Source organism: Psychrobacter aestuarii (assembly GCF_904846035.1).
GTDB lineage: Bacteria > Pseudomonadota > Gammaproteobacteria > Pseudomonadales > Moraxellaceae > Psychrobacter > Psychrobacter aestuarii.
Window position 1 is genome coordinate 1,787,271 of record NZ_CAJGYT010000001.1, and the last position, 57,671, is coordinate 1,844,941.

55 protein-coding genes and 2 pseudogenes (2 of these 57 cut by a window edge) are annotated in these 57,671 nt (G+C 50.5%); 32 read left to right on the forward strand and 25 right to left on the reverse strand.

Annotation, left to right across the window (positions count from 1 at the left end):
- Positions 1-260, forward strand: the final stretch of a protein-coding gene (locus JMW05_RS07570; RefSeq protein ID WP_201504705.1) for a rhomboid family intramembrane serine protease. Its footprint begins 343 nt before the window's first position; 260 of the gene's 603 nt are visible here — the last part of the coding sequence; the start codon falls outside the window, past its left edge; its stop codon occupies positions 258-260.
- On the opposite strand, the gene JMW05_RS07575 is transcribed toward JMW05_RS07570, so the two are convergent.
- The 3 genes from JMW05_RS07575 to JMW05_RS07585 all read right to left on the reverse strand — a co-directional run bounded on the left by JMW05_RS07575 (position 257) and on the right by JMW05_RS07585 (position 3,075).
- Positions 257-808, reverse strand: coding sequence for a hypothetical protein (locus JMW05_RS07575; protein WP_201504706.1), 552 nt, complete (start codon positions 806-808; stop codon positions 257-259). The genes JMW05_RS07570 and JMW05_RS07575 overlap by 4 nt on opposite strands.
- A gap of 133 nt (positions 809-941) precedes the next feature.
- Positions 942-2,810 (reverse strand): sodium:solute symporter family protein, encoded by a 1,869-nt coding sequence (locus tag JMW05_RS07580; RefSeq protein WP_201504707.1) that lies wholly within the window; start codon positions 2,808-2,810, stop codon positions 942-944.
- A gap of 4 nt (positions 2,811-2,814) precedes the next feature.
- Positions 2,815-3,075, reverse strand: a complete 261-nt coding sequence (locus JMW05_RS07585) for a DUF4212 domain-containing protein (RefSeq protein ID WP_201504708.1) — start codon at positions 3,073-3,075, stop codon at positions 2,815-2,817.
- A gap of 717 nt (positions 3,076-3,792) precedes the next feature.
- Between JMW05_RS07585 and JMW05_RS07590 the strand changes: the two genes are divergently transcribed.
- The gene (locus JMW05_RS07590) at positions 3,793-5,289 is read left to right on the forward strand and encodes an alanine/glycine:cation symporter family protein (protein WP_201504709.1); all 1,497 of its coding nucleotides are present in this window, start codon (positions 3,793-3,795) and stop codon (positions 5,287-5,289) included.
- An 87-nt stretch (positions 5,290-5,376) separates the two neighbouring features.
- On the opposite strand, the gene JMW05_RS07595 is transcribed toward JMW05_RS07590, so the two are convergent.
- Positions 5,377-7,014, reverse strand: a complete 1,638-nt coding sequence (locus tag JMW05_RS07595; protein ID WP_227691556.1) for an electron transfer flavoprotein-ubiquinone oxidoreductase — start codon at positions 7,012-7,014, stop codon at positions 5,377-5,379.
- Between the two features lie 510 nt (positions 7,015-7,524).
- Here JMW05_RS07595 and JMW05_RS07600 point away from each other — a divergent pair.
- From JMW05_RS07600 to JMW05_RS07615, 4 genes are all read left to right on the forward strand, one after another.
- Positions 7,525-8,136, forward strand: a complete 612-nt coding sequence (locus tag JMW05_RS07600; protein WP_201504711.1) for a DUF1285 domain-containing protein — start codon at positions 7,525-7,527, stop codon at positions 8,134-8,136.
- A 146-nt stretch (positions 8,137-8,282) separates the two neighbouring features.
- Positions 8,283-9,170 carry a glutamate racemase gene (murI, locus tag JMW05_RS07605; RefSeq protein WP_201504712.1) on the forward strand — a complete coding sequence of 296 codons (888 nt, stop codon included), beginning with the start codon at positions 8,283-8,285 and terminating at the stop codon, positions 9,168-9,170.
- A 173-nt stretch (positions 9,171-9,343) separates the two neighbouring features.
- Positions 9,344-10,357 (forward strand): DUF4062 domain-containing protein, encoded by a 1,014-nt coding sequence (locus JMW05_RS07610; RefSeq protein ID WP_201504713.1) that lies wholly within the window; start codon positions 9,344-9,346, stop codon positions 10,355-10,357.
- Positions 10,358-10,614: 257 nt separating this feature from the next.
- A complete protein-coding gene (locus JMW05_RS07615) occupies positions 10,615-10,914 on the forward strand; it encodes a hypothetical protein (protein WP_201504714.1) in 300 nt (99 codons plus the stop codon).
- Between the two features lie 110 nt (positions 10,915-11,024).
- Here JMW05_RS07615 and JMW05_RS07620 read toward each other — a convergent pair whose 3' ends face one another.
- Together JMW05_RS07620 and msrA are read right to left on the reverse strand one after the other, a co-directional pair.
- A complete protein-coding gene (locus JMW05_RS07620) occupies positions 11,025-12,530 on the reverse strand; it encodes a lytic murein transglycosylase (protein WP_201504715.1) in 1,506 nt (501 codons plus the stop codon).
- A gap of 294 nt (positions 12,531-12,824) precedes the next feature.
- Complete coding sequence (msrA, locus tag JMW05_RS07625) at positions 12,825-13,346, reverse strand: peptide-methionine (S)-S-oxide reductase MsrA (protein WP_201504716.1); 522 nt, start codon at positions 13,344-13,346, stop codon at positions 12,825-12,827.
- Positions 13,347-13,700: 354 nt separating this feature from the next.
- On the opposite strand from msrA, the gene cmoA reads away from it, so the two are divergent.
- The 3 genes from cmoA to cmoB all read left to right on the forward strand — a co-directional run bounded on the left by cmoA (position 13,701) and on the right by cmoB (position 16,189).
- On the forward strand, positions 13,701-14,489 hold the full coding sequence (gene cmoA / locus JMW05_RS07630) for a carboxy-S-adenosyl-L-methionine synthase CmoA (RefSeq protein ID WP_201504717.1): 789 nt from the start codon (positions 13,701-13,703) through the stop codon (positions 14,487-14,489).
- Positions 14,490-14,517: 28 nt separating this feature from the next.
- A complete protein-coding gene (locus JMW05_RS07635; RefSeq protein WP_201504718.1) occupies positions 14,518-15,072 on the forward strand; it encodes a hypothetical protein in 555 nt (184 codons plus the stop codon).
- A 79-nt stretch (positions 15,073-15,151) separates the two neighbouring features.
- Positions 15,152-16,189 carry a tRNA 5-methoxyuridine(34)/uridine 5-oxyacetic acid(34) synthase CmoB gene (cmoB, locus tag JMW05_RS07640; RefSeq protein WP_201504719.1) on the forward strand — a complete coding sequence of 346 codons (1,038 nt, stop codon included), beginning with the start codon at positions 15,152-15,154 and terminating at the stop codon, positions 16,187-16,189.
- A 205-nt stretch (positions 16,190-16,394) separates the two neighbouring features.
- Here cmoB and JMW05_RS07645 read toward each other — a convergent pair whose 3' ends face one another.
- The gene (locus JMW05_RS07645) at positions 16,395-16,613 is read right to left on the reverse strand and encodes a DUF2788 domain-containing protein (protein ID WP_201504720.1); all 219 of its coding nucleotides are present in this window, start codon (positions 16,611-16,613) and stop codon (positions 16,395-16,397) included.
- A gap of 12 nt (positions 16,614-16,625) precedes the next feature.
- On the opposite strand from JMW05_RS07645, the gene JMW05_RS07650 reads away from it, so the two are divergent.
- The 4 genes from JMW05_RS07650 (at position 16,626) to JMW05_RS07665 (ending at position 21,019) form a co-directional block, all read left to right on the forward strand.
- Positions 16,626-16,982, forward strand: coding sequence for a hypothetical protein (locus tag JMW05_RS07650; RefSeq protein WP_201504721.1), 357 nt, complete (start codon positions 16,626-16,628; stop codon positions 16,980-16,982).
- Between the two features lie 11 nt (positions 16,983-16,993).
- Positions 16,994-18,826: an arginine--tRNA ligase gene (locus tag JMW05_RS07655; RefSeq protein WP_201504722.1), complete on the forward strand. Its 1,833-nt coding sequence runs from the start codon at positions 16,994-16,996 to the stop codon at positions 18,824-18,826.
- 130 nt (positions 18,827-18,956) lie between these two features.
- Entirely contained in the window at positions 18,957-19,760 is an 804-nt protein-coding gene (locus tag JMW05_RS07660; protein WP_201504723.1) for an SPOR domain-containing protein, read from the forward strand.
- A gap of 179 nt (positions 19,761-19,939) precedes the next feature.
- Positions 19,940-21,019: a PTS transporter subunit IIC gene (locus JMW05_RS07665; RefSeq protein WP_201504724.1), complete on the forward strand. Its 1,080-nt coding sequence runs from the start codon at positions 19,940-19,942 to the stop codon at positions 21,017-21,019.
- 76 nt (positions 21,020-21,095) lie between these two features.
- Here JMW05_RS07665 and clpX read toward each other — a convergent pair whose 3' ends face one another.
- The 4 genes from clpX to rdgB all read right to left on the reverse strand — a co-directional run bounded on the left by clpX (position 21,096) and on the right by rdgB (position 25,790).
- Entirely contained in the window at positions 21,096-22,373 is a 1,278-nt protein-coding gene (gene clpX, locus JMW05_RS07670) for an ATP-dependent protease ATP-binding subunit ClpX (protein ID WP_201504725.1), read from the reverse strand.
- Positions 22,374-22,513: 140 nt separating this feature from the next.
- Positions 22,514-23,137, reverse strand: coding sequence for an ATP-dependent Clp endopeptidase proteolytic subunit ClpP (gene clpP, locus JMW05_RS07675; RefSeq protein WP_201505569.1), 624 nt, complete (start codon positions 23,135-23,137; stop codon positions 22,514-22,516).
- 477 nt (positions 23,138-23,614) lie between these two features.
- Complete coding sequence (gene tig, locus JMW05_RS07680) at positions 23,615-24,952, reverse strand: trigger factor (RefSeq protein WP_201504726.1); 1,338 nt, start codon at positions 24,950-24,952, stop codon at positions 23,615-23,617.
- A gap of 193 nt (positions 24,953-25,145) precedes the next feature.
- The gene (rdgB, locus tag JMW05_RS07685; RefSeq protein WP_201504727.1) at positions 25,146-25,790 is read right to left on the reverse strand and encodes an RdgB/HAM1 family non-canonical purine NTP pyrophosphatase; all 645 of its coding nucleotides are present in this window, start codon (positions 25,788-25,790) and stop codon (positions 25,146-25,148) included.
- 369 nt (positions 25,791-26,159) lie between these two features.
- Here rdgB and JMW05_RS07690 point away from each other — a divergent pair, with 369 nt between their 5' ends.
- From JMW05_RS07690 to JMW05_RS07700, 3 genes are all read left to right on the forward strand, one after another.
- A complete protein-coding gene (locus tag JMW05_RS07690; RefSeq protein WP_201504728.1) occupies positions 26,160-26,789 on the forward strand; it encodes a superoxide dismutase in 630 nt (209 codons plus the stop codon).
- A 203-nt stretch (positions 26,790-26,992) separates the two neighbouring features.
- On the forward strand, positions 26,993-27,544 hold the full coding sequence (locus tag JMW05_RS07695) for a GNAT family N-acetyltransferase (protein WP_227691476.1): 552 nt from the start codon (positions 26,993-26,995) through the stop codon (positions 27,542-27,544).
- A gap of 73 nt (positions 27,545-27,617) precedes the next feature.
- On the forward strand, positions 27,618-28,022 hold the full coding sequence (locus JMW05_RS07700) for a hypothetical protein (protein ID WP_201504729.1): 405 nt from the start codon (positions 27,618-27,620) through the stop codon (positions 28,020-28,022).
- 72 nt (positions 28,023-28,094) lie between these two features.
- Here the strand turns inward: JMW05_RS07700 and JMW05_RS07705 are convergent, their stop codons facing one another.
- The 4 genes from JMW05_RS07705 to JMW05_RS07720 all read right to left on the reverse strand — a co-directional run bounded on the left by JMW05_RS07705 (position 28,095) and on the right by JMW05_RS07720 (position 31,965).
- Positions 28,095-28,718, reverse strand: coding sequence for an SLATT domain-containing protein (locus JMW05_RS07705; protein WP_201504730.1), 624 nt, complete (start codon positions 28,716-28,718; stop codon positions 28,095-28,097).
- 221 nt (positions 28,719-28,939) lie between these two features.
- Positions 28,940-30,097: a metal-dependent hydrolase gene (locus JMW05_RS07710; RefSeq protein WP_201504731.1), complete on the reverse strand. Its 1,158-nt coding sequence runs from the start codon at positions 30,095-30,097 to the stop codon at positions 28,940-28,942.
- Between the two features lie 31 nt (positions 30,098-30,128).
- Complete coding sequence (locus tag JMW05_RS07715) at positions 30,129-30,938, reverse strand: DUF72 domain-containing protein (protein WP_201504732.1); 810 nt, start codon at positions 30,936-30,938, stop codon at positions 30,129-30,131.
- A gap of 49 nt (positions 30,939-30,987) precedes the next feature.
- Entirely contained in the window at positions 30,988-31,965 is a 978-nt protein-coding gene (locus JMW05_RS07720; protein ID WP_201504733.1) for a polyprenyl synthetase family protein, read from the reverse strand.
- Positions 31,966-32,288: 323 nt separating this feature from the next.
- On the opposite strand from JMW05_RS07720, the gene fadB reads away from it, so the two are divergent.
- The 4 genes from fadB to JMW05_RS07740 all read left to right on the forward strand — a co-directional run bounded on the left by fadB (position 32,289) and on the right by JMW05_RS07740 (position 37,639).
- The gene (gene fadB, locus JMW05_RS07725) at positions 32,289-34,448 is read left to right on the forward strand and encodes a fatty acid oxidation complex subunit alpha FadB (protein ID WP_201504734.1); all 2,160 of its coding nucleotides are present in this window, start codon (positions 32,289-32,291) and stop codon (positions 34,446-34,448) included.
- Between the two features lie 93 nt (positions 34,449-34,541).
- Positions 34,542-35,714, forward strand: a complete 1,173-nt coding sequence (fadA, locus tag JMW05_RS07730) for an acetyl-CoA C-acyltransferase FadA (RefSeq protein ID WP_201504735.1) — start codon at positions 34,542-34,544, stop codon at positions 35,712-35,714.
- Positions 35,715-36,009: 295 nt separating this feature from the next.
- Entirely contained in the window at positions 36,010-36,819 is an 810-nt protein-coding gene (locus JMW05_RS07735) for an acetoin reductase (protein ID WP_201504736.1), read from the forward strand.
- 235 nt (positions 36,820-37,054) lie between these two features.
- Complete coding sequence (locus JMW05_RS07740; protein WP_201504737.1) at positions 37,055-37,639, forward strand: isochorismatase family protein; 585 nt, start codon at positions 37,055-37,057, stop codon at positions 37,637-37,639.
- A 211-nt stretch (positions 37,640-37,850) separates the two neighbouring features.
- Here the strand turns inward: JMW05_RS07740 and asd are convergent.
- Positions 37,851-38,675: pseudogene (gene asd / locus JMW05_RS07745) on the reverse strand (archaetidylserine decarboxylase); the annotation flags it as partial.
- Between the two features lie 234 nt (positions 38,676-38,909).
- Between asd and dtd the strand changes: the two are divergent.
- The 3 genes from dtd to phoR all read left to right on the forward strand — a co-directional run bounded on the left by dtd (position 38,910) and on the right by phoR (position 41,619).
- On the forward strand, positions 38,910-39,365 hold the full coding sequence (gene dtd / locus JMW05_RS07750) for a D-aminoacyl-tRNA deacylase (RefSeq protein WP_201504739.1): 456 nt from the start codon (positions 38,910-38,912) through the stop codon (positions 39,363-39,365).
- A 108-nt stretch (positions 39,366-39,473) separates the two neighbouring features.
- Complete coding sequence (gene phoB / locus JMW05_RS07755) at positions 39,474-40,181, forward strand: phosphate regulon transcriptional regulator PhoB (RefSeq protein WP_201504740.1); 708 nt, start codon at positions 39,474-39,476, stop codon at positions 40,179-40,181.
- 67 nt (positions 40,182-40,248) lie between these two features.
- On the forward strand, positions 40,249-41,619 hold the full coding sequence (phoR, locus tag JMW05_RS07760) for a phosphate regulon sensor histidine kinase PhoR (RefSeq protein ID WP_227691477.1): 1,371 nt from the start codon (positions 40,249-40,251) through the stop codon (positions 41,617-41,619).
- 33 nt (positions 41,620-41,652) lie between these two features.
- On the opposite strand, the gene JMW05_RS07765 is transcribed toward phoR, so the two are convergent.
- Positions 41,653-42,249 carry a M23 family metallopeptidase gene (locus JMW05_RS07765; protein WP_265090600.1) on the reverse strand — a complete coding sequence of 199 codons (597 nt, stop codon included), beginning with the start codon at positions 42,247-42,249 and terminating at the stop codon, positions 41,653-41,655.
- A 207-nt stretch (positions 42,250-42,456) separates the two neighbouring features.
- Here JMW05_RS07765 and JMW05_RS07770 point away from each other — a divergent pair, with 207 nt between their 5' ends.
- Positions 42,457-43,143 carry an LOG family protein gene (locus JMW05_RS07770; protein ID WP_201504741.1) on the forward strand — a complete coding sequence of 229 codons (687 nt, stop codon included), beginning with the start codon at positions 42,457-42,459 and terminating at the stop codon, positions 43,141-43,143.
- Between the two features lie 104 nt (positions 43,144-43,247).
- Here the strand turns inward: JMW05_RS07770 and JMW05_RS07775 are convergent, their stop codons facing one another.
- A complete protein-coding gene (locus JMW05_RS07775; RefSeq protein WP_201504742.1) occupies positions 43,248-44,831 on the reverse strand; it encodes an FAD-dependent oxidoreductase in 1,584 nt (527 codons plus the stop codon).
- Between the two features lie 602 nt (positions 44,832-45,433).
- On the opposite strand from JMW05_RS07775, the gene JMW05_RS07780 reads away from it, so the two are divergent.
- Positions 45,434-45,868 carry a COG4315 family predicted lipoprotein gene (locus tag JMW05_RS07780; RefSeq protein ID WP_201504743.1) on the forward strand — a complete coding sequence of 145 codons (435 nt, stop codon included), beginning with the start codon at positions 45,434-45,436 and terminating at the stop codon, positions 45,866-45,868.
- 126 nt (positions 45,869-45,994) lie between these two features.
- Here the strand turns inward: JMW05_RS07780 and JMW05_RS07785 are convergent, their stop codons facing one another.
- Positions 45,995-46,609, reverse strand: coding sequence for a YceI family protein (locus JMW05_RS07785; protein ID WP_201504744.1), 615 nt, complete (start codon positions 46,607-46,609; stop codon positions 45,995-45,997).
- A 421-nt stretch (positions 46,610-47,030) separates the two neighbouring features.
- Here JMW05_RS07785 and JMW05_RS07790 point away from each other — a divergent pair, with 421 nt between their 5' ends.
- Entirely contained in the window at positions 47,031-47,303 is a 273-nt protein-coding gene (locus JMW05_RS07790; protein WP_201504745.1) for a type B 50S ribosomal protein L31, read from the forward strand.
- Positions 47,304-47,396: 93 nt separating this feature from the next.
- Here the strand turns inward: JMW05_RS07790 and JMW05_RS12045 are convergent.
- The 4 genes and pseudogenes from JMW05_RS12045 to JMW05_RS07805 all read right to left on the reverse strand — a co-directional run.
- A pseudogene (locus tag JMW05_RS12045) lies at positions 47,397-47,867 on the reverse strand (SGNH/GDSL hydrolase family protein); the annotation flags it as partial.
- Between the two features lie 21 nt (positions 47,868-47,888).
- Entirely contained in the window at positions 47,889-48,191 is a 303-nt protein-coding gene (locus JMW05_RS12050) for a hypothetical protein (protein WP_227691478.1), read from the reverse strand.
- Complete coding sequence (locus tag JMW05_RS07800) at positions 48,185-49,582, reverse strand: nicotinate phosphoribosyltransferase (RefSeq protein WP_201504746.1); 1,398 nt, start codon at positions 49,580-49,582, stop codon at positions 48,185-48,187. Before JMW05_RS07800 ends, JMW05_RS12050 begins: the two co-directional genes overlap by 7 nt.
- 110 nt (positions 49,583-49,692) lie before the next feature.
- Positions 49,693-50,772: a bifunctional nicotinamide-nucleotide adenylyltransferase/Nudix hydroxylase gene (locus JMW05_RS07805; protein WP_201504747.1), complete on the reverse strand. Its 1,080-nt coding sequence runs from the start codon at positions 50,770-50,772 to the stop codon at positions 49,693-49,695.
- A 407-nt stretch (positions 50,773-51,179) separates the two neighbouring features.
- Between JMW05_RS07805 and nfuA the strand changes: the two genes are divergently transcribed.
- Complete coding sequence (gene nfuA, locus JMW05_RS07810) at positions 51,180-51,839, forward strand: Fe-S biogenesis protein NfuA (protein WP_199508455.1); 660 nt, start codon at positions 51,180-51,182, stop codon at positions 51,837-51,839.
- Positions 51,840-51,985: 146 nt separating this feature from the next.
- On the opposite strand, the gene JMW05_RS07815 is transcribed toward nfuA, so the two are convergent.
- Together JMW05_RS07815 and rsmI are read right to left on the reverse strand one after the other, a co-directional pair.
- On the reverse strand, positions 51,986-53,005 hold the full coding sequence (locus tag JMW05_RS07815; protein ID WP_201504748.1) for an adenosine kinase: 1,020 nt from the start codon (positions 53,003-53,005) through the stop codon (positions 51,986-51,988).
- 63 nt (positions 53,006-53,068) lie between these two features.
- Positions 53,069-53,956 carry a 16S rRNA (cytidine(1402)-2'-O)-methyltransferase gene (rsmI, locus tag JMW05_RS07820; protein WP_201504749.1) on the reverse strand — a complete coding sequence of 296 codons (888 nt, stop codon included), beginning with the start codon at positions 53,954-53,956 and terminating at the stop codon, positions 53,069-53,071.
- A gap of 112 nt (positions 53,957-54,068) precedes the next feature.
- On the opposite strand from rsmI, the gene JMW05_RS07825 reads away from it, so the two are divergent.
- From JMW05_RS07825 to murA, 5 genes are all read left to right on the forward strand, one after another.
- Positions 54,069-54,521, forward strand: a complete 453-nt coding sequence (locus JMW05_RS07825; RefSeq protein WP_227691479.1) for a YraN family protein — start codon at positions 54,069-54,071, stop codon at positions 54,519-54,521.
- 128 nt (positions 54,522-54,649) lie between these two features.
- Entirely contained in the window at positions 54,650-55,465 is an 816-nt protein-coding gene (locus JMW05_RS07830) for a BON domain-containing protein (protein WP_201504750.1), read from the forward strand.
- A gap of 222 nt (positions 55,466-55,687) precedes the next feature.
- Positions 55,688-56,677, forward strand: a complete 990-nt coding sequence (locus JMW05_RS07835; protein WP_201504751.1) for an alpha/beta hydrolase — start codon at positions 55,688-55,690, stop codon at positions 56,675-56,677.
- Positions 56,678-56,815: 138 nt separating this feature from the next.
- The gene (locus JMW05_RS07840; protein WP_201505574.1) at positions 56,816-57,067 is read left to right on the forward strand and encodes a BolA/IbaG family iron-sulfur metabolism protein; all 252 of its coding nucleotides are present in this window, start codon (positions 56,816-56,818) and stop codon (positions 57,065-57,067) included.
- A 46-nt stretch (positions 57,068-57,113) separates the two neighbouring features.
- Positions 57,114-57,671, forward strand: the 5' end (the start) of a protein-coding gene (gene murA, locus JMW05_RS07845; RefSeq protein WP_201504752.1) for a UDP-N-acetylglucosamine 1-carboxyvinyltransferase. Its footprint extends 720 nt past the window's final position; 558 of the gene's 1,278 nt are visible here — the first part of the coding sequence; the start codon lies at positions 57,114-57,116; its stop codon lies off the right edge, out of view.

A 57,671-nucleotide genomic window follows, 5' to 3' on the forward strand; every position in this document is an offset into this window, starting at 1 on the left:
CGCCCATGTCAATTCATATTGGCGCGTCGGGTCTGTGTTTTGCGATGCTGGGGTTTATGATTGGTGGCGCGTTGTTTGCCAAGCGCTGGGGCTATTTATTGGCGTGTGTCATTATGGGAGCAGGCTACTGGCTGACGATTAAGCAAGGGCTTATGCCGCAGCCAGGCGTATCGTTTGCCGCGCACTTTGGTGGGCTGTGCGCGGGGGTGATTTTGGGCGCAAACTCCAAGCACGAGTACCGCCCCATGCGCCGATATTAAGCGGCATCGCTTGTGCTCGTAGTGCAGACGTTCAGATACAGAGGGTCATCGGTAGTCAGCTGATACCAGCGCGTGGCTTGGTTGTTGCGTGCATCAGCGTTGCTGTCGGGGGTGACGGCTGCCAAATAGTCAGCACGCGCAGGCGTACGGCAATCAATCACTTGAGGAATCTGCTGAATACTCATGCGCCGCTCAAACAGATACAGATTGACCAAATGCAGCTGAGGGGTGGTCTTAGAGGCGCTGCGACGACTGTCGACGGCCATAAAGCGCACCGTTTGCGGCTTAATATATGACCAAGGACGGAACCACGTGCTGTCCTCAACGGTCTTAATGACCTTGACACCTTTTGGCAACTGGGCGGCTTGTTGGTCGTACCAGCTGTATTCTTGATGGATTTGAAAAGAAAAAATACCAATCGCAGCAAACAGCGGAATCAGCCATTTGGGCGTGCGTTTGCCTGCAAGTTTGCTAAGATGGGTAATAATCAGTGCCAAGCCCGCCAAGCCAAAACCTGCGGTCATGGTGGCAATAAATTCATAAATCATAACGATCATCCCTTATATCGTCGGTTGTGACAACCGCATCGTCCTTGATGATAACAACAAGAGAAAATAAAAAATCACTCACAAGCGACTGTGACTTGTGAGTGATACAAACGATCAGTCGCTGTCTTATTTCTTAGTGGTCAACCGCGCCGCCTGCACCGCGTGGGTAGCGTACGCTCTCAACCAATTCTTGTACTTCAATCGGTGGGGCTTTGGTGCTGTAAGACACCGCAAACGCTACGATAAAGTTCAATAGCGCACCAATAGCACCGAATGATAATGGCGAGATACCAAGCATCCAATACGCTTCAGTGTCAGGCAAGTTCGCGGTGCCTGCGATGAAGAACCAGCCTTTGTACATAAAGATGTACACCAGCGTGGTAATCAAACCAGTCAACATACCCGCAATCGCACCGACGTTATTGATACGTTTGGAGAAAATACCCATCATCAGCGCTGGGAACAAAGATGCACCAGCAATACCAAAGGCCAATGCCACCACCTGCGCGGCAAACCCTGGTGGATTCATCCCCAACCACGTTGCAATCACAATCGCCACACCCATAGAAATACGTGCTGCCATCAGCTCGCCTTTATCCGTGATGTTTGGGTTAAAATGACCTTTAATCAAATCATGACTGATGGCGGACGAAATGGCAAGCAGTAGACCTGCTGCAGTAGACAATGCTGCTGCCAAACCACCTGCCGCAATCAAACCAACAACCCATGGTGGTAGCTGTGCAATCTCAGGGTTGGCGAGTACGAGGATATCGTTGTTTACATCCAGCTCGTTGCCTGCCCAGCCTGCATCAGCAAAGCGGCCGTCATTTTCTAAGTCATGCGCCGCTCTTGCGGTCTCAACCGCTGTCGTTGCTGCGCCAACATCACCGCCTTCGGTCTGTGCATTGGTCAATGCCAGCTCAGCTGCGCCCAAACCGCTGTCATTATACAGCTGAATTCGGCCATCGCCATTTAAATCGTTATATTTAATCAGACCTGTCTGTTCCCACGTCTGCATCCAGTCAGGACGCTGCTCATAATTGATGGCAGGCTCAGAGGTGCCTTGTGGGTAGATGGTGTCAATCAGATTCAATCGAGCCATTGCACCGACCGCAGGTGCGGTAAAGTAGAGTAGGGCAATAAAGACCAGCGCCCAGCCTGCTGACCAGCGTGCGTCTGCAACTTTGGGTACGGTGAAAAAGCGAATGATGACGTGCGGTAGACCTGCAGTACCGACCATCAAGGACAAGGTAAAGAGCACCATGTTCAGCTTATTAGGTACATCTGCGGTATAAGACGCAAAGCCCAAGTCAGTCACCACTTGGTCAAGCTTGGTCAGTAGCGGTAAGCCTGATTCTGTATGGGTTGAGAACAAGCCCAAACCTGGAATCGGGTTGCCTGTCAGCTCAAGTGAAATAAACACTGCAGGAATGGTATAAGCGACAATCAACACCACATACTGAGCGACCTGCGTATAGGTAATGCCTTTCATACCGCCAAGAACGGCGTAAAAGAACACCACAAACGCAGCAATAATCAAGCCTGTGTTGCTCTCCACTTCCAAAAAGCGTGAGAACGCCACACCTGCACCAGTCATCTGACCGATAACATACGTGGTCGAGGCAATAATCAAACAAGCCACTGCCACCATCGCAGCGGTTTTAGAATAAAAGCGGTCACCGATAAAATCAGGCACAGTGAACTTGCCAAATTTACGCAGGTAAGGGGCAAGCAACATGGCGAGTAGCACATAGCCACCTGTCCAGCCCATCAGATACGATGACGCGCCATAGCCGCCTGCAGCGAGTAGACCCGCCATAGAGATGAATGACGCCGCACTCATCCAGTCCGCACCTGTGGCCATACCGTTTAGTACAGGGTGCACCCCGCCGCCTGCGACATAAAAATCACTGGTTGAGCCAGCACGCGCCCAAATAGCAATACCAAAATACAAGGCAAAAGACAGCCCTACAAAAATCAGGTTAATGACAAATTGACTCATGGGTCTACTCCTCGTCTAGGCCGTATTGCTTATCAAGTTTATTCATCCGCCACGCATAAAAGAACGTGAGCACAATAAACGAAGCAATAGAGCCTTGTTGGGCAAACCAGAAGCCAAGATCTGTACCACCAACGGCGATACCTGAGAGCAACGGGCGTAGAAGAATCGCGCAGCCGTATGAGCAGAGCGCCCAGAAGACCAAGCAGATGAGGATAAGTCGGACATTGGCACGCCAATAGCCTGAGGGATCATTTTCATTTTGCATACGACAACTCCTTTTGTCTTACAAAAAAGCAGAATAATCGAGAAAATACATGGCTGTAGTACAGGCTTCAACCATCATTCACGCAGCATTAATCACATTCCATGTATTTTAATGTAACGCTTGATACTCAAATAAAGTACAAACTTATTTTAAGTTATTCCTTTTATACGCTATCTGATTTGTCGCCACAACTTTTATATTGGATTGGTGAGTCATCTTTTTTAGCGTGATTTTTAATGGGGATTGTGGGTAGGATTGTCGCTTTGTTCGTGCTATAACGCGCACAAAGCTAAGTCATTGTTATTGTTTGTCTATTGGTAAATTTATAGGCAAAATTTTATGATTTATATCTGTAATCAAGAATATGTGTTGTTTTTAGATAAGTTAACGTACAAAAGTAATCAATGAGTTTTTATTCTATGACATGCAATGGTGAAGTCTGTGGTAAAAAATCCGCTTCATGTATGTGTTTTGTTAAAAAAAACGCGTAATTAATGAAAACTTGAAGAGCGAAATCAAGCGTGTTCGGTTAGAATACCGCCACAGCAGCGCTAGAGAAAAAGCGCAAGATAGGTTGATACGCATATGAGTGTCATGCACCCTTTTATGCCTATCGACCCTGAAAAGTATGTACCTATCAGCTCAGAGGATTGACCGCCTCGGGGCTAGGCGAAGTGCGTGCTGCTGTTACACTCAACAGTAAATGAAGGGAAAAATATGGGTCAAGAAATAGTAAGATGGTTTAATGAGTTGGTCGGCTTCGGGGTCGGTATCATCTGGGGTAACGACAATTGGTTCATCGCCAGCAATCCTTGGTATGGGCTGCTGATGTTCATTTTGATTGGTACGGGCTTGTACTTTACGGTGGCGACGCGTTTTATTCAGTTTCGTCATTTTGGGCACATGTGGAAACTGCTGCGCGTGTCCAACCAAGGGCGTAAAGATGGTGGTATCAGCTCATTTGAAGCCTTGATGACCTCACTGGCAGCACGTGTTGGTACGGGTAACCTTGCGGGTGTGGCGATTGCCATTTATTTGGGTGGTCCAGGTGCGGTGTTTTGGATGTGGATTACCGCGATTGTTGGCATGTCCACGAGCTTTATTGAATCGACGCTTGCACAGGCGTACAAGGTGCCGCATACGGACAATGTTTATCGCGGTGGCCCTGCCTACTATATCGAAAAAGGTTTGGGCAGCCGTGCGCTTGCGATTTTCTTTTCGGTGTGTCTGCTGATTGCTTTTGGTTTGGCATTCAATGGCGTACAGTCAAACACCATCGCCCAAGCCACGCACGAAGCCTTTGGCGTACCGACATGGGCAACGGGTCTGTTATTGGTCGTCTTAGTCGCGCCTGTCGTCTTCGGTGGTTTGCGCTCGGTGGCGCGTATTGCAGGTAAAATTGTACCGGTCATGGCGATTTTGTATGTGTTGCTCGCCCTGTTTATCATCGTGACTAACTTTAGCCAGTTCCCAGCCGCAGTTGCTCATATTGTGAAGTCGGCCTTTGGTTTTGAACAAGCGGCGGGCGGTGTATTGGGTTATGGCATTGCGCAGGCGATGATTAATGGTATCAAGCGTGGTCTGTTCTCAAACGAAGCAGGTATGGGCTCTGCGCCGAATGCGGCAGCAACTGCAAAAAGCCATCCTGACCACCCTGCAGTACAGGGCTTTATGCAGATGCTCGGCGTGTTTATCGATACCTTGGTCATCTGTACAGCGACTGCGTCCATCATCATCTTGTCAGGCGTCGTAGATCCCAGCTCTGAGCAGACAGGCATTCAGCTCACGCAGCTCGCCTTGTCGCAGTATGTGGGCAATCTGGGTATCATTTTCGTGGCGATTGCGATTTTCTTCTTTTCGTTCACCTCTATCATTGCCAACTACAGCTATGGTGAGTCGAACCTTGAGTTCATCTCAGGTAAGAAGAATGCCAAAGGCATGATTATGATTTTCCGTTTCTTGGTGCTCGGTATGGTTTTTGTCGGCTCGGTCGCCAGCCTGCCTGCGATTTGGAACTTTGCGGATTTGTCGATGGGCTTGATGGCGCTGGTCAACTTGGGCGCTATTATTTTCCTATCGCCTGTGGCGCTGCGCGTGCTGCGTGACTACGAGCGTCAGCTAAAAGAAGGCAAGTCGGCGGACAAAATCAAATTTGACCCTGACCAGTTTGTGAAGCTCAAAGACGAAGCCAACCGCGATGCGTGGACGGACTGATTGTTTGATGGCTTTAGAAGGTGTTTATAAAAAACCGCGCTATTGATAGCGCGGTTTTTTTGTGACGATAATAATGGCTGTCTTGTCTTACATGTTGGGGTAGTTGGGACCGCCGCCGCCTTCTGGTGTCACCCATGTGATGTTCTGTGATGGGTCTTTGATGTCACAGGTTTTGCAGTGGACGCAGTTTTGTGCGTTGATAACAAAGCGCGCGCCTTCGGCATCGGTGACTACTTCATAAACCCCTGCTGGGCAGTACAAGCGCGCAGGCTCGGCATACAGCGGTAGGTTGATGGAGATGGGCACGGTCTTGTCAGTTAGCTTAAGGTGCACGGGCTGGTCTTCAGCGTGGTTGGTGTTAGAGATGAACACCGATGACAGCTTATCAAAGGTCAGCTTGCCATCCGCTTTTGGGTAGTTGGGCTGATAGGCATGTGCCGCGCGCTCCAGCTGATCATAGTCACGCAAGGTGTCATGAATGGTCAACGGCATTTTGCCGCCCAACAGGTTGTGCTCGACGAAGTTAAACGCGCCGCCCATCCATTTACCCATACGGTACATGGCAGGGGCAAAGTTACGTGCTTCGTAGTTGTCTTGATACAGCCATGATTTGCGGTACATGGTGGCGTAGTTGATGACGTCATCGTGCGCGCGCCCTTCTTGCAGTGCTTCAAACACCGCTTCGGCAGCGAGCATGCCTGACTTGATAGAGGTGTGCGTGCCTTTGATTTTGGCAGGGTTTAAGAAGCCTGCATTGTCACCGACCAACACGCCACCTGGGAACGACAGCTTGGGTAAGGAATTCAGACCGCCTTTAACCAATGCGCGCGCGCCGTACGAGATGCGCTTGCCGCCTTCTAATACTTTACGAATGATAGGATGCAGCTTGAGACGTTGCAGCTCGTCAAAGGGCGACATATAAGGGTTTGAGTACGACAGGTCAATAACGATACCAAAGCTGACTTGGTTGTTTTCATCAAAATACAACCACCAGCCACCTGAGGTGCCTGTGTCGCTGAGCGGCCAGCCTGAGCCGTGCATGACCACGCCTTGCTCGTGCTGAGCCTCAGGTACTTCCCACAGCTCTTTAAGACCAATGGCATAATGCTGCGGGTCGCGACCTTTATCCAGACTAAAGCGGCTGATCAAGCGCTTGCCCAAGTGACCACGGCAGCCTTCGGCAAACACGGTATATTTTGCCAAAAGCTCGTAGCCTGGCTCAAAGCTGGACTTTTCACTGCCGTCTGCCGCCACACCCATATCGCCTGTCAGTACGCCTTTGACCGAGCCGTCATCGTTGTACAAAATGTCTGAGGCAGGAAAGCCTGGGAACATCATGACTTCCAGCTCTTCAGCTTGTTGCGCAAGCCAGCGCACCACATTGCCGAGCGAGACGATGTAGTTGCCATCGTTGTGCAAGGTGCTTGGTACGATAGCGTCAGGGAGCTGCACCGCTTTGGTCTCTGATTTGAGCATATACACACGGTCTTCGGTGACAGGCACATTAATTGGCGCGCCTTTTTCTTTCCAGTCAGGAATCAACTCGTCCAAAGCGCGGGTTTCAATCACGGCTCCTGATAGAGTATGTGCGCCAAATTCAGAGCCTTTTTCGACCACACAGACCATAAACTCGTCATTGCCCGCCTCGATGGCCAACTGGCGCAGGCGGATGGCGGCAGATAAACCAGCGGGACCACCGCCGACAATCACCACATCAAACTCCATGGATTCCCGTTCGATTTCAGGCTCAGCAGCGACTGGCTGGGTGTCGATGGGGGCGTCTGTGTGAGCGGTGTCTGACCCCGTGGCGTACGTTGGCTTGTCTTGCTCTTGCATAGCTACTCCTAAACGTTTAGTGGCTTCTGTGCGGCGACCATGTGCATGGTGATAACATCCGTTGTCTACATGACGGATACCTTTTGTAGCGTGGGTAGCCTCTTCCCGTATCAGATGACGTACCACCCGCTGGCAGGTAGGTTTTTATCTTAACGGCTTTTATACAGCAGACGTACCACAATCGGTGACTCAAAAGACAGTATCCACATGGTCATAGATAGGTTGTGCTTACCTATTATAAAAGAAACCCTTTACAAACACGATACGCATTGCGCGGTAATGGTGCTAAGGTAAGGGTTAAGGACATAACAGGCAGACAGTCAATGCCTCATCATACCCCAAACTAAAATCAATAGTCACTTTAGATACATTCTCACCATAATCGTAAGGAAACAGGTCATGAGTCATGCCGACAATGCCGCAAATGCTGCCCCTGATTTGGACACCCTAAGCCGCTATCTAAAAACCAGTGAAACAGCAACGAGCCGCCGCATACCGCCCCTTGAAAAATGGCATCCTACTGAGGTGGCGACGATGGACATGCACATCAAAGCCAACGGCGAGTGGTGGCATGAGGGACGCAAAATCGAGCGTCCCGCACTGGTCAGCTTGTTTGCCAGTATCTTGGGTAAAGAAGTCGATGATGAGGGCGCGGACAGATACTATCTAAAAACCCCAGTACAAAAGCTGTATATCCGTGTTGATGATGCGCCGCTATACATCCAAGATGTCGGTGTCGTGATGGAGGATGGCGTACAGTGGCTGGAGTTTACGAGCAGTACCGAAGATGTGTTTCGACTCAATGACGCGCACCTCATTACCCTGCGCGCGCGGGACAACGATGCGGTGCAGCCGTATATCCTTGTGCGCCATAACCTCGAAGCCCTCATCGCACGCTCAGTGTTTTATCATCTGATTGAGCTTGGCGACTTGGTCGAGAAGGCAGGGCAAACGGTGCTACTGCTTGATAGTGGCGGCGTGCGTTATGAGATTGGCATGCCTGCGGACTAATCTGGCGGCGGGCTTTATATCATGCGTGAAAGGACGCTGATGACAAAGCACTTATACGTATAAAAAATGCTAAAATACGCCTTTTTTGCGGCAGTATGTACTTGTTTGCATGCACGTTTTGTAGTATTGATGGATAATCGCGATTGATGACAGCACCGACCCTTAGCCCCTTAGTTGACACGCCCGCGGTGACGCAAGCCCCAGCGCCGCATGCGCCCATTGGATTGTTTGATTCAGGGGTGGGCGGACTGTCGGTGTATCAGCATTTGGCAAAAGCGCTGCCTGCAGAGCGCTATATCTATTACGCCGACACGCTGCATGTGCCTTATGGCAGCCGCGATGGTAAAGACATCGAAAACCTAACACTGCGCGCGGTCGACTGGCTGTATCGGCGCGGCTGCAAACTGGTGGTAATGGCGTGCAACAGCGCGTCGGCGCATGCACTTGATACGGCGCGCGCGCTCTACCCACAGCTGCCTATCGTGGGCTTGGTACCTGCGCTCAAACCTGCGGTGCGCGCCAGTCGTACCAAACGCGTGGCGGTACTGGCGACCAAGGCCACCTTGAATGGCGCGCTATTGGCGCAAGTGATTGATACCGTTGCCACGCCTGCAGGGGTAACGGTGGTTAAGTATTTTGACCCGCTGCTTGTGCCGTGGGTCGAGGCGGGTATGCCTGAAGAGGATCCGACGGCGACGCGGTTGCGTGAGCAGCTCAAGACCTTTGACAGTTTGGGTATCGACAGCTTAATACTCGGCTGCACGCATTATCCTTTTTTTAAAAATTTTTTGTACCATGAGATTGATAAAGCAGGTCTGACGATGCAAGTGCTGGATTCTGGGCAAGCGATTGCCGCCCGCGTACAGCACTTATTGGCAGAGCGGGGTCTGCTTGCGCCCAATCAAGACGTGCCTTTGTCAGGGCATGTCTTAGCCTTTTATGCCAGCAGATACGATGACGGATTGCTGCAAGTGGTTGAGCGCCTGCTGGAATCTTCAGTGCCGATTGCGGTGCTTGGCGCACACGCAGAATGATGCCTGATGCTGATATGGATGTGTTGTCTGTCAATAACCATGTTTATAGCAAGGTTTTAATATAAAATAGACATAAAAGCATAACAATCGGCAGATATTATGCTAGGCTATCGCCCTTAGAATAAGATATTTGTGCGCTATTTGAGAGATTTTACTGGATTATAGAGGTCATCGTGTCCCAACGTCGCTATCATATTCACGTTATATGTGCTGCTAACGATCAGTTGCATCTGTTAGAAGAAGTGGCGATATTCTTTCAATCGCGGGCATTTTTGACCTATGATATCTCCAGTCAGATTCCAACAGCGACCCTCTACAGCCGCCAGTGCATCGATGCCTGCGACTATACCATGGTCATCGTGGGCGACAGCTACGGCACCACGCACAAAATTGGCGTCAGCCAAATGCACCTCAGTTATCTGAGCGCCAAGGCAAAAATGAAGCCGATGATGGTGCTGATAAAAACCCAAAGCGATGAGCTGGACATCAGTCGTCAGCTACAGGACTTTATGCGTCTGGTCGAGCAGCAGGCACACCGCGTGTACTACTACGATGCCGAAACAGACATGATGCAGCTGCTCAGCTATGCCTTTGACAATATGGTCGAAAAACACGCTGCCGTCGGCTGGGTACAAGGCAGCGACGTGCCATCGACATCTGCGCCTAGCCATGCATCGCTTGCCCCGCATCTAAACACCACTTATAAAAACAACCGTCAAAGCTATATCATCACCAAAGACCAAGACAGCATAAGGACGCAAGAGCACAGCAGCTCCGTGGACAACGTGACAGAAATCTTGGGGCTTGAAGACACCTTTCGTATGGAATACACCGCGCAAGCATACGAAGGCGGCAACTTGACCGACATGCGTATGAACATCACGTTTACATGGCGCGACATTCTAGGCGCGCTCATCCATATCCCTTCCGCCTTCTCCAAATATGGTCTGCAAAATGCTATTAACAATCTGATTGCGCCTAAAGCAGATCGCGACATCAAGCAAATGATGCCCAGAGTACACGCCGTCTCCCGTTGCCAAATCGTCCCTGATGACCTGACACGCCTACAGCGCTATCTGATTACAGCCAACTGGATTGAGCTGATGGCGCCCTCCAACAGCCGCATCTCAAAAGAGCTGTGGAAAGTCACCTTTTATGCCAGAAAGCAGTACGAAGAGGGGCGGTAACGCGCGCTTATCCTAAATGGCTAGCACAGCACCCCATAGCGCACCAAGGTTAAGCGGCGCTGGGCTACGTTTTGTAATACAAACTATACGCGCCCTGCCTTGCGGCATGTGTCAAAACATCGAATAATAAACCCACGCATTCAAAACACCTATAACAACGATAATGAATACCCATGGCGTTGATTGTGCGTGATGTGCAGTTATAAACACCGCGCATCACAAGCCCTAAAACGCAGTGCAAGATTAAGGAGAGAATAATGAGCAACCCAAAACACGATGCCCTAAACAAAGAGATTGATGAGTTGTCAAAAACCATGCACGATGCTGACCAGTTCCATACCCTAGAAGAACAAGTGGCGGACATGAAGCGCCGCGGCATCGACCCAAGCAAAGCCTATCGCGATTGGGACGAAGAGCAAGCCAAAGAAGACTGGGGCAACGACACGTGGAAAGAAAACGGCAAGTGGGAGCCAAAAACTGCTGAAGACTTAGATGAGAAAGCGCGTGAAAACTGGACAGGTGATACAGGTAAGCCGAACCCACCACCCTTTGTATAATGTCGCATCGGTATTTTTTGCATAAAAGTAGCCATGAGCATCAAATAATAAAAAAGGTCATACATCACGTATGACCTTTTTTTGTGCGTTATAAAAGCGAGGCAGACGGCTTATTGCTCACCATCATCAATACGTACCAAACGAATCACCCCATCGGCATCCATCGTGCGGCGATAGCGTGGTTGGCTGGTTTGTTGATTGCTATAGCTGTTTTGGCTGTATGAGCTTTGACTGTTATTGTTCTGACTGTAGCTATTTTGGCTATAGCTTGGCGTTACGGTCGTTTGCGTGCTTTGCTGCTCAATCAGCTGTCCCATGCTGTCGTTAGCGCTGCGGGCAGGCGGGGTGTAGCCACTGTTATAGGTGTTAGGGCTGGGCGCATCACCCACGATGAGGCGATAAAACTTTTGCCCTGCGCGGCCATCGGCAGGGAATACGCCGCGGCTGGTCTGATACTGCTGGATGGCGGTACGCGTGTTGTCACCGATGATGCCATCGACGCCGCCGATATCGTAGCCTGCATCAAGTAGTGCCTGCTGAATGTCTTTAGCTTGCTGACGGCTGATACCAGGGTCATCGGTCGGCCATGCGGTGATAAAGTCGGTCTTGCTGCTGTCTTCTTTTTCAACCAAGCTCGATAGATGTGCAATCGCCAACGCATAGCTCTCTGAGGCGTTATACGAATAAAAAGTATCGAAGTTTTTACCGACCAAAAAAGCGGGACCTTCTTTCCCTGCGGGCAACAATAACCCTGCACTGCTCAAGTCATACGGGAGCGGGCGACCGTTCGCGAGCGTTAAGCCCTGCTGACGCCAGTAATCCATGGACTTTTTGTCTTTACGGTTTGAGGTTGCCCAGTAGCCGTCTGGCAAGCGCACTTCATAGCCCCATGGCTCACCTGTGCGATAGCCGCGCTTTGATAAAAAATTGGCAGTCGAGGCGAGCGCGTCAGGCACACTGTTTACCAAGTCGCGGCGACCATCGCCATCAAAATCAACCGCCAACTCTAAAAAGGTACTCGGCATAAACTGCGTTTGCCCAAATGCACCCGCCCATGAGCCCGTCATATCGCTTGGGCTGATATCACCGTTTTGCACGATTTTTAATGCATTGGCGTACTCACCGCGAAAGTAACTTTGACGGCGGTCAAAACAAGATAAGGTCGCGAGCGATTCGAACAGCGGTTTTTTACCGAGTGTCTGTCCAAAGTTCGACTCCACGCCCCACACGCCGAGCACGTGCTCACTTTTTACGCCATAGCGCGACTCGATACGGCGCAAGGTGTCTGCCCATTGGTGCTTGGCGCGGATACCGTCTTCGACGCGCTCTTTATCCACGAGTGAGGACAGATAGTCCCAAATGTCTTTACGAAACTCGGGCTGATAGTTGAGCGATTGAATCACGCTGGGGTCAGGCGCGCTTGGGCGATAGCGCTCAAAGGTGCTGTTCGATACGCCATTAAATTGACTGCTGTTTTTAAGTCCGTTTAAACACTGCTGAAACTCACTATTGGACAAGTCAGGCGCAGGTGGGCTTGCGGCATACGCGCTGCTCATGGTCAATAAGCCAATCGCCGTACCCAGCGCAGAGAAAGAAAATGAAGAAGATGAACGCATAACCATATCCTATAATCGCTCAATAAAAAGCATCACTGCTATAAAAAACACAAGTAACAAAAGAGTAGCGAAAACCAACAAACATTTAAAGCATTAGCGGTACGCCGTTACCATATTAAAACGTGGTGCGAGATAGCAGACAGATAGCATTGTGGTTGTTTGGATATGGTCGGGCAGGATATATCTTGGTTGGGCTTGCCGCAGCAGTCATAAAAAAACCCTGCGCGATGCTAAAATGCACCGCCGCAGGGCAAGGTGAGGGGTGGTACAAACATTTTATTTATAAATAACTGCTTAACTGGTCATGTATTTATTAAACTCTTTACGCAGTTTGGCAAGCTTTGGCGGAATGGCAAAGTTGCAATAGGCTTGACCTGGGTTTTTGTTAAAAAAGTCTTGATGATAGTCTTCTGCAGGATAAAAGGTCTCAGCAGGATGAACTTCGGTCACCACATTAACGCCCATATCGCGTAGCTTATTGATGGTGCGGTCAACCGTTGGTTTTTGATCTTCTTCAGTATAAAAGACCACGCTGCGGTACTGACTGCCGACATCGTTGCCTTGACGGTCTTTGGTCGTGGGGTCATGGGTCGCAAAAAACGCATCGAGTATCACCTCTAGCGGAATCACGTCGGCATCAAAATCAATTTTGATAACTTCGATGTGACCGGTATCGCCACCGCATACCGCTTGGTAATTGGCTGTGGCTGCATCGCCGCCCATGTAGCCTGAGGTGACGCTATCCACGCCTTTTAATGATAAAAATACCGATTCGGTGCACCAAAAGCAGCCGCCGCCGAGAATAATGGTTTGCATAATGTGTCCTAGTTTTTGTGTGTGGGTGTCGTTTTAACTGTCTTATTGGTCATGCTGTTTACTGTGTCAGACTTATTATATTGGGACAGTGCGGCTGTAAATCAAAGTGGACAACCGCGATACGACAGTGATATTTAGCTTATCAGGGCAGTGCAGGGGGCTAAGTAACAAACGGTAATGTTATACTAGGCTTTTGCTACCTGCCACGCTGACAATTTGCGCTTATTTGTAAAAAGGGGCGTCAAGGTCACTGATAGGTGGGCATACTTTTTTAAAGGTCATGGTGACTGTCACCATCAGTATGTACCCATGCTGCGCGCCTGTCCGATATTGTCCGATGATACGAGCTTTTTTATGAATCCATTAGCGCCTGAGCAAGCTGTCCCGCAGACCGAGCACGATACTTTATTTACCACGCCACTTGATAAGGCGGCGCGCTTTTCGTTCGATGAGCAGGTGGTGGCGTGTTTTCCTGATATGATTCGCCGCAGCGTGCCAGGCTATGGGCAGGTGCTGGCGATGTTGCCGATTTTTGCCAAGCGCCATTGCGGCTATCAGCAGCAGACAGCGGACGGTCGCCGCGTCAGCCGAGTGTATGATTTGGGCTGCTCGCTTGGGGCAGCAAGTATGGCGCTGGCGGGCGAGTTTGCGGCCACCGATTTGCAAATCAAAGCGGTCGATGTGTCGCCTGCGATGACTGAGGAAGCCAAGACGCTGCTTGAGACGCATTACCCTGAGCATGATATTGAGGTAATGACGGCGGACATTCGCACGCTGCAACTTGAGCCTTGCGATATGGTGATTTTAAATTTAACCTTGCAGTTTTTGCCTGCCGATGACCGCCGCGCCTTATTGGATAAAATTCATGCCGCGCTTGGCGAGGGCGGTATTTTGGTATTGACTGAAAAGACACACGATTTTGATGAGCAGCAGGACGCGTGGTTGGTCGAGCGCTATTACGACTTTAAACGCGCCAATGGCTATAGTGAGCTTGAGATTAGCGGTAAGCGCAATGCGCTTGAAAATGTGCTGATGACCGACACGTTAGAGGCGCATCATGAGCGCTTGGCGGCGGTGGGCTTTGCCCGTCATACCACGTGGTTTCGTTTTTTAAACTTTGTGTCCATTGTGGCGTTTAAGTGAGTTGATTGAAAAACAATAAGGCATCACTATGATTCCGTTCATTGCTGAAAAACAGATTCATCAAGTGCTGATAGGGAAAATAAACTTAAGGTCATTTGAGCAATGGCTATATGAAGACAAAGTATTAGAGTCTAGCAACCCTGATTTGTATCTTGAGTTGATTTCATTTGATTATAGTTCTGAATATGAGTTTTATGATAGTTTTGCGAAATATGTCCACTTTTATAAATTTGAAGCTGAACGAATAACAGAATATTTGAACTCAATCATTGATAGAGATGAAAATTGTAGTCATGCGACTCGGGAAATGTACGAGCTATATTGTCACGGTTATGAGTTTCTTCAAAAGTTAGGATTAATTTATGGCTTATGCTTGGTAGATTGCTCTCACCCAGTTAGCTTGGTCGACGGCTGTGCCAGTATTATTGATAAGTTTTATCCTGATATTGTTGATGATGCAAAGAATGTCATACGTTGGTTAGAGGACGGCAAAATTGTCTTCAAAGGTCAGGACAATGGCTACGGTATTTTTGAATATGATGATTTTCGTAGTGAATCGGAAATTGTGCAGGGTAAAGCATAATGGTCTAAAAAAATTCTTTTTTATTCATTTAATTTTTTAACTTTATTGACCTTTTTTGATTAAGCAGACGGTTTTTTTTATGACACAAGACACCATCACCCGCGCTGAGCGTGAGCTGTATTTGACGCTATTGGCATGGTCAGAGCAGCGCCCATCGGTCAATGAGTGGCTGGCGCGCCTGCCGCATTGGCTTGCGCACATCAAAGACAAAGCCAACTACGCGCACGCACCAGCTTACCAAGCGTCAGTAGCACGTTTACCAAAGTTGGCGGTCAATCGTGTCGATCTGAGTAGTGATACATTAACGGTTGATACAAGTCTTAATCAGTCTCAGCATAAACAAACGACAGCGTTATTAAAGCAACTCATGCCGTGGCGCAAAGGACCGTTTCAGATTGGGGATGATGAGACAGGCATCACCATCGACACCGAGTGGCGCAGCGATTGGAAGTGGCAGCGGGTTGCGCCGCATTTGAGCAGGCTGGATGGTCGCCGCGTATTAGACGTGGGCGGCGGCTCAGGTTATCACGGCTGGCGTATGGCTGGGGCGGGGGCTGATACGGTGATTATCATTGACCCGTCGTGTTTGTTTTACCATCAGTTTATGGCGATACGTCATTTTGTCGGCGCGGCAGATGCGCATGAGACGGGTCGCTACCGCACGCATTATATTCCTGTGCCGCTTGAAGCCTTACCTGAGCACAGCCAATTGTTCGATACCGTGTTTAGCATGGGCGTGCTGTATCACCGCGCCTCGCCGTTTGAGCATTTGCAGCAGCTCAGAGGACAACTGGTCAAAGGCGGCGAGCTGGTGCTCGAAACCTTGGTGGTCGAAGGCGATGCCAATACGGTATTGGTGCCCCATGATCGTTATGCGCAGATGAACAATGTGTATTTTTTACCGTCTGTCGCCGCACTGACAGGCTGGCTAAAAAAAGTAGGCTTCTCGGATGTGCGCTGCGTTGACGTTGCGGTCACCTCCACTGAGGAGCAACGACAGACCGACTGGATGACCTACCATTCGTTGACAGACTTCTTAGACCCCAATGACCCGACCAAAACCGTTGAGGGCTATCCTGCGCCCATGCGCGCAACCTTGGTCGCCAAACGCGCTTAAGCTATAAAAAAGTGCAGAACACTGAATATCGTATAACTTAGATAAAATGGATATAGCGTAAGACACACGCCCGATTAAACACTATTTTTCTTGCTTGCTGTAACTTCGTCTTTTGCTGCTGCGAAAAATAGTCTTTAATCTCGCTGTACTGTTTTTAAATTAACTTGATCCTATAAAAAACAGAGCCATTATCAACCGTGGCAGATTATATAAACCATTTTTCAAACGCGACTTCCATCAGTAGCTTAATCAAAAAGCCAACCGAGCCTGCGCCCAAGGCTAAGAAAATCCAAAACGTGCCTGCGTGTCCTGCTTCAGACTTTTTGGAGATGTCCCACATGATAAAAAACAAAAAGGTAATAAAGATGGGCAATAAAATATAAAGCCCCCAATCGGTAATGGTGCTGGCTGCAATCGCAAACATAGCGTCATCCTATTGATAAAAGATAAAAGCGCCCCTAAATCAACGTCGTATCGCTCGGCGGTAGGCGCGCAAGTAGGGCGTATTATACGTCAGATACGCCGCGCTATAAACGGTCAACGGCAAGGTGGCACAGGAATACGACAATCTGTGCTAGATGCTCTGTCAGCATCATCCAAGGCTGCCAAAATCGGTTGCTCATCATCAAAAAAATCCATCATTAACACACAGTCGCCGCAGCTATTTTTTGGTGAAATGATGCAATTGCGGGTAAAGATTGTTATATTTACAGGTTATCTGTTTTTTTTGATTTTGCTTGACGGCGGTTCCTATGGGTTTCTTGGCTGTCAGCTGTTTTTATTTTTAATTTGAGTGCATCCTTTATGTCACAAGCGCAAATCGATACCTTAGCCGCACTGTTTGATACCGCTGCCGATACGCTAAAAGCGGACGGCACTTTGCCGAGCGATTGGCAAAACAACAGTCAAATTACCCGCACAAAAGACGCCAGTCACGGTGACTTTGCCAGCAACATCGCCTTAGTGGCAGCAAAAGCGGCAAAGACCAACCCGCGCGCCCTCGCCGAGCGTATCGTAAGCGCGCTGCCTGAGAATAAAGACGTGCGCCAAGTGGACATCGCAGGTCCAGGCTTTATCAATGTCTTTTTAAACGCGGATGCTAAGTTTGCGGTGTTGAGCGATATTTTTGCGCAGCAAGAACGCTTTGGCCTCAGTGATGAGTTTAAAGGGCAAAAGGTGCAGGTCGAGTTCGTCTCTGCAAACCCAACCTCCAGCCTACACGTGGGACACGGTCGCGGCGCAGCGTTCGGTATGAGCGTGGCAAACTTGCTCGAAGCGGTTGGCTATGATGTGACGCGTGAATATTACGTCAATGACGCAGGGCGTCAGATGGATATTTTGGCGACCAGCACTTATTTGCGCTATTTGGAATTGAACGGCGAGCGCGTCACTTTCCCAACCAACGGCTACCAAGGCGACTACGTACGCGACATCGCCGAGAGCGTCAAAGCACAGCACGGCACAGACTATGTGCATCCGTTTGCCAGTATCGCAGCGGACGTGCCTGAAGATGCGACATTCGATATCAATGACGCGGGCGAAAAAGTATTGCTGTCAGGTGATAAAGAAGCGCACATTGATGGATTGATTGCGGGTAGTAAAGCGCTTCTGGGCGCGGACGGCTACGCGCTGTTTTTAAACGCGGCATTGACCAGCATCTTGGCAGACATCAAAGACGACTTAAATGACTTTGGCGTCAGCTATGAGCGCTGGTTTAGTGAAAAGTCTATCGAAGCTGAGATTGAGCCTGCCTTGCAAGTGCTTGAGGACAAAGGCTATCTGTACGAAAAAGATGGCAACATCTGGTTTAAGTCGACTGATTTTGGCGATGAAAAAGACCGTGTGGTACGCCGTGCCAATGGTCAGAGCACGTACTTTGCCTCAGACATCGCCTATCATAAAAACAAGTTTGACCGCGGGTTTGATAAAGTGGTCAACGTCTGGGGCGCTGACCATCACGGCTACGTGCCTCGCGTACAGGCGGCATTGACGGCGCTCGGTATCGACGCTGAGCGCTTGGATGTGGTATTGGTGCAGTTCGTCGCGCTATGGCGTGGCAGCGAAAAAGTGCAGATGTCATCGCGTTCAGGTCAGTTCGTTACCCTGCGTGAGCTACGTGACGAAGTCGGCAACGATGCGGCGCGTTTTTATTATGTGGCGCGTAAGCCTGAAGTCCATGTGGACTTTGACTTGGAATTGGCAAAATCACAAAGCAAAGACAACTTGGTGTACTACATTCAGTACGCACACGCCCGTGCATGCCGCGTATTAGAAAAGCTGGCGAGCCTCGGTCTGTCGGTCGATGATGCGGCGGGTGCTGAGTACGAGCAGCTGCTTGATGCGCCGAGCGAAGATGAGCTGTTAAAGCTACTTGCTGCCTATCCAGCGACCTTGCGCCGCGCTGCCACAGGCTATGAGACGCACGTCTTGACCAACTATCTAAAAGAGCTTGCCGCCTTATTCCACGGCTGGTACGACAGCAACCGCATCTTGCCTGTCAGCGTCACTTCAGGGGACGCGCCAAGTGCGGACGAAATGGCACTGATGCAAGCGCGTCTGCGTCTGTCAAAAGCGGTGCAGCAAGTATTGGTGAATGGGCTTGAGCTGCTCGGCTTGTCTGCGCCAAGCAGCATGTAAGCAACAAGACCGTTTTGCATCAAGGCAGCCTGCCAGCATAGCGTGCGCATGCGCCTTGTTGCGATAAGTTTGGACAGCTATCCGCTGTCATTACGGATAACGACCATCTATTGGTAAGGAGAAAAAATCCATGTTAGCCAAAAAACCTAAAGGCGCGACCACCAAACGCGAGCGTAGCAGTGTCGCAGGCTTATTATGGATGTTCGTGGGTGCGGTATTGACGTTGATGATTGGCGTATTTTTGTACCTATCGCCACTGTTCGACTTTAACAAGTCGCCAGACAATGCCAATGACACCGACAGACAAGTACAGCCGCGAGTCAACACCGACACGGACAATGAAGACTACGAGTTTTACGACATTTTGCCCAATCAAGAAATGGTCGCCATCCCTGATGAAGAGTTTGGCGATGGCAGTCAAGCACAAGTCGGCGACAATGGCTTTGAGCCTGATGTGGTCGTGACCGAGCCGCCTGTAGACAGTGGCAACTTTGGTGTGTCGGAAACCACCACCATCGAGCCAAGCGGCACCAATGCGGCAGGCAGCGGTGATGACGGTCAAATCACCGTCGTTGAAGAAGACGCGACTTACGATGCGCCGAGCGCGCCGAGCAACAACGGCAATGGTAATGCCAACAGCAACAATGGTAACGGCAATGGCAATGCAGGACGCGCCAGCGTACAAAGCGCAGGCGGCACGACCTATATCTTGCAAATCAACAGCTTTAGTAATGCTGATGAAGCCGACCGCCGCCGTGCGCAAGTATTGATGGCGGGCGTCGATGCCAAAGTGATTAAAAACACCACGGCAAACGGTGAGCCGATTTATCAAGTCATCTCGCGCACCATGAACAGCCGCCAAGCGGTCAGCCGCGCGCAGCAAAGCCTACAAAACAATGGCATTGATTCCATCATCGTTGAGCAGCGCCGCTGATGGGCTAGGCTAAGCAAAGCCATAGCGTGCCCACCTGCTCAATGACGGTACGTTGTAGCAGAATATAAGCCGATGAATAAAATAAAAAAAGCGTCTGGTTATGGCGCTTTTTTTAGCGCTACAATATATGCCCGCTGTCAGTAGGGCGGGTGTTTTGATTGGGTTATTAGGGATGCGTTATGGACAACACCTCACAAAGTAGGCTCAAAGCCTTTTTTCACAAATACTTTATCGATGCCTTTACAGGGATGGCGCTTGGCTTGTTCGTCACCCTGATTGCAGGTCTGATTATCTCGCAGATAGGCAACTTTTTGCAGCTGCCTGCATTGATGGCGATTGGCAAGCTCGCTTCCATATTAATGGGCGCGGGTATCGGTGTGGGTATCGCCTATTATCTTAAAGCGCCGACACTGGTGATGCTCAGTTGCTTGGTAGCGGGGATGCTGGGCGCGCACTCTGAAGCGTTGATGGCAGGCACGCTGTTCACCCCTGTTGAGGGTGCGCCTGCGACCTTTACCGCCGTGCCTGGCAATCCGATTGGCGCATATCTGAGCGCGGTTTTTGCGTATCGCGCAGGGACACTGGTGGCAGGCAAGACCAAATTGGATATTTTGCTCATCCCGCTGGTGGTCTGTGTGGTGGCGCTCGCGGTCTGCGCGTGGCTCAATCCGCCTGTGGTGGCGGCAGTCAATGCCATCGGGCAGGGCATTCATGCGGCGACCACACTCCAGCCACTTCTTATGGGCATCGTGATTGCGGTGGTGGTCGGTATTTTACTAACCATGCCGACATCCAGCGCGGCGATTTGTATCGCCATTGGTTTGGGCGGTGTGGCTGGCGGCGCAGCGGTCGTGGGCTGTGCGGCGCACATGATTGGCTTTGCCGCCGCCAGCTATAAAGACAACGGCATGAGCGGCGTTATCTCGCAAGGGCTGGGCACGAGCATGCTACAGATTCCCAATGTGCTTAAAAAGCCCATTATTCTACTGCCCGCAGTGGTTGCCAGTGCCGTGGTCGGTCCAATCGCTACGGTGGGCTTTGGGCTGGCGTGTACGGCGACGGGCGCGGGGATGGGCACGGCAGGGCTGGTCGGTGTGTTCGGTGTGTTAGAAGCGTCCAAAGACATCATGCCGCCTGCGCAAATGTGGACGGCGATTATCTTATTGATGTTCGTCTTGCCTGCGCTCATTGCATGGGGAACCGCGTTTATCATGCGCCGTGCGGGGCTGATCGTTGATGGTGATATGAAGCTGCCTTAACTGCTTGGCACAAGTAATACGCAAAAAAAGTCCAGCGCTCAGGCTGGACTTTTTATTGGGCAATGCGAAAGACGGTTTACACAATCTTTGGCGCGCTGCCGGTGTTAATCACGTCTTCATCGACCGTGACCGAGGTTGCGCCTTCCATTGAGGGCAGCTCGTACATGGTATCAAGAAGGGCATTTTCAACGATAGAGCGCAGACCACGTGCGCCTGTTTTACGCTCAACCGCGCGTTTGGCGATAGCAACAAGCGCGGCCTCGGTGAAGGTGATTTTCGCGCCTTCCATATCGAACAAGTACTCGTACTGTTTGACCAAAGCATTCTTAGGCTCGGTCAAGATTTGTACCAGTGCCGCTTCGTCCAGCTCTTCGAGCGCTGCGATGACCGGCAGACGACCGATAAGCTCTGGAATCAGACCAAACTTAATCAAGTCTTCGGGCTGTACTTCTTGCAGCAAATCAGAGCTGCGGCGGCTGTCGTTTTTTGAGCTGACTTCAGCATTAAAGCCAATGCCGCCTTTCTCAGTACGCTGCTGAATGACTTTTTCTAAGCCTGCAAACGCGCCGCCTACGATAATCAAGATATTGCTGGTATCGACCTGAATCAGCTCTTGCTGTGGGTGCTTGCGACCGCCATGCGGTGGAATCGCTGCGACCGTGCCTTCAATCAGTTTAAGCAAGGCTTGCTGTACGCCTTCGCCCGATACGTCACGGGTGATGGACGGGTTGTCGCCTTTTTTACTGATTTTATCAATCTCATCAATATAGATGATGCCTTGCTCGGCTTTGCTCACGTCATAGTCTGAGGCTTGCAGCAGCTTTTGTACGATGTTTTCCACGTCTTCACCGACATAGCCTGCTTCGGTCAAGGTAGTGGCATCCGCCATGGCAAAGGGCACATCCAGTAGGCGCGCTAAGGTTTGCGCGAGCAAGGTTTTGCCTGAACCTGTCGGACCAATCAGCAGGATATTACTTTTTGCCAGCTCAACCATCGCGTCATCTGCGCCGATTTTGGCTTGTTTTTTGTCTTTTGCCAGCGTTTGGCTGACTTTCAGACGCTTGTAGTGGTTGTATACCGCAACCGCCAGCGCTTTTTTGGCAGCTTCTTGACCGATGACGTACTCATCAAGGTGCGCGCGCAAGGCTTTTGGCGTGGGCAGTTTTTTATTGACCCACGAGGTATCCATGCTGTCATCGTCGTCACTGTCGGTGATGCTGCCATCGGCAAGCAAATCGGTGCACAGCTCAATACATTCATTACAAATATTGGCGTCTTCTGCGCCTATCAACTGTTTGACTTCATCTTTGGCTTTACCGCAGAACGAGCAATGCGGCTGATGGTTATCTGCCATAGAGTGGTACTCCTAAAATAATCGGCTTTCGTCTTATTGCTGATGCTTTGTCACTATCCAAGCAAGCAAATCAATGGGTGTCGGTACAAGCGCCATCGGCACGCCCCTAGAGCGTGCCAAGTAGCGCCAAGGTCGCAGGCTTATAGGGCTGCTGGACGACGCTCCAATACCTCATCGACAAGACCGTAATCTTTTGCCGCCGCCGCGCTCATAAAGTTGTCGCGGTCGGTGTCTTTTTCTAGACGCTCAACAGGCTGACCTGTGTGCTCTGACAACAAGCGGTTTAGCTTGGCTTTTAGCTCAATGATTTCGCGCGCGTGAATCTCGATGTCGGATGCCTGACCACGGAAACCGCCAAGGGGCTGGTGAATCATCACGCGAGAGTTCGCTAGCGCATAGCGTTTGCCTTTTGCGCCCGCTGACAGCAAGAACGAGCCCATAGATGCCGCTTGACCCATGCAAATGGTCGATACGTCAGGCTTAATAAAGTTCATGGTGTCATAAATCGCCATGCCTGCGGTCACCACGCCACCTGGCGAGTTGATGTACAGGTGGATGTCTTTGTCTGGGTTTTCTGCTTCCAAAAACAGCATTTGCGCGACAATCAAGTTCGCCATGTTGTCTTCAACTTGACCGGTCAAGAAAATCACACGCTCACGCAATAGGCGCGAGAAAATATCAAACGAGCGCTCGCCACGTGAGGACTGCTCTACCACCATCGGTACAAGGGCATTTTGCGCAGCGGCGTCTTGGTGGGCGCTCATTAGCGTATCAAAATGCGGATTGGCAGTAATACGGTCATAATCTGTCATAAATACTTCCTATATCTCAATATAATTCGCAAAAAAAAGTCATCATCGACGCAAGTGCTTGTGTGGTGATGATGAAAAAGAGGTGGTCTGTTTTACATGGGTTGTTATAAGAATACGTTACGATAACCGCATTTCATCATAAGCGTCCGTTTGCGGCAATCACTGTCCACGCCGTGCCTGCACGCATTGCTCGCGGTCATCATGGCGGTCTGTGCCAAGCGTGTCGCCTCAGCCTACCCAGCGCATACGATAACGCATCAGCCTAAACATAAGACACCAGCGCAAGCTTACGAACATTAAAAAAACGTCTCCTATTAATAAGGCGTTTGCCTGCATTTATCAAGAGCTGGTGACACAAAGCCAAAACAAAAATGCCCCAACATGGTGTTAGGGCATTTTTGGGTCATCAAGACGGCAAAAAAGCAAAAATTACATGCCTTGCTGCTGCTGTGATGCCAATAGGTCTTGATAGCTGACTTCTTTGTCAGTCACTTTGCCTTGGGCGATGATGTAATCAACCACTTGGTCTTCTAGTACTACAGACTCAATGTTCGCACGTTGTTGCTTGTCATTGGTGTAGTATTCGATGACCTCAGCTGGGTCTTCGTAGTTTTCAGCGGCTTCTTGGATAAAGCGCTCAACACGCTCTTGATCCACTTCAAGACCTTGGGTGTCGATTAGACGTGCGACGATGATGCCTAGACGCGCTGCACGTAGGGCTTGGTCTTCGAACAATTCGTTTGGCAGCATGTCTTTGTTAAAGCTGTCTGCGCCTGCGCCGAACTGCTGCGCAAAACGCTGCATCATCATGTTACGCTGACGCTCAATTTCTTGCTCTAGCATCGCGCTTGGTACGTCAAATTCGTTCTTTTCTAGCAGTGCGTCAAAAGCGGCTTGTTTTACTTGGCTACGCGCAGCGTTTTTGATTTCGCGTTCCATGTTTTTACGCACGTCTTCTTTTAGTTTGTCAACGCCGCCTTCTTTCACGCCGAACAGCTCTAGGAACTCGTCGTTGATTTCTGGCAGTTTTGATTTTTCAACTTTTTTCACGTTGATTTTGAACTGTGCTTCTTTACCAGCAAGCTCTTCTGCTTGGTAGTCTTCTGGGAAGGTCACGTCGATGACTTTTTCTTCACCCGCTTTCATACCTTTGATGCCCGCTTCAAAGCCTGGAATCATTTGGTTGCTGCCGATAATCAGTTTGAAGTCTTCTGCTGAGCCGCCTTCAAATTTTTCGCCGTCGATTGAGCCTTCGAAGTCAAAAATCACTTGGTTGCCTTTGTCGGCTTTACCGCGTTTTTCAACGAACTCTTCGCGCTGCTTTTGTAGGTTCTCAATCATGGTGTCAACGTCGTCATCGTTAACACTTGCGGTTTGACGCTCGATTTCGATCTCGTCAATGCCTTGTACATCTACTTCTGGGAAGATTTCAACGGTCGCTTGATAGACCAAGAAGTCGTCTTCTAGTTTCACATCATCGATGTTTGGCATGCCAACCGCGCGGATGTCTTCCGCTTTGATGGCTTCGAATACGGTGTCACGAATCACATCGTTGATGACTTCTTGCTGGATGCCAGCGCCGTACTGTGCGCGGATGTGCGATACAGGAACGTTGCCTTTACGGAAGCCGTCGATTTTGGCAGTTTTTGCCACTTGGCGGATACGACCGTCGACTTTCTGCTGGATTTTTTCTACAGGAACTTTGACAGTCAGCTGTGTTTCTTTGTTTGACAGCTTGTTGGTGGTTACTTGTAAATCTGTAGCCATGTTAATTACACCTTTAGGATTGAAATAATGGACAACCGCGCACAAAAAAACCGCTTGGCTGCGGGCGATTGCCATGGAATGAATGGGGTATTTTATTAAATTTTAAAAGTAGATAAGTATAATCTATCTGCCAATCAAAGTAAAAGCCATCTATCCGTAGGCATTGCGCTGCTTATCGTACTGCCAAAGAGCGTTATAAGCTGGGCAGCTGCGTGAGCAGTTTACGAATGGCTTTACCGCGATGGCTGATGTCGTTTTTGTCCACGGCGCTCAGCTGGGCGGCGCTGGTTTGCAGGCTGGGCAGCCAAAACAGCGGGTCGTAGCCAAATCCGCCGTCACCGATAGGCGCGTCCAAGATTTCGCCGCGCCATAAGCCTTGGGCGATAAGCGGTAAGGGGTCATCAGCATGACGCACCATCACAAGGACACAGACGAACAGCCCTTCAATCGGGTGCTCAGGGTCGGCTTGGCGTATGGGCGCGAGCGTCTCAATCAGTTTGGCGTTGTTTTTGCTATCGTTGCCATGCTCGCCTGCATAGCGCGCCGAATGGATGCCAGGTGCGCCGCCAAGCGCGGGCACGCACAGCCCAGAATCATCAGCGATGGCGGGCAAGCCACTGATACGGCTGGCATGACGGGCTTTAATCAGCGCATTTTCAATAAAGCTTTTGCCATCTTCAATGGCATCATCAATGCCCAGCTCGCCTTGCGGCACGACATCAACGCTCAAGTGCGCGCTAGCAAACAGCCGCTGAAACTCGGCAAGTTTGCCTTTATTGTTGCTCGCAAGCACCCATTGGGCAGGCTGGTCAGTAGAAGTAGGGGCAGGATGATTCATGATAAGACTCTCGTACTGGCGTCACCATAGATAGGGATGGCCATTTGAGGATGGACATAACATTCGGTAACGGATATTATCTGCGACGGTTGCTATAATAGCATTCAAGCTATAGTGAATGGTAGCTTATGAGTTGTACACTAAAAATTAACAATGCAGATATTTGCGCATTGTATTTATTTTTAGGGACGTTTTATGCTTGGCTAGCCAACGCACAGTATATAAGAATTATCATTCACCTATAACCACTTAGCCAATTTAGTTCGCTGCTTTTGGCTTTTTTGTTGCGCGGTATCGGTTACAGATGCGGCGGCAGCATTACCAGAGCGGACATTTTTTTATAACTAAACCAGCAAGGATACAATAATTATGTCTACCATCACATTGCCAGAACTACCATACGCAAAAGACGCGCTAGAGCCACACATCAGCGCAGAAACACTAGAATACCATCATGACAAGCACCACGCAGCGTATGTCAACAAGCTAAACGAATTGCTACCAGGCTCAGGTCTAGAAGACAAGACCCTACCTGAAATCATCAAAGCCACTGCAAAAGATGACAGCAAGCAAACCATGTTTAACCAAGCCGCTCAGGTTTGGAACCACACCTTCTATTGGAACTGCATGACGCCAAAAAATGGCGGCGGCGAGCCAACAGGTGACCTAAAAGCAAAAATCGAAGAAGATTTCGGCAGCTATGACAAGTTCCGTGAAGAGTTCAAAAACGCAGCAACCTCACAGTTCGGTTCAGGCTGGGCATGGCTGGTCGCTGACAAAGTCGGTGGCAAACTGTCTATCGCTAAGACGGGCAACGCAGACACCCCACTTGCACACGACCAAGTAGCTGTATTGACTTGTGACGTATGGGAACATGCGTACTACATCGACTACCGCAACCGTCGTCCTGACTACGTAGATACCTTCCTAGACAAGCTCGTAAACTGGGACTACGCAAACGCAAAATACAAAGGTCAAGACGCAGGCGTTGAAGAGTAATCTTTACGCTTAAGTTTTGATACAAAAAAGAGCGCCTTTGGGTGCTCTTTTTTTTTGGTTTAATTTGGTTTAAAAAGTGATGCTTTGATAAGAAAGATAATAAAAAACCCATGTGCTGATAACCGCCATCAAGGTAAGATAGCGGTGTCTTTTGCCAATACACATGCCGCAAAAGCGACCATAACAAATAACGAGACAATATAATGATAACCTTACAAACACCGCGTTTAAACCTGCGCCCCTTTACCGCCGACGATGCTGCCGACCTGCTCGAGTATCTGTCCAGTCCCATACCCAGCTGTTTTGCAGGCGATAAAGTCACCTCGATAGAGGCAGCCGTAGCAAAAATCGCCAAACGACAAAAAGACGAAGGCGACTATCTCGCCGTGTGTCTGAATGAGACGGGCAAAGTGATTGGCGAGATATTCTACGTCAAAGAAGAGCCCGACACCTATTCTGTTGGTTGGAACTTTAATGCGCAGTTTCATGGCAAAGGCTACGCCAGCGAGAGCGCGCAGGCGTTTATTGATTATTTGTTTGACAAAGACGATGCCAGACGCGTCTATGCGTATGTCGAAGTGGACAATGTTGCCTCACAAAAGCTCTGCGAGCGCTTGGGTATGCGTAAAGAAGGGCACTTTGTGGAGTTTATCTCGTTTATTAAAAATGCAGACGGCACGCCAAAGTATGAAGACACCTTGCAATATGCCATCTTAAAAAAGGAATGGCAGGCAAAGCGTGACGCTGCAAGCTAACGGGTATCGGCAAAAATAATCCCGCCAGCGCTATAATGCGCATTATCAATAATGAGAATAAGACGAGGGCACGGTGAATAAAGCACGCATCGCAGTACTTGCCATATTGACACTCTCGGTCATCAATTTGTGCTTTGTGATATTTAGCAACTTGGTCGGGATGCGGGCGCTGCCTGATTATTCACCGATGGTGATGACGCTGTTTAATGTGTTTTTGATGACCCTTGGGCTGCTGAGCATTTGGCAGCTGTTCGCGGGGATTGACGGTCATTTGATGCGCGGCAAGATACTGCTGTTACTCGCGGTGGAGTTTTTCGTGGTGTATATGGCAGGCATCACCAATATCTTCCCGCACTCGGTAGAGCCGATGGGGCAAACGCTGTTTATAGTACAAGCGTTTGGCGTACTGCTGGCGGTGCTGTTGTTTGCGAGTGCAGGTTGGTATATGAAAGCAGTGTCTGTGCCTGAGTCTATGTGATGGGCATGGGGTGATGTGAAAAAAGGACACGGTGGGTGTCCTTTTTTTATACGAAGATGAAATATATTATATCTACCAAGGTGAATTCCAACCGAACCAAATCCAATAAATTACTAGAGCCAAAATAGCTATGACTAATATATAAGACAGAAAATCTAGGAGAAGTGTAAAATATATAGCAAAGTTAGTACGCCACCACTCCAAGCCTTTAATGTTATAGTTTTCAGGCATTGCAAGTCTTGCCTTCTTGTGATCACTGCTAGAGTAATTTTTCGAATGAGTTTCAAATAGTTTTAATATATTGTAGTATGAATCTCTAAAATTATCATAGGCATTCTGGTCATGCAGTTTATTTAGGAATGGATATATTTTTTGTTTAAGTTCGCCGAGCTGTGTTGCACAAGAGTACATTTTTTCAGCTAAATTTGAGTAATCATTTTTATCAATTAAAAGAGAATAAACTAATACTGCAATAGTTGAGAAAATTTGAATTAAGGTTACTAATTCGTTGTTTATATTTTTCCCAAGACTGTAAGCTTGCATCAAAGATATGAGAATTAAACCCAAGGATATGGTCACAACTGTATAGGTTGAAAATTTGCTATGCAGCCTTAGACGGTCAGATGCATTGAATCTTGTTTTTGAAGTGGCATCTATTTTTTTATATAAATTATCGAAGCTATCTTCTTTTTTCAAAGTTTTTCCCTTCTATCAGAGCTATTGAAATTATTTTACACTAGTTCTGTAATTTTATTAATGTCTTACTTATTTATTTTATAAAAATAAAACCATCTAAAACCCCAACTTTTCAAGCGCTTCTATAAATATCGCAGCATCGTAGCATCGCAATATTATAATAAGTATCTACATCGACTTCACTCTAAAAACTCAATTTCTGTCACCATTAATAACCAACTTTATTCAACCACTTTCCAGCCACTATCCCCATCTACCATCGACTCATCAAATACCCGTGCAAAGCCTTCCTGAATCAGTTCAAAACGTGACGACGTAGGCTCATTATCTACCTTGATAACAGGGGCGTCTATCGGGGTGATGGCTTGCCATTGCGCATTTTGATTGGCTTTATCTGCCAACACAAAACTAAAGAACGCCGTGTCACCTGCCATCATACGCAAGTCATCAACGATCAGTTGTTCGGCTGCATCGCCAGTGGTAGAAGCGGCGGGTAGCATTTGGACGCGATACCCTGTCCAGTGACCAGAGAACCAGTCAAGACGCTGGGCGTAAGGTTGGCTTTGCGCTGGCAGGTTTGCCCGTAGCGTCTGCGCGTTGTCGTACTGAATCAGGTAGCGATATTCAGGCAAGCGGCTATCTAAGACACTGCCTCTGAGTTCAATCAGTCTATGCTCATTATCTTCGGCAACGGTACGCCACATGAGTATCGTCGGCAAGACGGGCATGGTTTTGATGCGCGTCGTATGGATATTAGCTGCTGCCAAAGTTTGCTTAGCTTGCGACTGTGCATAGTATTTTAATCCTAAGCCGAGCAGTAAATAGCTACTACTGAGGAGCAGCATCCAAACCGCAAGACGCTGACAGTTCATCAGCAATCCTACTTTGAATACCGCAAGTTTGCACCCTTTTATAATGCCCACGATTACCGCTATCAGTAGCGGTAAGGTATAGAAGGGATCAATGATAAAGACGGAAGCAATACTGATTGGGGTTATCTGCAACGGGTCTTGTAGCGGCCAAAATAGCTGCGTGCCGTAGACGGTAAAGCTGTCCAAGATAGGATGAGTGGTCAACACCAACGTCATGGCGAGTGCTAAGCGCCGCGTTGAATAGGGCAGCGGCATATCGCGCCATCGATGATAGCGGCTAATGAGCCAAGCGCCGACAATACCTAATGCGCTCAGGACAAATAAGGAATGACTAAAGCTGCGATGGTAGGTCATGTCGCTGATAGGGTCGGGGTAGCTAATCAGGACATCCAAATCAGGCAGCGTGCCCAGTATCGCCCCGTATAGGTAGGCTTTGCGGCCCTGATATTTGCCAAGTATTGCTCCTTGGACACTCGCACCTAAGACGATTTGACTGAGTGAATCCATAGCGCTCTTATTAAATTAGGGTTTAGGTTAACTACAATACGTCAAAGTTGTGCGCTGCTAACGCCTCTCTAAGCATCGCAATATTATAGTACGCGTGCGCCTTTACCGTGTTTTGAAAAAACACATACAGCACATCAAAGTGCTGGCGTTGATTGGCAATCGCTTGCGCCCAGTCCTGCATCTCCGCCGCACTATAGCGGTAGTCGTGACGATCGGCCGCGCTCATCGCGTCCCACCAGTTCAGGTTATTGCCATGCATGCGCAGATAGCCTGTGCGCTCGGTAAATATCAGGCGCGAGGGTGGCAGCCCGCTGACTTTGGGATAATCGACACTGCACCAAATCAGCCCTTGCTCGCGGAAGCTATCGACCACTTGCGGCGTGTGCCAGCCGTTATGACGAAACTCGATGGCGAGTGGATAGTCCTTAAACCAGCTGACAAGCTCTGCTAAGTAGAAACGATGCTCACGAGTACGGTCAAAGCCATGCGGGAACTGGAGCAATAACGGTGCTAAAGCGTCGGCGTCCACCAGCGGAGATAGCGCATTTAAGAATGCTTCGGCGTGCTCGGGCGTGCCTTTACGGACATGCGTAAAGTCTTGATGCAGCTTGACGGCGAATTTGAGCGCGCTGTTCGCTTGTACATATGCTTTATCCACCATGCCCGCAAATGCCTTTTGCCCAATCGGCGCATAAAAGCTGCTGTTAATCTCCACCGCGCCATATTGCTGGGCGTAGACTTGCAAAAAATCCGTCTTTTTGGTGCCAGTAGGATACAGCGTGCCGAGCAAATCCGTGTCGCTATAGCCGCCTGTGCCGAGGTAGATGCGTTGTGCGCTCATGGTTTGCTCGCTTTTCTTATTATAGTTATCGCTTTACTTATCGCCGCGCTTATTTTTTGCGCGCCCACAGCCAGTCAATCAGCGTCACCAATGGCTGAGCAGCATCGCTGTCTTTACTGATAGTGCTGGCGGCGGCGCGACCTGTGGCAAACAGCGACTCGGCGTATTCGGTTGCCGTCTCTACTCCCATCAGTTTGACGTACGTGGACTTGTCCAGTTTTTCATCGCTGCCCGCAGGCTTGCCCAAGTCATCGGTGCTCATGGTGACGTCCAAAATATCGTCTTGCACCTGAAAGGCAAGCCCAATCGCTTTTGCCGCTTCAATCAATGCCGCTTGCTGGGCATCGCTTGCGCCTGCACAGATGCCGCCCATCAAGATAGCCGCTTCAATCAGCGCGCCTGTCTTGTCGCGGTGGATGGCTTCTAGCTCGCTTTGTACAATCGAGCTGCTGGCTTCGGCGTTTAAATCGAGCATTTGTCCCGACACCATACGGCGGGCGCGTGGGGCAAAGACAGCGCTTAGACGGCTGGCAATCAATGCATCACTGGGGCGAAAGGTAGGCAATTCGGCATGCAGCGCTTCAAAGGCGAGCGTTTGCAGCACATCGCCTGCCAGCAGCGCGGTCGCTTCATCAAAGACGATATGGCAGGTCGGCTGCCCGCGGCGTAGCGCATCGTCATCCATACACGGCAAGTCGTCATGCACCAACGAATAAGTATGTAGCAGCTCCACCGCGAGGGCGGCACGGCGCGCCATGTCATAGCGTGACTCGGCTGGGTCTTGCTCGGCATGCGCGCTGCTATCAATACTGGCAAAGGTGCTAAACACCATCAGCGGACGCACGCGTTTGCCGCTCGCGGTCATCACATAACGGCAGGCATCGAGTAGTGGGCTGGGCAAGTCAGCAGCGGTGAGTAAGGCAGCAATATCTTGGTCGAGCTGCGCGCGCATCGCATCATGGCTGGTGGCGGGGCGAGCAGGGCTGGCGGGCGCTTGGGCGCTCTTAGGTAATACAGAAACGGTCATAAATACACCACGGTATGAGGCAATAATAAAACCTGCTTAGTGTAGCACGTTCAGGGTTTTAGCGGGCTTTGTACGCGGCGTATCCGTGCATCTCGTTACGCATTTGCGATATAACTTAATGGGCAAATGTGCTGTGATGAAACACGCGCCCAGCTATAGCGGAAAACGGGCACACGGCGCAAGCACTAATAAAAAAAGATAGTGACTTGTGCGCCCACGATAGCTTGTGACAGTGCCCAGCACAGCCCCTACACTAAAAGACGCTTTATTACCGCCGCGACATCAATACTAGAATAAATGCACGATATAACAAGGAGATTTTTATGGTCTATCAAGGAAACCGCATCACGGTGACCATGCTAGAAGATGGCATTGCCAATATGCAATTTAATGCAGAAAACGAGAGCGTCAATAAGTTTGATGCCGAAACCAACCAGCAGTTTAGCGAGGTGGTCAACACCCTAGAAGCGAGCAACGACATCAAAGGACTTATCGTCACTTCCAGCAAAAGCGTGTTTATCGCGGGGGCGGACATCACCGAATTTGTCAGCGCCTTTACGCAAACCGAAGATGAGATTCGCGACTGGATTATCGAGATTAACGAAGTCTTTAACCGCTTCGAAGATTTGCCATTTCCAAAAGTTGCCGCGATTAATGGCGCAGCCTTGGGCGGCGGCTGTGAGATGACGTTGGTCTGTGACTACCGCGTGATGGGTGATAAAGCAATCATCGGTCTGCCCGAGACTCAGCTTGGTATTTTTCCAGGTTTTGGCGGCACGGTACGTACCACGCGCCTGATTGGTGTGGACAATGCGCTGGAGCTGATTGCCACAGGCACGCCCAAAAAGCCGCTTGATGCGCTGCATGTGGGCTTGGTCGATGCGACGGTTAGTAATGATGACTTGCAAGATGCGGCGCTTGATTTGGTTAAAAAATGCATCTCAGGCGAGCTGGACTGGCAAGCCAAACGTGAAGAAAAGCGTCAACCGATTAAGCTCAATCCACTTGAGCAGGCGATGGCGTTTAACAGTGCCAAGGGCATGATTTTTGCCAAAGCCAATCCCAAGCAATATCCCGCGCCTGCGCTTGCCATTGAAGCGATTGAAAAACACGTCAATAAAACACGTGATGCCGCGATTGAAGTCGAAGCCACTTATTTTGTGAAAGCGGCAAAAACCCCGCAAGCGGCGAGCCTCGTTGGCTTGTTCTTAAACGACCAATTGGTTAAGAAGCTGGCGAAAAAACACAGCAAAGACGCGCACGACATTAATGAAGCGGCGGTACTGGGCGCAGGCATTATGGGCGGCGGCATCGCTTATCAAGCGGCGAGCAAAGGCTTGCCAATCATCATGAAAGACATCAAAGCCGAGCAGCTGGACTTGGGTATGGGCGAGGCGAGCAAACTGCTGGGCAAACTCGTGGACCGTGACAAAATCAGCGCTACCGACATGGGCAAAACCCTAAGCCGCATCCGCCCAACCTTAAACTATGGCGACTTTGGCGAGACCGATATCGTCATCGAAGCGGTCGTTGAAAACCCAAAAATCAAACAAAGCGTGCTAAAAGAAGTCGAAGGACTGGTCAAAGACGATTGTATTTTGGCATCGAACACCTCGACCATCTCTATCACCTATCTTGCCGAAGCGCTTGAGCGTCCCGAAAACTTCGTCGGCATGCACTTTTTTAACCCTGTGCATCGTATGCCGCTCGTTGAAGTCATTCGCGGTGAAAAATCGTCAGAAGCGGCGATTGCCACCACCGTTGCGCTGGCGAGCAAAATGGGCAAAACCCCTATCGTGGTCAATGACTGCCCAGGCTTCTTGGTCAACCGCGTGCTGTTCCCGTACTTTGGCGCGTTTGATTTATTGCTAAAGCAAGGCGCGGACTTTACCCACGTCGATAAAGTCATGGAGCGTTTTGGCTGGCCGATGGGTCCTGCGTATCTGATTGACGTGGTCGGTCTGGACACAGGCGTACACGGCGCAGAAGTCATGGCAGACGGCTACCCTGATCGCATGAAGCCCGACTATAAAGGCGCTATCGAGCATCTGTACGAAGCAGGGCGCTTGGGTCAAAAGAACGACAAGGGCTTTTATCGTTACGAAACCGACAAGCGCGGTAAGCCGAAAAAAGTCACCGATGACGCGACCTACGCGCTATTAAAAGACGTGACTGATAAAGACGCACAAAGCTTTGATGATGACGCGATTGTCAATCGTATGATGCTGGCGTTCTGCAATGAGACCGTGCGCTGCCTTGAGGACAACATCGTCGCCACGCCAGCGGAAGCAGACATGGCTATGATTATGGGCGTGGGTTTCCCGCCGTTCCGCGGTGGTCCTTGCCGTTACATCGACCAAGTGGGACTGGATACATACATCGCCTTGTGTGACAAATACGCGCATTTGGGCAAAGCCTATGAAGCCCCGCAAAAACTACGCGATATGGCAGCAAATGGTGAGCGTTTTTATCCTGTGAATTAATGCGTAGCAAAGCTGCGTCACTGATTAGACAGCAGCACACGCGACACACACATAAAAACGCGACAACAAGCATCAAGGATAAGGAATAATCATATGACAACATTAAGCCCAAAAGACGTGGTCATCGTGGATGGTGTCCGCTCCGCCATGGGAAAATCAAAAAACGGCATGTTCCGCCATGTGCGCGCCGACAGCCTCTCGGCTGAATTGGTACGCGCCTTGGTCGAGCGCAACGACTTTGACCCGCAAGACGTCGAAGATGTCATCTGGGGCTGCGTCAACCAGACGCTAGAGCAGGGGCTAAACATCGGGCGCAATATCGGTCTGCTTGCTGACATCCCCAAAACCGCAGGCGGACAAACCGTCAACCGTCTGTGCGGCTCATCTATGCAGGCGCTACACACCGCTGCCGCGCAAATCATGACCAACCAAGGTGACGTCTTCATCATTGGCGGCGTCGAGCACATGGGTCACGTTGGCATGATGCATGGCGTGGATCTAAACCCCGCCGCCTCCAAGCATTACGCCAAAGCCTCAAACATGATGGGCTTGACCGCTGAGATGCTCGGACGTATGAACAACATCAGCCGCGAAGAGCAAGACGCCTTTGGTCTGGAGTCGCACCGCCGCGCATGGGCAGCGACCACCGAAGGGCGCTTTGACAATGAAATTATCGGTATCGAAGGGCATGATGAGCAAGGGCGCTTGCAGCTGTGTACCGTCGATGAAGTGATTCGCCCCGATGCCACGCTGGAGCAAATGCAGCAGCTGCGCCCTGTGTTTGACCCCAAAGGCGGCAGCGTCACGGCGGCGACCTCGTCAGCACTGTCGGACGGCGCATCTGCCATGCTGGTCATGAGCGCGCAAAAGGCAAAAGACTTGGGACTCAATGTGCGTGCGCGTATCCGCAGCATGGCGGTGGCAGGCTGTGACGCAGCGATTATGGGCTACGGTCCAGTGCCCGCCACCAAAAAAGCGCTCAAGCGTGCGGGCATGAGCCTCGATGATATCCAAACTATTGAACTTAACGAAGCCTTTGCCGCACAAAGCCTTACGGTATTAAAAGCGCTGAACCTGCAAGACAAGCAAGACATTGTTAATATCAATGGCGGCGCGATTGCTCTTGGGCATCCGCTGGGCTGCTCAGGCGCACGCATCACCGTGACTCTATTAAATGCTATGGAGCAACAAGACACGCAAATCGGTCTTGCCACCATGTGTATTGGTTTGGGTCAAGGCATCGCGACTGTGATTGAGCGGGTGTAGATAAGTATTAACTGTCGTCTGTGATACAGCTGGCTTTTTAAGACGACTGTCCATAAAATATACTGTTAAAAGAGCGTCTGATATTCAGGCGCTTTTTTTATTTAATAATGAATAATGAGAGCAATATTGTATTGTGTATTGCCCGCTTTTTAGATTTGTTTAAAAGCGTATGCGGCTCTCAATATTAGACGTTTGTTTGTGCTAATCTGACTGAAGGCGCTATGAATCCTCATAGTGCCCATACCGCCTAACTGTTTTTATTAGGTCAACGAACGATAATAATATGAGGTCGATTATGTCAGACAATCAGAACGCTCAGGATTCTAAAACAACAGCCACAAAAGTTGCCGTCGTCACTGGCTCAGCCGTTGGACTCGGAAACGCCATTGCCAAACGCTTAGCACACGACGGCTTTAAAGTGGTCATCCATGATATCAATGAAGACAACCTGAAAAAGGCAGAAAAAGAACTCACTGACGCAGGCTTTGATGTGAGTGCGGTCGTCGGCAATGTGCTCAAACGTGACGATCAGTTTAAGCTTGCAAAACACGCGGTAGACACATTCGGTCGCTTAGACGTCTTTGTCAATAATGCAGGCGTCGAATCGGTGGCGCCTTTTTTAGAGATTGAAGAATCAGAGATTGATCGGGTATTTGATATTAATATCAAAGGCGTGATTTTTGGTACCCAAGCCGCTGCCGAACAGATGAAGAATCAAGACGGTATTGGCAAGATTATTAACGCCTGTAGTATCGCAGGTCACGAAGGTTATGAGATGCTCAGCCTTTATTGTGCCAGTAAATTTGCGGTGCGTGCGTTTACTTACGCGACCGCCAAAGAGCTTGCAAAGTATGACATTCGCGTCAATGCCTACTGCCCAGGGGTGGCTGATACCTCGATGTGGGAGCGCATCGACCAAGCGTTCGTCGAGCACAAAGGCTATGAGCCAAAACAAGCGTGGAATGAGTTTACCAGCGGGATTTTGGCGGGTCGTCCGCAGCAGCCCAACGATGTCGCAAACTTAGTGTCTTTCTTAGCCTCAGAAGATTCCGACTACATCACAGGACAGACCATCTTAACCGATGGGGGCATGGTGTTTAGATAAGCTGAACGTGTGAGATATGCTTAAACGCCCAGCCTGTGTTTAAACGCTATAAACGCATTGAATACAACAACAAAGGTCTGACATCGATTGTGAGACCTTTTTTATGTTGCGGATAACGTATCTTAATTGACGTACTCAACAAATTATGACTAAATGATAAGGTCACTCAATCAATAACAAGAGCAAAAAACAAGTACGATAAACCCGCACTACTCGTTTGTACAAGGAGCGTATTATGTCCACAATGATTACCGACCGCACGTACCGTATCGCCCGCGAAAACACCCAAGCCATGATGGTGGATGTGCAAGAGCGCCTGATACCGCACATCGATGACCACGACAATATTATTAAAAAAGTCATCATCTTAACCAAAGGCTTGCAAGCACTGAATATCCCCATCATGCTAAACGAGCAGTACAGTCATGGTTTGGGCAGCACCTTGCCTGAGGTCATGGACGTGCTTGAGGAAAAAAACCGCCAGCGCTTTGACAAGACCACCTTTAGCGCCTGTGACAACAACGACGCATGGCATTATCTGGCGCAGCAAAACCGCAGTACGGTGCTGGTCTATGGTGCTGAGGCGCATGTGTGCGTCATGCAGACCTCGCTTGACTTATTAGACAATGGCATGCAGCCTGTGATTATCGCCGATGCGGTCGGCTCGCGTTTTCCTTATGATAAAAAACAAGCCATCCGCCGCATTCGCCGTGCAGGTGGGGTTATTACGACCGTAGAGTCCATCCTATTTGAGCTGTGCCGCAGTAGCGAAGACCCTGCGTTTAAGACCATCAGCGGTCTGATTAAAGAGATTCAATAATCTATAGGCGACCAACACAAAAAAGCGTACCAAACTCGGTACGCTTTTTTATATAACGACTGTCGTGCGCGGTCTACGGCGTTTTTGGGGGTAGCGGTCCTTCGGTGGGTATCTCCGCTTTCGGTGTGGCCAAATCAACGGTAGATGACGGCGTGTTCGCAGTCGCAGCGGTGTCCGCTACGGGCGTGACTGCCGCCTCGCTCGGCGCAACGGCTGAACCGAGCAGTTGACCCATGACCACGGGCATTTGCGCGCGTAGGTGCGTTTGCCAATGCATGCCCGCTGCTTTTGGCAGTACCACAATCGCGGTAGAGCCAAGATAAAAACGCCCCAGCTCATCGCCTTGCATCAGGCGCAGATTGTGGGTTTGTTCTTGGATGTGCTCGGTGCGGCTGATTTTGCCCGTCGCACAGGTCTCAATTCCCGCGACAATCATCGCGCCGACCATGACCACCGCCGCCTTGCCATATTCGGTATCGAACATACAGACCAAGCGCTCGTTACGCGCAAACAGGTCAGGAATGTGTGTGGCAGTGGTGGTATTGACCGAAAACAGCGTGCCTGGCACGTAGCGGGTTTTGGTCAACGTCCCTGCAAACGGCATGTGTACGCGGTGGTAGTTGCTGGGTGCCAGATAAATCGTCGCAAAGCTGCCATCTAAGAAGTGACTGCCATCGTCGCTATTGGCAAGCAGCTGACCGATGTCATAATAGCGCCCTTTGGCTTGCAATAGCTTGTTTTCATGAATCTGACCGAGCTGTGAGATGACGCCATCGGCAGGACAGACGATGCCATGATCGCCACGCTCAATCTGCCGCGCATCGGTTTTTAATTCGCGGGTAAAAAAGTCGTTAAAGCTCTCATACTGGTTTAAATTTTGACGCGCATAGTCATCTAATTTAACATCGTACGCTTTGGCAAAGCTGCGGATAAACGCGCGCTTGACCATTGGGTGACGACTGGCAGCCAAACGTCCAGCCACTTCGCTCAAGCGCTGCTGGGGCACCAGTTGTTGCAGCGTGGTAAATAAATTCATATCAAAACCGCCTACATAATCAATAAAGAATAAACCGCTTATCCGTGCCCAGTGTAAGCACAACGCTGCCCAGCACACAGGATAGTGTTCAGATGACCTGTGCTGATCATCCAGTGAAGTCACTGCAACAAGCACACAGCTGCAATCGCATTGCGGCATTATGCTTGTCAGTTAGGGTCTATAGTAGCATGCTCACTGTAGCAGGTATGCGTATAATCGTAATAGGAGCGTAAGATGAAAGCATTGATTCAGCGTGTTGCGCACGCATCTGTAACCGTCGATGCGGTGTGCGTCGGTGAGATTGAGCAGGGGGTACTGGCGTACATTGGGCTTGGGCACGACGACACGCTCGCGCACGCGAAGCGCATGATTGATAAAATTTTGGGCTACCGTATTTTTGAAAATACCACGGATGAGAACAAACGCGGTCTTTTGGATTTAAACGTCGAGCAAGTCGGCGGCGGGCTGCTGCTCGTCTCGCAGTTTACCTTGATGGCGCGCACGCAAAAGGGACGTCGCCCTGACTTTGGTGACGCGATGCCGCCCGATGCTGCGCGCGATTTGTTCGCTGAGCTGGTCGAGTATGCCAAAGCGCGTTACCCCAATGTAGCGACAGGGCAGTTTGGCGCAAATATGCAAGTCAGCAGTACCAATGATGGACCACTTAACTTTATACTGGAGATAAATTAACATCAAAGTGTCATCAATTCGTCATACAAAAGCCGTTTAATAGGGGCATAGTGGCGAGTACTTATCGTTTTTTTTCGCACCTAATGTGTACACCCATGAGGTTAAGATATGCAAAGTGAACAAATTTTAATCGTCGAAGATGAGCCAGCCATTTGTGAGATGATTACAATGACACTTGAAATGGCAGGGTATGAGTGCCTACAAGCGACGGACGTCTCTGAGGCGCATCAGCAAGTGGTTGACCATCGTCCTGCGCTGATTTTACTCGACTGGATGCTGCCTGGGGACAAAAGCGGCATTGATTTTTGTCGCATGCTCAAAAAAGACGACATGCTTTCTGAAATTCCCGTGATTATGCTGACCGCGAAAGGTGAAGAGAGCAACAAGGTACACGGTCTGGACGCAGGCGCGGACGACTATATCACCAAGCCGTTCTCGACCCGCGAGCTGGTATCGCGCATCAAGGCGGTGCTGCGTCGTAGCAGTGCGCTGAGTGGCAGCAAGCCGATTACCGTCTCAGGGCTGAGCCTTGACCCAAAAAGCCAGCGCGTCAGTGCCGATGGCAAAGTGATTGAGATTGGCCCGACCGAGTACCGCTTGCTGGCATTTTTTATGAGTCATCCTGACCGCGCCTACACTCGCACCCAGCTGCTCGACCAAGTGTGGGGCGGCAATGTGTATATCGAAGACCGCACCATTGACGTACACATTCGCCGTTTGCGCAAATTGCTTGCGCCCTACGACTACGCAGGCTTGATTCAGACCGTCCGTGGTACAGGCTACCGCTTTTCTAACGTGATGGAATCAGAATCCTAACGCGCCAAGCGTTTTTGGTACTTTATCTCTTGTATTGATAAATCTGTGATTGAGGATAGGCGCAACGATGATGCCGCATAACCAACCGCCGTCCAATACCCACCGCTATGCCTTGCTGTTTGCAGACATCCGCTGGCTGCTGTTTTCGTTGTGCATGGGGGTGCTGCTTGGGCTGTATAGCTCGTATCTGCTCGGTTGTATCACCGCCTCACTGCTGCTGTATATCTTTTGGCGAATGTATGCGCTACACCGCTTTGATGAATGGCTGAACAAATCCATCAGCACGCCGCCACCAGACATGCTCGGCGGGCTGAGCGTGGTCGCCGCACAGCTGTATCACAACCGCCAACAAGAACAAATCACTCAGCAAAAAATGATGGGTTTGGTCAAAAAAATCCGCAGCTCCCTGCTGGCGCGTCAAGATGCGGTGATACTGCTCAACGACAACGACGGGCTGGAGTGGTGGAACCAAGCGGCTGAGGATTTGCTCGCGCTAGAATCCAGCGACCAAGGCAACAGTATCTTTAATCTCATCACCGAGCCTGAATTTCTCGAGTATTACCGCACTACCGCCGCGCCGAACAATGGCATCCATCTGGTGTCATGGAAAAGCCCTGACCGCTACCTAAAATGCGAAGTCACCCATTTTGGCGGCGACAAGCTGCTGATTATCTATGACGTGACCCGTCTGCAACACTTGGAGCAGATGCGCCGCGACTTTGTGGCCAATGTCAGCCATGAGCTGCGCACGCCATTGACGGTGCTGATGGGCTATCTTGAGACCTTTTCTGACCAGCCCGACCTTGAGCCCAAGTGGCAACGCGGGTTGTCGCTCATGACGCAGCAAACCGCACGTATGAACAGCATCGTCAATGACTTACTGCTGCTTTCACGCCTTGAAAATGAAGAAAAACCGACCTTAACCAAAATAGACATGCGTAAGCTGCTGACCCAGCTGTATGACGATGCCAAGGTATACAACAAGGACTATGGGCACCATATCAGCCTTGAGATACACAGCGATGACAACCTATACGGCGCGGAGCTGTATTTAAACAGTGCGCTGTTAAACCTTGTGGTCAATGCTATCAAATACACGCCAAAAGGCGGCAACATCGTCATCAGTTGGCAATCGGTGGTTGAAGGCTGCGAGTTTTCGGTGACGGATGATGGCATTGGTATCGCGCCGCATCATATCTCGCGCTTGACCGAGCGTTTTTATCGCGTCGATAGCGGACGCAGCCGCGCCACTGGCGGCACAGGTCTGGGTCTGGCGATTGTAAAGCACGTCTTGTATCAGCATAATGCCAAGCTGCACATCGACTCAGAAGAGGGCAAAGGCTCGACCTTTAGCATCGTCTTTCCCAATAACTGTATCAAGGCGGATGATAAGAGCGTGCCCAAACAGCACGCCTTGCCAAAAATGCCGCTGCTATAACGCGGCATGGTTTATGGCGCATGCCTGATTTGATTATTGCGCAGGCGCATCTTTTTGGAGTAGCGGGTAGGGATTGACCGCGCTACCACTGATATAAATACCATAATGCAAATGCGGCGGCGTGCCTTTGGCGTTGCCGCTGTCGCCCACATAGCCAATCACTTCACCAGCATCGACCCAGTCGCCAACCACGATGTCTGCATAGTCCTCTAAGTGCGCGTAGTAATGTCCTGCGCCGCCAGGACCGACGATACTGACCACGCGTCCGCCCAGTCTGTCTTCACCGACCTTGCGCACGATGCCATCGGTGGTGCTTTGAATCGGTGTGCCACGCGGCGCAAAAATATCGATGCCCTCATGCGTGCGCCCATTGCTGCGCGCGCCGCCCCATGTGTCCACCAATCGCTGCTCGGGCAGAGGATTGGGCAAGCTGTTTTCGCTCGGTAGCGGCTCTTGTAACAGTCGAATGCCTTGCCATTTTTCTTGCACATATATGGACATATCGGGCAGCCCTTTGGTGATGATTTGCTGCACGACGAACAAAAACAAGATAACCGCGACCGCCTTTGCACCCGTTGCAAACAGGCGCTTGGTCGGATGAGGGTTCGGTGTGGGGGCGTCTTGGGACATAAGCGTTTTACCTATTGGCTAAGTAATGTACAAATTGCGTATAAATGCCGCGCAACGGGCGCGTGCACGAATGGCTTGTGCTAATATGAAGACAGCGCCAATACGCTGTGATGCCGTAATACGCTGGCAGTGATTGAGCCAAATAATGACGATAAAACCAAACGACAACGACTAAAAATATACTCTACCATTCATCAAGGACAGCATATGCAAAAAAATCGTAACGCAAACCCTTCTGAGCCTTATGACGTACTGACCAGTAAAGACATCAGCCATATCGAGCAAGCCGTAGACAAAGCCAGCTTAAACATGCCCCTTGTTGCCGTGTATTGCGGCTCTCGCTTGGGCAATGACGTGGTGTATGAAAACGCTGCCCGTGAGTTGGGGGCTGCCTTGGCAAACAACGGCATGGGACTGGTCTACGGCGGGGCAAGCATCGGGTTGATGGGTACGGTGGCAGATGCGGTGATGGCAGGTGGTGCTGAGGCGGTGGGCGTGATTCCGACCTTTATGCTCAAGCACGAAGTGGCGCATCAAAATCTGACCCGCCTGCACTTAACCGACACCATGCACACCCGCAAAACCGTCATGGCAGAATACGCCGATGCCTTTATCACCCTGCCTGGCGGTCTTGGCACACTCGAAGAGATTATGGAAATCGCCACATGGCGTCAGCTGTACCAGCACGAAAAACCGATGATTATCTTAAACATCGATGGTTTTTATGACCGTCTCATCGAGCATTTGCGTTATACCGCTGCAGAAGGCTTTATGAAAGCGCAAGACCTAGAGCGCTTGGTGGTTTGTAACAGCATCGCTGAAGCCATTGACGCGCTACAAGTGATTGTGGCGATTGACGATCAGGTCGATACCCAAACCATGGTGGGCAATTAATAGCGAACCCCGCTGATTCTACCGCCCATTGATACCACGTAAAAAAAGGCGCTGTTTTGATAGACAGCGCCTTTTTTGTGATGAGCTTTTATGGTGTGTCTGTTCTAACTTTCTGCAGGAGTGAGGCTGACCAAGCTCAACTCGCGTAGGCTGTGATTGACCTTGGCCATCGCCGTTGGAAACCCACGCTCGCAGGCAAGTGTCCGCGCGACTGCATCAACCATGCCATCATCGGTGTGTACCAGATAGTCCCATTCATGCGCATAGCGGTCCTGATTGGCAGGCAAATCAGCGCTTAGCAGTCCGATGTCCTCAAGCTGCCCGACGATTTCATCTGCCGCAAGCAGGGTAGAGGAGGCTTTGACGTTTTCAGCACGCGCGTAGTATTTGTCTGGATACAGGCTCACGTCCGCCACGCGCAGGGTGTCATCTTCGCCAGGGATTTGCTGCGCGCCATACAACGCATTGCCCACAGTGCGTGCGCTGTTAAAGGTCGGTACAAACTCGCTGACATAATCAATGGCTTGCTGACTGCGCGCTTGTAGTGGCGCACGGTCCCAGCCGTCTTTGATGTAGTGTAGGTACTGCTCAGGCAGTGCAGGCTGGGCGCTGTCTTCACTTGAGGCCACGAGCCCATCTTCAAATAGGGTAATGAATTTACTCATACCATGAATCTGAAAATAGCCCTCAGGATACGGCGTCAGCTGTGCCATGCCCTCAGGCGTACCGCGCTGACCGTAGATGATAATCTCAGGTATCTGCCCGCCCGCTTGACCCCAATGGGTGATGTAAGAGGACTTAAACTCCACCATACGTGTGACGGGCACGCCGACCATATCGTCGATAATCCCTGTCTCAAAACCGCAGGCATTGACCAGATAATCCACGTCCACGTGATTATGGCTGCCGTTTGCCATCTCATAATCAATGCGCCAGCGCCGCGTGCCATCGAGGTCTTCATTTTCCTTGGGCGCGGTTTGCTCAGACACCTCAATGACTTGGGTGTTGGTCAAGACATGCGCATGGTCATAGGCCTCGAGTGCCAATGACGCTGACGCCGCCAAGCGAAAAATATTCCAGCCGTATTCTTGTACCACAATCAAAGGATATTTGACTTTATTTAAGTCCAAATACTTCGCAACAGGTATCATCCACTCATCGACGCTGCGCGGTACCGCCACTTGTTTGCGGCTTGCCAGCTCAAGCAGTTGGTCATGACTGTATAGCTGATAATAATCTTCAGGCTCGCCCAACACTTTGTTCAGCTCATCTTCTGCAATCAGCGCACGATAGGCTTGGGTGAGGGTCTCAAGGCGCGGCAGCAAGTCCTCAGGCTGCCCATCATCACGGGTCGGCACTGCGAATACTGTGGGGCGCACATCGATGGTGTAGGGGTACAAACGGACGATATCAATGCACTGCTTGAGCAGCGCCACGCAATCGTCATCGGGTATCTCACGGTACAGATTGCCACCAGCGTGCAAATGACACATCGGCGGACCATCTATCAGTGAGGATTTTTGCTCAAAGACATACGTTTCAATACCCAGCGCCGCCAGACGGATGGCAATGGTCGAGCCTGCCGTACCGCCACCCAAGATACCTACCCGAGTGGGCGCGGCCGTGTCTGTTACTTGACTGGAACGCTGCTCGTGAGCACTGGAAACGAAAGTTGCAGAATCGGTCATGGTCGTCGTTATATCCTTGATGTCAACATCAACAATGAATGGGGAATAAAAAAGGGCAATTTTATATCAATAAAGACGGTGTCAGCGGAATGCCGACCGTCGTATAAGCTTTATCGGTGGTTAAAAGCCAGTTTGTTACTGCGTTGTGTACATTTTTGCGTTGTGTGCGTTTTTATAAGCGTAGTGTACGAAAAAATTAGGTAACTAACGCGGTAAATACGTAAACAGATACATAAGTTTTGTCAAAAGCGTAGGTCTCTGTTAAGCGCGCCAGCCTACGACCGCCCGCAAATAACGGGCGCGTTGGTTGCGCGGCAGCACGCACAAGAGCACCGCGCAGTGCTGGGGTATTATGCTACGGTTTTGTAAGTTTTTGCAGTGAGACCATACGCTACTTTGTGCCTATGCTATATTAAAGCCATCAATAGCTGGCGTAATAATACCGCTGTACAAGAATATCGACACGCACGCTTCAGTCATCATATTCGTGTCCCGCGTTATTGGCATGAGGCTATTGAGCGCACGCCCAGCGCTAAACATGCGTAGGCAGCGATAATACAACAACCGATGGCAACAACAATAACGATATAAAGGAATTTGATATGAAAAAGATACTCATGACCTCAGCCTTGATGGGCGTGTTGGCACTCACTGGCTGTTCAACCCTAAAAAATGCGGTGGGTACCGATGATTCAGGTATGCACGATGTGTATAGCAACACCAACAATATGGCGCCTGTGACCAGCAAAAACGGCATCTTGGTGGACGCCAAAAACCACATGACCCTATACACCTATGACAAAGACTCGATGAACCGCTCAGAGTGTGGCTCGGTCTGTATGGTCGCGTGGCCTGCATTTATGGCATCGAGCAATGCCAAAGCCTCAGGACAATTTGCCCCATTCCAACGTGAAGATGGCAAATACCAATGGGCAATGAATGGCAAGCCGCTATACTTCTACGCCAATGACACCAAAGTCGGCGACATGCACGGCGATGAGAAGTTTGACGTTTGGCACGTGATTCATGCCAAATAATCAGTAGCTATTTATAAAAAACACCAAGACAGCTACTTGTAAAACGTAAAAAAGCCCGCAACCGATAACGCGTTGCGGGCTTTTTCTATGGCGCTTTTATAGCACTTTTATGGCAAAAACGCGGGCTTATTTGGCGCTTTTTTCGACCAATTCTGCATCAATTTGAATCGGTACATTGGTGGTGATGCCAGCGGCGTACGCGTCCATACCATAGGCAACACGGTCGATATTACCTGTCGCACGGAAACCAATCACAGGTGCGTTGGTCAATGGGCTGTTGGCGATTTTATTGAGTGTCACGTTTAGCGTTAGCGGCTTGGTTTGACCCAGCATGGTTAGATTACCCATTACTTTGGCTTGCTGCGGGTTCATGAACTGTACCTTGGTTGACTTAAAGGTCATGGTTGGGTACTTCTTAACGTTAAAAAACTGCTCGCCCATCAGGTGCTCATCACGCGCTTCCCAGCCTGTATCGATGCTGCTGGTTGGAATGGTGAAGTTGACCGTCGTTTGGTTCGGCTGTGCCATATTGTAGTTGACACTGCCTTGGGCATCTGCAAAGCGCCCCATGACGGTTGAAAAGCCCATGTGGTCAACAGAAAAGCCCACGCGGGTATGCGAGTTGTCCAGCTCCCACTGGGTCGGTAGTGCAGCGCTGGCAAGGCTGCTGGCACCGATAACGGCACCTAGAATAACGGCTTTTGAAGCAGTAGCGGCAAAACGGCTAGATAAACGAGTCATAACAATATCCTTGTCTCATAAAAATAATAAAAACGGCAATACAATGTTAAGCCCTATTGTTTAATTAAACTTAAATAATAAGTCTTATTGTGAAACTGGATGTTATTATAATGGACTTCGTTGCGGTTATCACAGGCCTTTATGTTACGATTTTTTACATTCCTGTATACTTGAGCATGAGCAAAACGCTTGATATTAAGCAAAAGCAAGCACACGCAAGGTCGATGGCGGCTTGCCACTGGCGCAAAAAGTCGGTAAAATCGCGGTTTGATTTTCCCACTGGGGAAGGCTAAGTAAACAAAAATATGGTGCTTGGTGCTGGAATGAGCCAGTGACCCAGTTGCTGTATTTTCAGATGGGCTTAGTGCCTCAGTCACGTAGCGGCACTCGCTGTCGATACATCGGACCTAGAGAGTATATTATGCGTAAAGATATCCACCCAAACTATCAAGAAGTTCTATTCCACGACACCAACGCTGACGTGTATTTCTTGACTCGCTCAACCGTAAGCACCAAAGCGACTCGTGAGTATGAAGGTAAAGAATACCCATACTTCCCACTTGATATCTCAAGTGCATCGCATCCGTTCTACACAGGCGAGCAACGTAAAACGTCTACCGAAGGTCGTGTTGCGAGCTTCAACAAGCGTTTTGGCGCTTTTGGTGGCCGTAGCAAGAAAAAAGCTGCTGAATAAGCCGCTCTTTTTGCCAAAAAAAACCGCTGTGTCTTCAGCGGTTTTTTTGTGCCTGTTTTATGGGGTCGGTCTTTTATGGTGATGCAGCGCGCTTTAGTGCTCGGCTAACAGCTCGGCAATCTTTTCTGCCAGCTGCCCCGCCCAGTGTTGGTAGGTCAGGCTGCTCGGATGAAAGCCATCACGGGCAAATACCAAGGCAGGCTCGATACGCTGCTGCGTAGCCAGTTTTGAAAAATCAACAGGCAGATAATACACGCCGTCATGCTGCGCGCAGATATCTTGTAAGTCGTGATCCAGACGCTGCGCCTTGGCACCGATAAAGCCACTAAGCGGTGCAGGTAGGGCGGGCATTTCTGCCATCGGCGGCAAACCCAAAAAAATCAATGCCTGTGCCCCAAATTTACGCTGTGCAATGGCGATAATCTGCGTCAAATGCTGTTGCCACTGTACGCGCGCGACGTTTTTGGTGGTGTCATTCACGCCGACATTGATGACCATCACGTCAATAGGCTGCGGCGGTTTTGGCAGCACATACAGGCGACGTAAGACATCAAAGCTGGTATGCCCTGTCGTGGCGTTGACCGACTATATCAGCGTTTTAAACTGCGCCGTTATAGACGGTTGTTGCGGGAATGCCAATAGCAGTTGCCCTACGAGCGCGTCTTGCTGAGTGTCGCTACCGACCCCAGCGACCGCAGAGTCACCGACGATCATTAGTCTTAATGTCTGCTGACGCTGCGTCGCTTGGGCATTACCACCATGCGCAAAATCCATCTGCCCACAGCGCGCGCCTATAGGCTCAGGCAAGCGCAGGGTGCTGCGTTTGACTTTGCGCCCTTGATACAAGTAGAGCGGCGCAAAAAGCAGATGCTTGATGTGCGTTACCATCCAGCACGCTCACGAATGACATCAAGGCGCTCATCAATCATCAGCTTACCATCCAGATACACCGTCTGTAGTAGGTTGTCATCTGTATCGCGCAGTTCCTCTTCACGAATGGTGCTGACTTTGCCGTTGTTGTCTTTTATCAGTGCCATGCGTCCTTTTTTGGAGCGTTTGGCGTGGCTGGTAACGGGGTCTTTATAGACGTCATGCCACTGCCCATCGATACGAATGGCGCTGGCTTTCATCGCCCAGCTCATGGTGTCGCGGTTGACCTGCTGCAACAGCCCGCCGCCCATGCCAAAGGTGACGTTTTCTGCGCTAAAGCCTGCCTGCATGACCGTATCTAGGATGCCTTGCAAGCTGTGCGGGTTGATGCCATCGCCTTGAATGATGCGGATATAGTCGGGCAAGACTTTGTAGCCCTTACTGTTGGTGCGCGTGCCGAACTTGACCGCAAGGCGCTCTAATGCTTCGCGTACCACTTTGGCAGGCTCGCCGCTGTCGGGACGGATGACCAGCGTGCCACCCATGGTTTCCACCTCTGCTTTTAGCGTACCGCCCCAGATATTGTCAATGGCATTCCACAAGTCATAGCTGTCTGACACCACCGAAAAGGCGCGACCCTCACCGCCGAACTGATCGAGCATATTGGCGTAGGCGTCGGTTTCGCCCGCGCGACCCCATGCGGTCATGGTGCTGTGCTCGGCGGCAGGGATAGAAAACGCGGGCATCTCATCGGTCATGCCATACCAGCGGCTGGCAGCGACCAGCGCGCTCAAGGCGTCAGTGCCCGCAAAGTTGACCAAGTGCGCAAGACTGCCCAGCGCCACCGTTTCCATGCTTGACGCGCCGCGTGCGCCAAAGTCATGCAGACGAAACGTCAGCGATTCGGTGCTGTCGGCGGATTTTTCTAGCGCTTGACGAAGAATGCCTTTGCAGTAATGCGAGATACTGGCGACTGTGGATGGATACCAGATGGCGCGCAGCAAAGCTGTCTCGATATAGCTCGGTAGCCAATAAAACTCAGGGTCGGTATTGACCACCTGACAGACCACGTTCGAGACGGGCAACACGCTGCCTTCACGTACCGCATCGATACGTAGCGGCAGATAGCCGCCATGCTTGTCCACCAGACGCTCCCAGCCTGCACGGTTAAAGGTCAGGCCATGCGCATTGATGACCGCTTCTGCCTCGTCGATGTCTTGATGGGTGATGGGCGTGCTGAGGTACTCTTTAATAAAGGCTTGTAAGCCAAAAAACAGCACATCAAAATCGCCTTTGCGCGCCTCAATATAGCTGGATAAATACTCGCTGCCTTTTGGGTATTGCACCCAATGCGAGGTTTTGTAGCTGTCGGTATTTAATATCAAATTGTGCAAATTACGGGTAAACATACGGCGCTCCTGTGCCTGATTTTTTGCTTTTCTTATCGGTAATTATTTTATGTTGTGATGACTTGTACTATGGCGGTGCCATAAAATAGGCTTATCTACTCTTTTAACCCTTACAATCCCACCATCTTAGTAATAATCGCATAGTGGTCTTCGAACATTTTGGTCGCATCAAGCTGGCACAGTGGCAACCAAAACGCCTTTGCCGCATCGTCCGCCGCCGTTAATGTTGGCAAGCCCATCGGGTCGTTTTTAAGCTGAAAGTAAAATGCTTGGGTAATGGTGCGCCCGCGTGCCGAGCGGTACGGGTCATCAAAGGTATGCTGGCTGTGGCGCGAGCTGCGCAGTGCCGATTCAGACACGCTCAGCCCCGTCTCTTCAATCAGCTCACGGATACAGGCATCAAACAGCGTCTCTTTGGGATTGATAAAACCGCCTGGCAATGCCCACAGTCCGCGCCCTGGCATACCGCCGCGCTCCACAAGCAAGATATGCCCCGACTGCACGACCAGCGCATCAGCGGTCATAAAGGTCGGCGGGTAAGGGGCATTGCGCCACTGTTTTTTGTACTCATCAATAAAGCCTGCCTCTTCGTGCAAGCGCTTATAATCGGCTGTCTGTTTAAACTGCTCAAGCACGTGCTGCGTCGATTCGGGCGTGCGTACTGAGGTGGGGGTCGCGCCCATCAAAAAACTGTCGCGTATCGGTGTGGCAGAGAGATTTTGATAATTGGGTACAGAGACCGATGCCCAGTTGGGGAACAGTGACAGATAATACGACGAGCTGTCTTTTGAATGTCCAATCAAGCCAATATCGGCGTGGACATCGCCTGTGACCGAGACCACACCTTTTTGCACATATTGCAGCCAGCGGGTATCGTTGTACAGTGCATCATCCAGCCCAACGCAGTGAATACGTGCGGCGTCCTCGGCAGAATACGCGTCCTTAATCATCGCGCTGCGCTCTTCAACGCTAAAGGGGTTGCGCAGGCTGCGCGGCAGATTTGCCGAGCCGATAAGCATGATGACCTCGTCGGCGCGGGTCAGTGCCTCGTCAATCACGGCTTTATGTCCGTGGTGAAACGGCTGAAAGCGGCCGATAAAGACCAAATATTGATAATGTCTGTCGTCCATCGCGTTGTTATGCGTATCGTCCGTGGACGCTTGTAGATTGTGTTCAGGTAGCATACTCATACCCGCCAGCTCCTTAGCATTGCTTTTATTTTTAGTGTTGCCAATACTGACATAGCCCCCAAGGGCTGACAAGTGACAACGCGTATAGAAATACCATGACGCGTGTAGCGACTGCCTTGGTCATTAAATCCGCAGTAGCGCGGTCGGAATTAACCGAAGATTGCGTTATAATGTTGCCAATGACTTGATATTTACGGCAAGAAGACCGATATGATAAGCACTGTATCGCGCTTTGTGCCGAAGTGATGCGCAAACGGCTCATTTTGGACACGCGATAGCCCTTATATTGCCAGTGACGGGTCGCCGCCAGCTGGTGCAATCACCGATAACGATAAGACGTGCTGCTATAAAGCCTTGAGCGCTTTTGGTGACCACGCCTTATATCACACACCCGATTAGGAATGATTATGAGTGACGCCCAAACGACCGACTACCAATCTGCGCTAGATACCGAACAGACCGATATCAAAAGCAACATCACCATTACCGAATCTGCGCAAGGCTATCTAGCCGAGCTGTTGTCAAAGCAAGACACCGACGGCATTGGCGTGCGTATCTTTGTTGAGCATGCAGGCACGCCGCGCGCTGAATGCTGCATGGCATACAACCAACCTGGCGAAGAAGATGCAGCAGATTTGCAGCTGCGTTATGATGACTTTAGCGCCTTTATTGACGCCGCTTCTGTGCCGTATCTTGAAGATGCGGTCATCGACTACAACAAAGACCGCTTTGGTGGGCAGCTGACCTTCCGTGCGCCCAATTCAAAAGTGCCTAAAGTGGGCGCGGATGCCAGCATTGAAGAGCGTATCAACTATGTACTGCAATCAGAGATTAACCCCGGTCTTGCCGCGCATGGCGGTGACGTTCAACTGCTTGAATTAATCGAAGAAGAAGGTATTGGCCTGACCGCGGTGCTAAAATTCGGCGGCGGTTGCCAAGGCTGCTCGGCGGTCGATATGACGTTGCGCCAAGGCGTCGAAGTGCAACTCAAGCAGCAAATCCCTGAGCTGACCCAAGTGGTGGATGATACCGACCACACGCGTACCGAAAACGCGTATTACAAATAGGCGTTTAGCCAGACAAGCAGCGGTCTGCTGACATGGCAGACTGTATGCTTGGAGGGTATGACAGACACGCCGCACAAAAAAACCCATATCGTGATGATATGGGTTTTTTTATAGCAAATCGTTTTGCTTAAACAGCCAATAAACGCTTATGCAGACAGCACGCGGCGGGCAATCTCTTGATAGTCTTGTGACTCAAGGCGTGGACCGAACTGCTGAATCACTTGCGACGCCACTTCACCAGCAAGGCGACCGCATTCAGGCAGCGCGTGGTGCTGCGATAGCGCGTATAAGAATGCGCCTGCGTAGTTGTCGCCTGCGCCATTGGTATCAATCACATCAACCACAGTCGGTGTGGCGATTTCGTGTACCACAATCTCGCTGTCGGCATCGGCTCTGTGCGCGATGACCGCGCCATTTGCGCCATCGGTGACCACAGCGGTCTGACAATGGTCCAATAGGGCACGGGCAGCGGCTTTGAGCTGTTTTTTCTCAGTGAACAAACGCGCCTCTTCACTGTTGCAAAATATCACCGCAACTTTATTGCCCAGCATATCGAGCAGACCGTCTTTGGCAAACTTGACCACCGCAGGGTCAGCAAAGCTCACCGCGATTTTGGCATTGTGAATGCCCGCTTGTTGGCGCAGCTTGTTCATGGCAGGCAAGATACTCTCAGACATCGCCAAGTAGCCTTCTAAATACAGCCAATCTGACTGCATTAAAGCATCAAAGTCGATGTTTTCATCAGCAATCTCGCTGGATGTGCCAAGATAGGTTTGCATCGTGCGCTCGCCATCGTCAGTGACGGCCACCACGCAAGAGCCCGTGACCCCGCCTGGATGCACAGAGTTTTTTGAGGTGGCGACGCCTGCGTTATTTAAATCTTTTAAATAAAACTGACCTTGCTCATCATCGCCGACACGGCAGGCATAAAATGGCTTGCCGCCGAGGCTAGCAAAGGCAAACATGGCATTGGCCGCAGACCCACCGCCCGCTTGCTTTGATGGGGCAATGTCAGCAAGCTGAAAATACGCCAACAGCTTTTGTTGCTCTTCAAAATCCGCCAGCGTCATATTGCCGCGCGTCAGCTCAGTCTCTTCTAGCGCTGCATCACTCAGTAGATATTCGTGGTCGACCAGTGCATTGCCGATTGCCATGACATCATACATACCGCTTTTCTCCCAGTATTGTTGCCCTATAGGGGTCAATAAATAAAATACTTTTAATATAGATTAATCTTGCAACGTAAGTAAACGTTGATACAGTGCATTTTTTTTGCGTCCTGTGATGTCCGCTGCCAGTGCGGCGGCTTTTTTGACCGACAAGTCCATCAGCAAACGCTTGAGCAGGGCATCGTGTACCGAGACATCTTCAGCATCTTCGTGGCTGTCTGCGCCTGCCACCACCAGCACAATCTCCCCGCGCTGCTGATTGTCATCGTCACGCACAAACGCGATAAGCTCGCCCAAGGTAGATTTGTGTACCGTCTCAAAGGTCTTGGTCAGCTCGCGGCAGTAGGTTACGGCGCGCGTGTCCCCGAGCACCGCCGCCATATCTTCAAGACTGGCAACAATACGGTGCGGCGCTTCATAAAAAATCAGCGTCTCAGTGCGCGTGGTGAGCGCCTCTAACTGCTTTTGGCGGCCGTGCGTCTTGGCAGGCAAAAAGCCAATAAAGCTAAAGCGGTCGGAGGGCAGACCTGCCACTGACAAGGCAGCGACGGCGGCGGACACGCCAGCAATCGGCGAGACAGGCACGCCTGCCGCATGCGCGGCTTGTACCAACTGATAGCCTGGGTCACTGACCAATGGCGTGCCCGCGTCACTAATCAGCGCGACCGAATGCCCACTGTGTAGCATCTCGATGATTTGCGGGGTTTGGATGGCGCTGTTGTGCTCATGGTATGCCCACAGTCGATTCAGCGTGCGCCCGTCCTCAGTCTGACTTTTGGTATCAATACCAAAATGCGCAAGCAATTTGCCTGACGTGCGCGTGTCCTCGCAGGCGATGATGGCGACCGTCTTGAGCGTCGCGATGGCGCGCGGGGTCATGTCCTCAAGATTGCCAATCGGAGTGGCAACGATATACAAGCTGGCAGGGGCAGATGTGGGGGTGGACATGAAAACCTCTTTGGACGATATAAAAAGACAGCGTCAGGCAGCACGCCATACAAAAGTGGCTAGTTTAGCATGTTGTGCTATGATATTTCTTAAATGTTCACCGAGAGCTGACGTGAGTACCTCGCCACCTAAAAAGCGACGCCCAAAGCTGCCTGCGCCCATGCCGATGCACGCGCCAAAACAGCAACAAGGTCATGCCTTTGAGCAGCAGGCGCGCGCGTATTTGGAAGCCAAAGGATTGTCTTATCTTGCTCACAACTGGCAACAGGCAGGGGTGGGCGAGATTGACCTTATTATGCTAGAGCGCGGTACGGCTTGGGACATTGTGGTGTTCATCGAGGTGCGTCAGCGGCGCGTATCCCACTTTGGCGATGCAATAGAGAGCGTCACGCGCAAAAAACAGCAAAACATCGTGAAGACAGCCAAGCACTTTTTGCAGCAGCATCCGCAGTATGCTGATTGTGAATGCCGCTTTGATGTGCTGGGCTATTCAGGTACGGATGCGCAAGGGGCAGCATCCGCGCCCACATGGATACAAGGCGCTTTTATGGCGCAGGCATGGTAATCGGTAGCGATAGTAAGCTTTTGCTAAGGTATCGTTACCAAAAAATTAACCATCGTACACAAAAATTCAGTACAGTATGACGGCACGCGTCAGCGCACTTAATCTTATTCGGCTCTATGGGGTATATCATGACCAGATTGCACACGCTTACCACATTTTTTCGACCCACCATTCGTCGCATGACAGTCGGGTCACTGGTGGCCGTCGCTGTCGTTAGCACAGGCTGTACCACCAACTATTTGACCAACAGCACACAGGGTACTTACGGTGTGCCTGTGACTGAGCGCACCATTCCCCAGCGTCTGCTTGATGGCAGCATCGAGCATACCATCAAGGTCAATGCCTACGGCTTGCAAGAGAACCTAAAAGAAACCAGCCGCATCAGTATCGACAGCTTTTATAGCGAGGTGCTGCTGACAGGCGAAGTGCCAAGCGAAGCGATTAAAAAAGAAATCGGCGATATGGTCGCCTCAATGCCTGACGTGCGCCGCGTTTATAATGAATTGAATGTCGGTGTCGCACGTGGCTACAGCGCCACGGTGCATGATGGCTACATCACCTCAAAACTGATGGCAAAAGTCGCTGCCAATGACGCCATCAAAGCCTCGCAAATCAAAGCCGTCACCGATGATGGCGTGGTCTACGTCATGGGTCGCATGACGCCCACCCAGCAAAGCAACTTGGTTGATATTGCCAACAATACCGTGGGTATCACCGAGCTTGTGCTGTTGACCACACTGATTAATGACAACGGCGCGCCCATTGATGACAAAGACATCATGTACGAAAATGGCGACAGCGCCGAGGGTAGCAATTTATCAAGCCGTGCGATGCCGTTAATTAAAGGCAGCAGCGTCTACAATCAGCCGATGCTGGCCGATGCTGCCACCGTGCCAAGCGACTCCGAAGAAACCAGCGGCTACATTCAGCTGTATCAGCAGTAAAACGCTGCTAAATATGGGCATGAAGCAGTTGAAATACTGTCACAAGAATACTAAACATCCATAACAGGAAAGACACGGCACAGGGCAGTGCGATTGATAAAATGATTGGTTTCAGCATTGGGTTTATATCAGCGTTATCAAGCTATTAAGCTGATTGAGAGTTTACATATCAAGAGTTGATACAACCCCAATATGTCCTATACCGCCACATAAGACTGTATTATGAAGCCATCATTAGCCACTTTTGTTCCTACATTACCGCGCCGTATGACCGTCATAAGTGCGCTGTGCGTGACCGGCGGCGTATTACTCGCGCCGCAAGCACGTGCCCTTAGCGCATTAGACGTCGTCAATAAGTTCAGTCTGGGCAATGGCGTGGGCGTGACCAAAGACATCGCTTATGGGGAAGACGCGCTACAAAACCTCGATATCTATTATCCAAAAGCCCTTGCCAAGCAGCTGCGTCAACAAGATGGCGCAGTAGCGGTGAGTGGCGACTACCCGATGGTGGTGTTTGTACACGGCGGCTCATGGCAAAGTGGCACTAAAGACGATTACGCCTTTGTCGGTGAGAGTCTTGCCCAAGCAGGCTACGTGACGGCAGTGATTAATTATCGTAAAGCGCCTGAGCACGTCTATCCAGATTATGTACAAGATACCGCGCAGGCGATTGCGTGGAGCTATCAGCACGCAGGTGACTATCATGCCGACGCCCAGCGGGTGGCGGTGGTGGGGCATTCGGCAGGCGCGTTTAATGCTGTGGCCGCAGTCGCTGATGAGAAGTTTTTAGCGCCTTATGGCATGCAGCCAACCGACCTGCGTGCGGTGGTGGGCATTGCTGGGCCGTACAGTTATGATTTTCGTGAGTATCCGACTGCCGTTGCCTTTCCAAGCGGCGCGACTCCTGATGAGGTCATGCCTGACAGACACATCACTGGCGCGCAGCCGCCCTATTTATTATTGACCGCTGGCAATGACAAGACCGTTTATCCACAAAACGCCATCAACATGCACAAGGCACTGCTCGAGCATGGTGTGGATGTCGAGACGGGCGTGATTAAAGGCGCCAGCCACGCGACCAGTATCGGCGCGTTTGCGTCGCCACTGCGCTGGCTCAACGACAGCCGCGCCCAAGTGCTGCGCTATCTTGAGCGTCAGTTGAGCGTCTCTTCTATCGATAGTACCGAGTCGTCACAAAACAGCGCCAATTAACGCATGATGGCTGTATGCAAGCACAACTCTTGCTATAATGACGCCCGTTTTGCCACGATAGGTGGCGTTAAAACGCACGCTAGCACCATTCATCCAAACACTGACCCCAAATAAGTCATCATAGGTATCATTATGAGTATGAACGCGGACGATTTAATTGCATTACTACAGCAGCATTTTCCTGACGCTTTTATCCAAGCGGCCAACCAAGGCAACAAGTTTGACGTGCGCGTCGTGGATGCAAGCTTTGAAGGCAAACGCTTGGTACAGCGCCAGCAAGCCGTCTATGGGTTGGTGAATGAGAAGATTGCCAGTGGTGATATCCACGCGCTCAACATTCAAGCGCTAACCCCAGAGGAATGGGCAGCCCAGCAAGCACGCAGCGAGTGATAGGTTGCCTTTTTATTTTTTTATTTACAGTTAGGTTGTCACCTTTATGGATCAGTTTTTAATCACCGGTAGTAGTCGTATCGCAGGGGAAGTTACCATTTCAGGCGCAAAAAATGCCGCCTTGCCCTTATTGGCCGCAATGATATTGGCGGAGACGCCCACGACGCTACACAATGTGCCGTCGCTACAAGACGTGCGCACGTTGATCAAGCTGATTGCGGGTATGGGTATCGATATCCAAAAAGAAGGCAGCACGGTCACTTGCGATACCAAAAATATCGACAGCTTCTATGCCCCTTATGATTTGGTAAAAACCATGCGCGCCTCCATCTTGGTGCTCGGTCCGTTGCTGGCGCGTTTTGGTGAGGCAGAAGTGTCACTGCCAGGCGGCTGCGCGATTGGCTCGCGTCCTGTTGACCAGCATTTAAAAGCTTTTGAAGCGATGGGCGCGACCATCAGTGTCGAAAACGGCTATGTTAAAGCACAAGCGCCAAAAGGCGGTCGCTTAATCGGTGCGCGTTTTTCGTTCGATATGGTCACCGTTGGCGGTACTGAAAACGTCATCATGGCAGCAGCATTGGCAAAAGGCACGACCGTGCTTGGT

Bases quoted from the DNA above. Each gene is read 5' to 3' on its own strand.
- JMW05_RS07575 (WP_201504706.1), bottom strand. From the start codon at position 808: ATGATTTATGAATTTATTGCCACCATGACCGCAGGTTTTGGCTTGGCG.
- JMW05_RS07580 (WP_201504707.1), bottom strand. From the start codon at position 2,810: ATGAGTCAATTTGTCATTAACCTGATTTTTGTAGGGCTGTCTTTTGCC.
- JMW05_RS07585 (WP_201504708.1), bottom strand. From the start codon at position 3,075: ATGCAAAATGAAAATGATCCCTCAGGCTATTGGCGTGCCAATGTCCGA.
- JMW05_RS07590 (WP_201504709.1), top strand. From the start codon at position 3,793: ATGGGTCAAGAAATAGTAAGATGGTTTAATGAGTTGGTCGGCTTCGGG.
- JMW05_RS07595 (WP_227691556.1), bottom strand. From the start codon at position 7,014: ATGGAGTTTGATGTGGTGATTGTCGGCGGTGGTCCCGCTGGTTTATCT.
- JMW05_RS07600 (WP_201504711.1), top strand. From the start codon at position 7,525: ATGAGTCATGCCGACAATGCCGCAAATGCTGCCCCTGATTTGGACACC.
- murI (WP_201504712.1), top strand. From the start codon at position 8,283: ATGACAGCACCGACCCTTAGCCCCTTAGTTGACACGCCCGCGGTGACG.
- JMW05_RS07615 (WP_201504714.1), top strand. From the start codon at position 10,615: ATGAGCAACCCAAAACACGATGCCCTAAACAAAGAGATTGATGAGTTG.
- JMW05_RS07620 (WP_201504715.1), bottom strand. From the start codon at position 12,530: ATGCGTTCATCTTCTTCATTTTCTTTCTCTGCGCTGGGTACGGCGATT.
- msrA (WP_201504716.1), bottom strand. From the start codon at position 13,346: ATGCAAACCATTATTCTCGGCGGCGGCTGCTTTTGGTGCACCGAATCG.
- cmoA (WP_201504717.1), top strand. From the start codon at position 13,701: ATGAATCCATTAGCGCCTGAGCAAGCTGTCCCGCAGACCGAGCACGAT.
- JMW05_RS07635 (WP_201504718.1), top strand. From the start codon at position 14,518: ATGATTCCGTTCATTGCTGAAAAACAGATTCATCAAGTGCTGATAGGG.
- cmoB (WP_201504719.1), top strand. From the start codon at position 15,152: ATGACACAAGACACCATCACCCGCGCTGAGCGTGAGCTGTATTTGACG.
- JMW05_RS07645 (WP_201504720.1), bottom strand. From the start codon at position 16,613: ATGTTTGCGATTGCAGCCAGCACCATTACCGATTGGGGGCTTTATATT.
- JMW05_RS07655 (WP_201504722.1), top strand. From the start codon at position 16,994: ATGTCACAAGCGCAAATCGATACCTTAGCCGCACTGTTTGATACCGCT.
- JMW05_RS07660 (WP_201504723.1), top strand. From the start codon at position 18,957: ATGTTAGCCAAAAAACCTAAAGGCGCGACCACCAAACGCGAGCGTAGC.
- JMW05_RS07665 (WP_201504724.1), top strand. From the start codon at position 19,940: ATGGACAACACCTCACAAAGTAGGCTCAAAGCCTTTTTTCACAAATAC.
- clpX (WP_201504725.1), bottom strand. From the start codon at position 22,373: ATGGCAGATAACCATCAGCCGCATTGCTCGTTCTGCGGTAAAGCCAAA.
- clpP (WP_201505569.1), bottom strand. From the start codon at position 23,137: ATGAGCGCCCACCAAGACGCCGCTGCGCAAAATGCCCTTGTACCGATG.
- tig (WP_201504726.1), bottom strand. From the start codon at position 24,952: ATGGCTACAGATTTACAAGTAACCACCAACAAGCTGTCAAACAAAGAA.
- rdgB (WP_201504727.1), bottom strand. From the start codon at position 25,790: ATGAATCATCCTGCCCCTACTTCTACTGACCAGCCTGCCCAATGGGTG.
- JMW05_RS07690 (WP_201504728.1), top strand. From the start codon at position 26,160: ATGTCTACCATCACATTGCCAGAACTACCATACGCAAAAGACGCGCTA.
- JMW05_RS07695 (WP_227691476.1), top strand. From the start codon at position 26,993: ATGATAACCTTACAAACACCGCGTTTAAACCTGCGCCCCTTTACCGCC.
- JMW05_RS07710 (WP_201504731.1), bottom strand. From the start codon at position 30,097: ATGGATTCACTCAGTCAAATCGTCTTAGGTGCGAGTGTCCAAGGAGCA.
- JMW05_RS07715 (WP_201504732.1), bottom strand. From the start codon at position 30,938: ATGAGCGCACAACGCATCTACCTCGGCACAGGCGGCTATAGCGACACG.
- JMW05_RS07720 (WP_201504733.1), bottom strand. From the start codon at position 31,965: ATGACCGTTTCTGTATTACCTAAGAGCGCCCAAGCGCCCGCCAGCCCT.
- fadB (WP_201504734.1), top strand. From the start codon at position 32,289: ATGGTCTATCAAGGAAACCGCATCACGGTGACCATGCTAGAAGATGGC.
- fadA (WP_201504735.1), top strand. From the start codon at position 34,542: ATGACAACATTAAGCCCAAAAGACGTGGTCATCGTGGATGGTGTCCGC.
- JMW05_RS07735 (WP_201504736.1), top strand. From the start codon at position 36,010: ATGTCAGACAATCAGAACGCTCAGGATTCTAAAACAACAGCCACAAAA.
- JMW05_RS07740 (WP_201504737.1), top strand. From the start codon at position 37,055: ATGTCCACAATGATTACCGACCGCACGTACCGTATCGCCCGCGAAAAC.
- dtd (WP_201504739.1), top strand. From the start codon at position 38,910: ATGAAAGCATTGATTCAGCGTGTTGCGCACGCATCTGTAACCGTCGAT.
- phoB (WP_201504740.1), top strand. From the start codon at position 39,474: ATGCAAAGTGAACAAATTTTAATCGTCGAAGATGAGCCAGCCATTTGT.
- phoR (WP_227691477.1), top strand. From the start codon at position 40,249: ATGATGCCGCATAACCAACCGCCGTCCAATACCCACCGCTATGCCTTG.
- JMW05_RS07765 (WP_265090600.1), bottom strand. From the start codon at position 42,249: ATGTCCCAAGACGCCCCCACACCGAACCCTCATCCGACCAAGCGCCTG.
- JMW05_RS07770 (WP_201504741.1), top strand. From the start codon at position 42,457: ATGCAAAAAAATCGTAACGCAAACCCTTCTGAGCCTTATGACGTACTG.
- JMW05_RS07775 (WP_201504742.1), bottom strand. From the start codon at position 44,831: ATGACCGATTCTGCAACTTTCGTTTCCAGTGCTCACGAGCAGCGTTCC.
- JMW05_RS07780 (WP_201504743.1), top strand. From the start codon at position 45,434: ATGAAAAAGATACTCATGACCTCAGCCTTGATGGGCGTGTTGGCACTC.
- JMW05_RS07785 (WP_201504744.1), bottom strand. From the start codon at position 46,609: ATGACTCGTTTATCTAGCCGTTTTGCCGCTACTGCTTCAAAAGCCGTT.
- JMW05_RS07790 (WP_201504745.1), top strand. From the start codon at position 47,031: ATGCGTAAAGATATCCACCCAAACTATCAAGAAGTTCTATTCCACGAC.
- JMW05_RS12050 (WP_227691478.1), bottom strand. From the start codon at position 48,191: ATGGTAACGCACATCAAGCATCTGCTTTTTGCGCCGCTCTACTTGTAT.
- JMW05_RS07800 (WP_201504746.1), bottom strand. From the start codon at position 49,582: ATGTTTACCCGTAATTTGCACAATTTGATATTAAATACCGACAGCTAC.
- JMW05_RS07805 (WP_201504747.1), bottom strand. From the start codon at position 50,772: ATGAGTATGCTACCTGAACACAATCTACAAGCGTCCACGGACGATACG.
- nfuA (WP_199508455.1), top strand. From the start codon at position 51,180: ATGAGTGACGCCCAAACGACCGACTACCAATCTGCGCTAGATACCGAA.
- JMW05_RS07815 (WP_201504748.1), bottom strand. From the start codon at position 53,005: ATGTATGATGTCATGGCAATCGGCAATGCACTGGTCGACCACGAATAT.
- rsmI (WP_201504749.1), bottom strand. From the start codon at position 53,956: ATGTCCACCCCCACATCTGCCCCTGCCAGCTTGTATATCGTTGCCACT.
- JMW05_RS07830 (WP_201504750.1), top strand. From the start codon at position 54,650: ATGACCAGATTGCACACGCTTACCACATTTTTTCGACCCACCATTCGT.
- JMW05_RS07835 (WP_201504751.1), top strand. From the start codon at position 55,688: ATGAAGCCATCATTAGCCACTTTTGTTCCTACATTACCGCGCCGTATG.
- JMW05_RS07840 (WP_201505574.1), top strand. From the start codon at position 56,816: ATGAACGCGGACGATTTAATTGCATTACTACAGCAGCATTTTCCTGAC.